51 protein-coding genes and 23 tRNA genes (1 of these 74 running past the window's edge) are annotated in these 57671 nt (G+C 46.2%); 35 read left to right on the top strand and 39 right to left on the bottom strand.

Annotated elements, in window-relative coordinates; all coding sequences use genetic code 11:
* Positions 1-147, bottom strand: the 5' end (the start) of a protein-coding gene (gene miaB / locus KIT90_RS07655) for a tRNA (N6-isopentenyl adenosine(37)-C2)-methylthiotransferase MiaB (protein ID WP_005438595.1). Its footprint begins 1278 nt before the window's first position; 147 of the gene's 1425 nt are visible here — the first part of the coding sequence; it begins with the start codon at positions 145-147; its stop codon lies off the left edge, out of view.
* A 258-nt stretch (positions 148-405) separates the two neighbouring features.
* Between miaB and KIT90_RS07650 the strand changes: the two genes are divergently transcribed.
* Positions 406-1581, top strand: coding sequence for a 2-octaprenyl-3-methyl-6-methoxy-1,4-benzoquinol hydroxylase (locus tag KIT90_RS07650; RefSeq protein WP_285376074.1), 1176 nt, complete (start codon positions 406-408; stop codon positions 1579-1581).
* A gap of 154 nt (positions 1582-1735) precedes the next feature.
* Here the strand turns inward: KIT90_RS07650 and KIT90_RS07645 are convergent.
* The 25 genes from KIT90_RS07645 to lolB all read right to left on the bottom strand — a co-directional run bounded on the left by KIT90_RS07645 (position 1736) and on the right by lolB (position 8819).
* A tRNA-Leu gene (locus KIT90_RS07645) sits at positions 1736-1820 on the bottom strand.
* Between the two features lie 54 nt (positions 1821-1874).
* Positions 1875-1949: transfer RNA gene (locus KIT90_RS07640), tRNA-Gln, on the bottom strand.
* A gap of 46 nt (positions 1950-1995) precedes the next feature.
* Positions 1996-2080: transfer RNA gene (locus KIT90_RS07635), tRNA-Leu, on the bottom strand.
* 54 nt (positions 2081-2134) lie between these two features.
* A tRNA-Gln gene (locus tag KIT90_RS07630) sits at positions 2135-2209 on the bottom strand.
* A gap of 47 nt (positions 2210-2256) precedes the next feature.
* A tRNA-Leu gene (locus KIT90_RS07625) sits at positions 2257-2341 on the bottom strand.
* A gap of 53 nt (positions 2342-2394) precedes the next feature.
* Positions 2395-2471 (bottom strand) — tRNA-Met (locus KIT90_RS07620).
* A 22-nt stretch (positions 2472-2493) separates the two neighbouring features.
* A tRNA-Leu gene (locus KIT90_RS07615) sits at positions 2494-2578 on the bottom strand.
* A 65-nt stretch (positions 2579-2643) separates the two neighbouring features.
* A tRNA-Gln gene (locus KIT90_RS07610) sits at positions 2644-2718 on the bottom strand.
* Positions 2719-2757: 39 nt separating this feature from the next.
* Positions 2758-2842: transfer RNA gene (locus KIT90_RS07605), tRNA-Leu, on the bottom strand.
* A 51-nt stretch (positions 2843-2893) separates the two neighbouring features.
* A tRNA-Met gene (locus KIT90_RS07600) sits at positions 2894-2970 on the bottom strand.
* 41 nt (positions 2971-3011) lie between these two features.
* Positions 3012-3096 (bottom strand) — tRNA-Leu (locus KIT90_RS07595).
* A gap of 64 nt (positions 3097-3160) precedes the next feature.
* A tRNA-Gln gene (locus KIT90_RS07590) sits at positions 3161-3235 on the bottom strand.
* A 30-nt stretch (positions 3236-3265) separates the two neighbouring features.
* Positions 3266-3350, bottom strand: a tRNA-Leu gene (locus tag KIT90_RS07585).
* A gap of 33 nt (positions 3351-3383) precedes the next feature.
* Positions 3384-3458: transfer RNA gene (locus KIT90_RS07580), tRNA-Gln, on the bottom strand.
* Between the two features lie 16 nt (positions 3459-3474).
* Positions 3475-3559 (bottom strand) — tRNA-Leu (locus KIT90_RS07575).
* Between the two features lie 27 nt (positions 3560-3586).
* A tRNA-Leu gene (locus tag KIT90_RS07570) sits at positions 3587-3671 on the bottom strand.
* Positions 3672-3746: 75 nt separating this feature from the next.
* Positions 3747-3823, bottom strand: a tRNA-Met gene (locus tag KIT90_RS07565).
* A gap of 80 nt (positions 3824-3903) precedes the next feature.
* Positions 3904-3978, bottom strand: a tRNA-Gln gene (locus tag KIT90_RS07560).
* Positions 3979-4009: 31 nt separating this feature from the next.
* Positions 4010-4094: transfer RNA gene (locus tag KIT90_RS07555), tRNA-Leu, on the bottom strand.
* A 39-nt stretch (positions 4095-4133) separates the two neighbouring features.
* Positions 4134-4210, bottom strand: a tRNA-Met gene (locus tag KIT90_RS07550).
* 284 nt (positions 4211-4494) lie between these two features.
* Positions 4495-5586 (bottom strand): redox-regulated ATPase YchF, encoded by a 1092-nt coding sequence (ychF, locus tag KIT90_RS07545; protein WP_009705656.1) that lies wholly within the window; start codon positions 5584-5586, stop codon positions 4495-4497.
* A gap of 10 nt (positions 5587-5596) precedes the next feature.
* Positions 5597-6187, bottom strand: a complete 591-nt coding sequence (gene pth, locus KIT90_RS07540; RefSeq protein ID WP_020198204.1) for an aminoacyl-tRNA hydrolase — start codon at positions 6185-6187, stop codon at positions 5597-5599.
* Between the two features lie 151 nt (positions 6188-6338).
* Positions 6339-7283, bottom strand: coding sequence for a ribose-phosphate pyrophosphokinase (locus tag KIT90_RS07535; protein ID WP_010446481.1), 945 nt, complete (start codon positions 7281-7283; stop codon positions 6339-6341).
* Between the two features lie 28 nt (positions 7284-7311).
* Positions 7312-8184 carry a 4-(cytidine 5'-diphospho)-2-C-methyl-D-erythritol kinase gene (gene ispE, locus KIT90_RS07530; protein ID WP_005438600.1) on the bottom strand — a complete coding sequence of 291 codons (873 nt, stop codon included), beginning with the start codon at positions 8182-8184 and terminating at the stop codon, positions 7312-7314.
* Positions 8181-8819, bottom strand: coding sequence for a lipoprotein insertase outer membrane protein LolB (gene lolB, locus KIT90_RS07525; RefSeq protein ID WP_005438601.1), 639 nt, complete (start codon positions 8817-8819; stop codon positions 8181-8183). Before lolB ends, ispE begins: the two co-directional genes overlap by 4 nt.
* Positions 8820-8953: 134 nt before the next feature.
* Between lolB and hemA the strand changes: the two genes are divergently transcribed.
* The 8 genes from hemA (at position 8954) to ybaK (ending at position 16898) form a co-directional block, all read left to right on the top strand.
* Complete coding sequence (gene hemA, locus KIT90_RS07520) at positions 8954-10210, top strand: glutamyl-tRNA reductase (RefSeq protein ID WP_009705659.1); 1257 nt, start codon at positions 8954-8956, stop codon at positions 10208-10210.
* 29 nt (positions 10211-10239) lie between these two features.
* Positions 10240-11328: a peptide chain release factor 1 gene (gene prfA / locus KIT90_RS07515; protein ID WP_005438604.1), complete on the top strand. Its 1089-nt coding sequence runs from the start codon at positions 10240-10242 to the stop codon at positions 11326-11328.
* A gap of 3 nt (positions 11329-11331) precedes the next feature.
* Positions 11332-12189 carry a peptide chain release factor N(5)-glutamine methyltransferase gene (prmC, locus tag KIT90_RS07510; protein WP_020198207.1) on the top strand — a complete coding sequence of 286 codons (858 nt, stop codon included), beginning with the start codon at positions 11332-11334 and terminating at the stop codon, positions 12187-12189.
* Between the two features lie 40 nt (positions 12190-12229).
* Positions 12230-12613 carry a SirB2 family protein gene (locus tag KIT90_RS07505; protein WP_005449241.1) on the top strand — a complete coding sequence of 128 codons (384 nt, stop codon included), beginning with the start codon at positions 12230-12232 and terminating at the stop codon, positions 12611-12613.
* Between the two features lie 5 nt (positions 12614-12618).
* Complete coding sequence (locus tag KIT90_RS07500) at positions 12619-13428, top strand: SirB1 family protein (protein WP_045377562.1); 810 nt, start codon at positions 12619-12621, stop codon at positions 13426-13428.
* Between the two features lie 52 nt (positions 13429-13480).
* Positions 13481-14332: a 3-deoxy-8-phosphooctulonate synthase gene (gene kdsA / locus KIT90_RS07495; protein WP_005438608.1), complete on the top strand. Its 852-nt coding sequence runs from the start codon at positions 13481-13483 to the stop codon at positions 14330-14332.
* 339 nt (positions 14333-14671) lie between these two features.
* On the top strand, positions 14672-16333 hold the full coding sequence (gene ushA, locus KIT90_RS07490; RefSeq protein WP_171371867.1) for a bifunctional UDP-sugar hydrolase/5'-nucleotidase UshA: 1662 nt from the start codon (positions 14672-14674) through the stop codon (positions 16331-16333).
* Positions 16334-16424: 91 nt separating this feature from the next.
* Entirely contained in the window at positions 16425-16898 is a 474-nt protein-coding gene (gene ybaK, locus KIT90_RS07485) for a Cys-tRNA(Pro) deacylase (protein WP_005438610.1), read from the top strand.
* 64 nt (positions 16899-16962) lie between these two features.
* Here the strand turns inward: ybaK and rluF are convergent, their stop codons facing one another.
* From rluF to KIT90_RS07470, 3 genes are all read right to left on the bottom strand, one after another.
* Entirely contained in the window at positions 16963-18117 is a 1155-nt protein-coding gene (rluF, locus tag KIT90_RS07480) for a 23S rRNA pseudouridine(2604) synthase RluF (RefSeq protein WP_285376070.1), read from the bottom strand.
* A 103-nt stretch (positions 18118-18220) separates the two neighbouring features.
* Complete coding sequence (smrA, locus tag KIT90_RS07475) at positions 18221-18802, bottom strand: DNA endonuclease SmrA (RefSeq protein WP_171371869.1); 582 nt, start codon at positions 18800-18802, stop codon at positions 18221-18223.
* 133 nt (positions 18803-18935) lie between these two features.
* The gene (locus tag KIT90_RS07470; RefSeq protein WP_020198127.1) at positions 18936-19076 is read right to left on the bottom strand and encodes a DUF3149 domain-containing protein; all 141 of its coding nucleotides are present in this window, start codon (positions 19074-19076) and stop codon (positions 18936-18938) included.
* Between the two features lie 260 nt (positions 19077-19336).
* Between KIT90_RS07470 and KIT90_RS07465 the strand changes: the two genes are divergently transcribed.
* A tRNA-Pro gene (locus tag KIT90_RS07465) sits at positions 19337-19413 on the top strand.
* 893 nt (positions 19414-20306) lie between these two features.
* Here KIT90_RS07465 and KIT90_RS07460 read toward each other — a convergent pair.
* Positions 20307-21179, bottom strand: coding sequence for a TraB/GumN family protein (locus tag KIT90_RS07460; RefSeq protein WP_171371870.1), 873 nt, complete (start codon positions 21177-21179; stop codon positions 20307-20309).
* 458 nt (positions 21180-21637) lie between these two features.
* On the opposite strand from KIT90_RS07460, the gene KIT90_RS07455 reads away from it, so the two are divergent.
* Both KIT90_RS07455 and KIT90_RS07450 read left to right on the top strand, forming a co-directional pair.
* Positions 21638-24289 (top strand): beta-N-acetylhexosaminidase, encoded by a 2652-nt coding sequence (locus KIT90_RS07455; protein WP_171371871.1) that lies wholly within the window; start codon positions 21638-21640, stop codon positions 24287-24289.
* Between the two features lie 450 nt (positions 24290-24739).
* On the top strand, positions 24740-25432 hold the full coding sequence (locus tag KIT90_RS07450; protein ID WP_005438618.1) for an oligogalacturonate-specific porin KdgM family protein: 693 nt from the start codon (positions 24740-24742) through the stop codon (positions 25430-25432).
* Positions 25433-25498: 66 nt separating this feature from the next.
* Here KIT90_RS07450 and KIT90_RS07445 read toward each other — a convergent pair whose 3' ends face one another.
* Positions 25499-25948, bottom strand: a complete 450-nt coding sequence (locus KIT90_RS07445; RefSeq protein WP_009705665.1) for a DUF411 domain-containing protein — start codon at positions 25946-25948, stop codon at positions 25499-25501.
* Positions 25949-25972: 24 nt separating this feature from the next.
* Positions 25973-28669 carry a heavy metal translocating P-type ATPase gene (locus KIT90_RS07440; RefSeq protein ID WP_171371872.1) on the bottom strand — a complete coding sequence of 899 codons (2697 nt, stop codon included), beginning with the start codon at positions 28667-28669 and terminating at the stop codon, positions 25973-25975.
* 473 nt (positions 28670-29142) lie between these two features.
* On the opposite strand from KIT90_RS07440, the gene chiP reads away from it, so the two are divergent.
* From chiP to KIT90_RS07415, 5 genes are all read left to right on the top strand, one after another.
* Entirely contained in the window at positions 29143-30264 is a 1122-nt protein-coding gene (chiP, locus tag KIT90_RS07435; RefSeq protein WP_038898462.1) for a chitoporin, read from the top strand.
* Between the two features lie 123 nt (positions 30265-30387).
* The gene (locus KIT90_RS07430) at positions 30388-30984 is read left to right on the top strand and encodes a DUF2057 domain-containing protein (protein WP_038896402.1); all 597 of its coding nucleotides are present in this window, start codon (positions 30388-30390) and stop codon (positions 30982-30984) included.
* Between the two features lie 226 nt (positions 30985-31210).
* On the top strand, positions 31211-32638 hold the full coding sequence (gltX, locus tag KIT90_RS07425) for a glutamate--tRNA ligase (protein ID WP_020196224.1): 1428 nt from the start codon (positions 31211-31213) through the stop codon (positions 32636-32638).
* A 604-nt stretch (positions 32639-33242) separates the two neighbouring features.
* A complete protein-coding gene (locus tag KIT90_RS07420; protein ID WP_020196223.1) occupies positions 33243-34199 on the top strand; it encodes an OmpA family protein in 957 nt (318 codons plus the stop codon).
* 198 nt (positions 34200-34397) lie between these two features.
* Entirely contained in the window at positions 34398-34904 is a 507-nt protein-coding gene (locus KIT90_RS07415; protein ID WP_027726697.1) for a hypothetical protein, read from the top strand.
* Positions 34905-34992: 88 nt separating this feature from the next.
* Here the strand turns inward: KIT90_RS07415 and KIT90_RS07410 are convergent.
* Positions 34993-35076 (bottom strand) — tRNA-Arg (locus KIT90_RS07410).
* A gap of 419 nt (positions 35077-35495) precedes the next feature.
* Between KIT90_RS07410 and KIT90_RS07405 the strand changes: the two genes are divergently transcribed.
* A complete protein-coding gene (locus tag KIT90_RS07405; RefSeq protein WP_285376060.1) occupies positions 35496-36065 on the top strand; it encodes a sce7726 family protein in 570 nt (189 codons plus the stop codon).
* Here the strand turns inward: KIT90_RS07405 and KIT90_RS07400 are convergent, their stop codons facing one another.
* From KIT90_RS07400 to KIT90_RS07390, 3 genes are all read right to left on the bottom strand, one after another.
* Positions 36066-37136: a beta family protein gene (locus KIT90_RS07400; protein ID WP_285376059.1), complete on the bottom strand. Its 1071-nt coding sequence runs from the start codon at positions 37134-37136 to the stop codon at positions 36066-36068.
* 306 nt (positions 37137-37442) lie between these two features.
* Positions 37443-37519 (bottom strand) — tRNA-Arg (locus KIT90_RS07395).
* 68 nt (positions 37520-37587) lie between these two features.
* Positions 37588-38721: a flagellar assembly protein FlgT gene (locus tag KIT90_RS07390; protein ID WP_032802617.1), complete on the bottom strand. Its 1134-nt coding sequence runs from the start codon at positions 38719-38721 to the stop codon at positions 37588-37590.
* 172 nt (positions 38722-38893) lie between these two features.
* Between KIT90_RS07390 and KIT90_RS07385 the strand changes: the two genes are divergently transcribed.
* Both KIT90_RS07385 and flgP read left to right on the top strand, forming a co-directional pair.
* Positions 38894-39532, top strand: coding sequence for a FlgO family outer membrane protein (locus KIT90_RS07385; protein WP_005425606.1), 639 nt, complete (start codon positions 38894-38896; stop codon positions 39530-39532).
* Positions 39533-39541: 9 nt separating this feature from the next.
* Complete coding sequence (gene flgP, locus KIT90_RS07380) at positions 39542-39973, top strand: flagellar assembly lipoprotein FlgP (protein ID WP_005438638.1); 432 nt, start codon at positions 39542-39544, stop codon at positions 39971-39973.
* 197 nt (positions 39974-40170) lie between these two features.
* Here the strand turns inward: flgP and KIT90_RS07375 are convergent, their stop codons facing one another.
* The 3 genes from KIT90_RS07375 to flgA form a co-directional block, all read right to left on the bottom strand.
* On the bottom strand, positions 40171-40596 hold the full coding sequence (locus KIT90_RS07375) for a flagella synthesis protein FlgN (protein ID WP_005438640.1): 426 nt from the start codon (positions 40594-40596) through the stop codon (positions 40171-40173).
* Positions 40597-40622: 26 nt separating this feature from the next.
* Entirely contained in the window at positions 40623-40937 is a 315-nt protein-coding gene (gene flgM / locus KIT90_RS07370) for a flagellar biosynthesis anti-sigma factor FlgM (RefSeq protein WP_005425628.1), read from the bottom strand.
* Between the two features lie 115 nt (positions 40938-41052).
* Complete coding sequence (gene flgA, locus KIT90_RS07365; protein WP_039841733.1) at positions 41053-41799, bottom strand: flagellar basal body P-ring formation chaperone FlgA; 747 nt, start codon at positions 41797-41799, stop codon at positions 41053-41055.
* Positions 41800-41875: 76 nt separating this feature from the next.
* Between flgA and KIT90_RS07360 the strand changes: the two genes are divergently transcribed.
* From KIT90_RS07360 to KIT90_RS07290, 15 genes are all read left to right on the top strand, one after another.
* Positions 41876-42802: a chemotaxis protein CheV gene (locus KIT90_RS07360; protein ID WP_005425637.1), complete on the top strand. Its 927-nt coding sequence runs from the start codon at positions 41876-41878 to the stop codon at positions 42800-42802.
* Between the two features lie 11 nt (positions 42803-42813).
* Positions 42814-43641, top strand: coding sequence for a protein-glutamate O-methyltransferase (locus tag KIT90_RS07355; RefSeq protein ID WP_005438646.1), 828 nt, complete (start codon positions 42814-42816; stop codon positions 43639-43641).
* 345 nt (positions 43642-43986) lie between these two features.
* Positions 43987-44382: a flagellar basal body rod protein FlgB gene (gene flgB / locus KIT90_RS07350; protein WP_005425594.1), complete on the top strand. Its 396-nt coding sequence runs from the start codon at positions 43987-43989 to the stop codon at positions 44380-44382.
* A gap of 5 nt (positions 44383-44387) precedes the next feature.
* On the top strand, positions 44388-44801 hold the full coding sequence (gene flgC / locus KIT90_RS07345) for a flagellar basal body rod protein FlgC (RefSeq protein WP_005425613.1): 414 nt from the start codon (positions 44388-44390) through the stop codon (positions 44799-44801).
* Between the two features lie 17 nt (positions 44802-44818).
* The gene (gene flgD, locus KIT90_RS07340) at positions 44819-45526 is read left to right on the top strand and encodes a flagellar hook assembly protein FlgD (protein ID WP_005425626.1); all 708 of its coding nucleotides are present in this window, start codon (positions 44819-44821) and stop codon (positions 45524-45526) included.
* Positions 45527-45558: 32 nt separating this feature from the next.
* Entirely contained in the window at positions 45559-46872 is a 1314-nt protein-coding gene (gene flgE, locus KIT90_RS07335) for a flagellar hook protein FlgE (protein ID WP_005425641.1), read from the top strand.
* Between the two features lie 315 nt (positions 46873-47187).
* Complete coding sequence (locus KIT90_RS07330; RefSeq protein WP_038896397.1) at positions 47188-47937, top strand: flagellar basal body rod protein FlgF; 750 nt, start codon at positions 47188-47190, stop codon at positions 47935-47937.
* Positions 47938-47955: 18 nt separating this feature from the next.
* On the top strand, positions 47956-48744 hold the full coding sequence (gene flgG / locus KIT90_RS07325; protein WP_005425600.1) for a flagellar basal-body rod protein FlgG: 789 nt from the start codon (positions 47956-47958) through the stop codon (positions 48742-48744).
* A 30-nt stretch (positions 48745-48774) separates the two neighbouring features.
* Positions 48775-49554: a flagellar basal body L-ring protein FlgH gene (gene flgH / locus KIT90_RS07320; RefSeq protein ID WP_005425645.1), complete on the top strand. Its 780-nt coding sequence runs from the start codon at positions 48775-48777 to the stop codon at positions 49552-49554.
* A 44-nt stretch (positions 49555-49598) separates the two neighbouring features.
* Positions 49599-50690: a flagellar basal body P-ring protein FlgI gene (locus KIT90_RS07315; protein ID WP_285376053.1), complete on the top strand. Its 1092-nt coding sequence runs from the start codon at positions 49599-49601 to the stop codon at positions 50688-50690.
* Positions 50691-50708: 18 nt separating this feature from the next.
* Complete coding sequence (gene flgJ / locus KIT90_RS07310; RefSeq protein ID WP_285376052.1) at positions 50709-51635, top strand: flagellar assembly peptidoglycan hydrolase FlgJ; 927 nt, start codon at positions 50709-50711, stop codon at positions 51633-51635.
* Positions 51636-51801: 166 nt separating this feature from the next.
* Positions 51802-53715 carry a flagellar hook-associated protein FlgK gene (flgK, locus tag KIT90_RS07305; protein WP_005438656.1) on the top strand — a complete coding sequence of 638 codons (1914 nt, stop codon included), beginning with the start codon at positions 51802-51804 and terminating at the stop codon, positions 53713-53715.
* A gap of 12 nt (positions 53716-53727) precedes the next feature.
* The gene (gene flgL / locus KIT90_RS07300) at positions 53728-54918 is read left to right on the top strand and encodes a flagellar hook-associated protein FlgL (protein WP_005438657.1); all 1191 of its coding nucleotides are present in this window, start codon (positions 53728-53730) and stop codon (positions 54916-54918) included.
* A 449-nt stretch (positions 54919-55367) separates the two neighbouring features.
* On the top strand, positions 55368-56522 hold the full coding sequence (locus KIT90_RS07295) for a flagellin (RefSeq protein ID WP_020196210.1): 1155 nt from the start codon (positions 55368-55370) through the stop codon (positions 56520-56522).
* Positions 56523-57038: 516 nt separating this feature from the next.
* The coding region (locus KIT90_RS07290) for a flagellin (RefSeq protein WP_285376049.1) at positions 57039-57671 on the top strand (633 nt) is incomplete at its 3' end.

Below are 57671 nucleotides of genomic sequence, written 5' to 3'. Positions count from 1 at the left end.
ACAGGTGTTAAGTAGAAGTACGTCTGCTTCCTCTGGCTCTTCGGTCAGCTCATAGCCGTTTGCAGCATTAAGCAGGTCGGCCATTTTTGATGAATCGTATTCGTTCATCTGGCAGCCCCAGGTTTTAATTAGCAGTTTCTTACTCATCTCACTTTCGCTCGTTCAGTTGTTCTTAAATCGGAGAGCTATTGCTCAAATTATAGCCGCCATCTCGGCGGTAAGCGGCGTATTGTACTGCTTTAAAAAGCACCTGACTAGTGATCTGACAAATTCTCTGCAAACCCTGATGAAATCTAGTTTTTTGCCCTATATACAGCAAGGTTTTTTGTTAAACAATTTTGTAAAAATAGCCACGGAACGTACAATTAAAAAACGCCAATTAATCAATATGATGAAGAGCAAAAAATGAACAAGTATGACATCGCCGTAATCGGTGGCGGCATGGTCGGGGCAGCGGTGGCTGTTGGCTTTGCCAAGCAAGGCAGAAGCGTTGTAGTGGTAGAAGGCGCAGAGCCAAAGGCGTTTGAGGCTTCTCAAGCGTTGGATATTCGCGTTTCTGCGATTTCTCATCAGTCAGTGAAGCTACTTGATTCATTAGGTGCATGGTCAGCAATTGAGAGCATGCGAGTGTGTCCTTATCGCCGCTTGGAAACGTGGGAACACCCAGAGTGCCGTACTCGTTTTCACTCTGATGAACTGTCATTGGAGCAGTTAGGATACATTGTTGAAAACCGTCTAATCCAACTAGGCCTTTGGCAAACTTTCGCACAATACGACAACTTAACGGTGATGTGCCCAGAGCGATTGAAAGACATCGAATTTGCCGAGGTAAATTGTGTAACGCTAGAAAGCGGCGAGCAGTTTGAAGCGAGTTGGGTGATTGGTGCCGATGGCGCGAACTCAAAAGTTCGTCAATTGGCGGGTATTGGCGTAACCGCATGGGATTACCGTCAACACTGCATGCTGATCAACGTGAAAACCGAACTTCCTCAGCAAGACATCACTTGGCAGCAATTTACTCCGTCAGGTCCACGCTCGTTCTTGCCACTATGCTCGTTAACTGAAGATGGAAAAGAAGTAGGGCAGGGCTCGCTGGTGTGGTATGACTCGCCAAAACGCATTAAGCAATTGTGCGCGATGACCAAACCTCAGTTAAAAGAAGAGATCCTACGTCATTTCCCTGCTGAATTGGGTGATATCGACGTTTTACAGTTTGGCTCATTCCCATTGACTCGCCGGCATGCTCAAAGTTATTCAAACAAGCATTGCGTGTTAGTGGGCGATTCTGCTCATACAATTAATCCACTTGCTGGGCAAGGCGTGAATCTTGGCTTCAAGGATGTTGATGTCCTGCTTTCAGTGACGGATCAGCAAGAGCAACTTAATGATGCATTACTCGCCAAGTATGAGCGCGCGCGTCGACCAGATAACTTGCTAATGCAAACGGGCATGGATGTGTTCTACAAAGGCTTTAGTTATGATTTAGGGCCACTGAAGTTCGCTCGTAATGCGGCATTAAAGTTGGCGGAAAACTCAGGGCCGATTAAAGCACAAGTATTGAAGTACGCATTGGGTATGTAAGTCTGGATACCGTTAAGCGTCAGGTAGAAAAGCAATAGATAGAAAAAAAGCGAGCCATGAGCTCGCTTTTTTAATTCGATAAATCAGAGATCTACCGAGTCCAGAAGCGGAAAAAAGAAAAAACCCAGCAAATTAATGCTGGGTTTTTCAATCATGGTGCGGTCGGAGAGACTTGAACTCTCACACCTTGCGGCGCCAGAACCTAAATCTGGTGCGTCTACCAATTCCGCCACGACCGCATCGTATTTTTTAGTCACCAAGGTAATTGGTATAACCTTAACAACGTTTTGTAATGGCAGGGCTACCTGGATTCGAACCAGGGAATGGCGGCATCAAAAGCCGCTGCCTTACCGCTTGGCGATAGCCCTACAGGTCTTAGTCTTTCAACTAAGTGCTTTCCACTTAAGGAAAGTATGGTGCGGTCGGAGAGACTTGAACTCTCACACCTTGCGGCGCCAGAACCTAAATCTGGTGCGTCTACCAATTCCGCCACGACCGCATCGTGTTTTTTAGTTACTAAGGTGATTGGTATAACCTTAACAACGTTTTGTAATGGCAGGGCTACCTGGATTCGAACCAGGGAATGGCGGCATCAAAAGCCGCTGCCTTACCGCTTGGCGATAGCCCTACAGGTCTTAGTCTTTCAGCTAAGTGCTTTCCATTTAAGGAAAGTTATGGTGCGGTCGGAGAGACTTGAACTCTCACACCTTGCGGCGCCAGAACCTAAATCTGGTGCGTCTACCAATTCCGCCACGACCGCGCTTTAACGCTTCTGATCAATAGTCTTAAGTATAAACTATTTATCGGAATAAATGGTGGCTACGACGGGATTCGAACCTGTGACCCCATCATTATGAGTGATGTGCTCTAACCAGCTGAGCTACGTAGCCAACAATATGTTTTTAATTAAGATGGTGCGGTCGGAGAGACTTGAACTCTCACACCTCGCGGCGCCAGAACCTAAATCTGGTGCGTCTACCAATTCCGCCACGACCGCATCTTAATTGTTGTTATCGAGAGAATTGATAAAACCTCAATAACGTCCCTTTAAAGGGAAAATAATGGCAGGTCTACCTGGATTCGAACCAGGGAATGGCGGCATCAAAAGCCGCTGCCTTACCGCTTGGCGATAGACCTACGGGCGATAGTCAAAAGACATATCAAATTAGAAAAGTATGGTGCGGTCGGAGAGACTTGAACTCTCACACCTTGCGGCGCCAGAACCTAAATCTGGTGCGTCTACCAATTCCGCCACGACCGCGACTTTTCTAAATCATCTAGGAAATTGGTAAAACCTAGACAATAAAATAAATGGTGGCTACGACGGGATTCGAACCTGTGACCCCATCATTATGAGTGATGTGCTCTAACCAGCTGAGCTACGTAGCCAACAATATGTTTTAACAACATATGTGTTCTTTTAATTAAGATGGTGCGGTCGGAGAGACTTGAACTCTCACACCTCGCGGCGCCAGAACCTAAATCTGGTGCGTCTACCAATTCCGCCACGACCGCATCTTAATTGTTGTTATCGAGAGAATTGGTAAAACCTCAATAACGTCCCTTTAAAGGGAAAAAATGGCAGGGCTACCTGGATTCGAACCAGGGAATGGCGGCATCAAAAGCCGCTGCCTTACCGCTTGGCGATAGCCCTACATTGCTCTAATAAAAGAGACTTTAATCATGGTGCGGTCGGAGAGACTTGAACTCTCACACCTTGCGGCGCCAGAACCTAAATCTGGTGCGTCTACCAATTCCGCCACGACCGCATAACTACTGAGTAAACTCAATAATTAAGATAGTGGCAGGTCTACCTGGATTCGAACCAGGGAATGGCGGCATCAAAAGCCGCTGCCTTACCGCTTGGCGATAGACCTGCAGGCAATAAATATATGGTGCGGTCGGAGAGACTTGAACTCTCACACCTTGCGGCGCCAGAACCTAAATCTGGTGCGTCTACCAATTCCGCCACGACCGCATATATTTATTTAATTTTGATTCAAGATGGTGCGGTCGGAGAGACTTGAACTCTCACACCTTGCGGCGCCAGAACCTAAATCTGGTGCGTCTACCAATTCCGCCACGACCGCATCTTGAAATCTATTAACCATTAGTTAATTGGTAAAAACTAATCGTTGTAATTTTTTCTTTCATTAAAGAAAGAATGGTGGCTACGACGGGATTCGAACCTGTGACCCCATCATTATGAGTGATGTGCTCTAACCAACTGAGCTACGTAGCCATCTTTTTGAGCGAGACAATATAAACCTTCACGCTCTAAGTGACAACCCTTTTTCTTAAAGGAATCTCACTTTGGAAAAATGGCAGGTCTACCTGGATTCGAACCAGGGAATGGCGGCATCAAAAGCCGCTGCCTTACCGCTTGGCGATAGACCTGCAGGCAGTAGTATTTCTACTACTTAAAACATGGTGCGGTCGGAGAGACTTGAACTCTCACACCTTGCGGCGCCAGAACCTAAATCTGGTGCGTCTACCAATTCCGCCACGACCGCATCTATTCCTAACTATTCTAATAAAAGAATGTTTAGGAATGGTGGCTACGACGGGATTCGAACCTGTGACCCCATCATTATGAGTGATGTGCTCTAACCAGCTGAGCTACGTAGCCAATACCATATTTTTCGTTCTCGTCGCTAAGTTGCCTTGTTGTCGGGAACGGCGCGCATTATGCGAAGTTGAGTGAGATCCGTCAACAGTTTTTTTCAATAAATCCCGCAAAATCCATCGTTCGCTTCCTTTTTAAACAAAGAGGCGCGTTTATGATCTAAAACTGGAAATAAATTGGCTTGGAGCGAGGGAGTTTATTTTCTGTTGTTTATGAAAGGTATAAAAAAAGCCAGCACTATGGCTGGCTTTTTATGTAAATGAAGTGTTTAAAATTCATTCACTTAATTATACGTTGAAGCGGAAGTGTACAACATCACCATCTTTAACGATGTATTCTTTACCTTCTAGACGCCATTTACCTGCATCTTTCGCACCGCTTTCGCCGTTGCATTGGATGAAATCGTCGTAACCAACAACTTCTGCACGGATGAAGCCTTTTTCAAAGTCAGTGTGGATCTTCGCTGCTGCTTTTGGCGCAGTTGCACCTACAGGGATTGTCCATGCACGAACTTCTTTCACGCCAGCTGTGAAGTAAGTTTGTAGGTTTAGCAGTTCGTAACCCGCGCGGATAACACGGTTTAGACCTGGTTCTTCGATACCAAGGTCAGCTAGGAACTCTTCACGCTCGTCGTCTTCTAGCTCAGCCATCTCTGATTCGATCGCTGCACATACAGGAACAACAACGTTGTTTTCTTTTGCTGCAAACTCACGTACTGCGTCTAGGTAAGCGTTGTCTTCAAAACCATCTTCGTTCACGTTAGCGATGTACATAGTTGGTTTTAGCGTCAGGAAGTTTAGGTAGCCAATTGCTGCTAGTTCTTCTTTCGTAAGCTCAACAGTACGCGCCATGCCACCTTCCGTTAGGATAGGAAGCAGTTTTTCTAGAACAGTTAGTTCGAATTTTGCGTCTTTATCGCCGCCTTTTGCTTTCTTAGCGTTACGCTGAATCGCGCGCTCACAAGAATCAAGGTCAGCCATTGCTAGCTCAAGGTTGATAACTTCAATATCTTCGATTGGAGATACTTTACCTGCAACGTGAACGATGTTGTCGTTTTCGAAACAACGTACAACGTGGCCGATTGCGTCAGTTTCACGGATGTTCGCTAGGAATTTGTTACCTAGACCTTCACCGCGAGATGCACCTGCAACTAGACCAGCGATGTCTACGAATTCCATTGTAGTAGGCAGAACTTTCTGTGGGTTAACGATCTTTGCTAGAGCATCTAGACGTAGATCTGGCACAGGAACCACACCAGTGTTTGGTTCAATGGTACAGAACGGGAAGTTTGCTGCTTCAATACCCGCTTTAGTTAGTGCGTTAAACAGAGTTGATTTACCAACGTTAGGAAGACCAACGATGCCACATTTAAAACCCATGATAGTAACCTTATTCAGCTTTGAACGTGTGGAGGCGATTTTGTGCTTTTGATAGACCATCCTTAATTAGGATATCTAGACAGCGCACTGACTCGTCAGCTGCGGCGTCTAGTAGCTCTTGCTCTTTTGCTGGAGCTTTGCCTAGTACAAAACCTGCCACTTTATCTTTGTGTCCCGGATGGCCGATGCCGATACGAAGACGATAAAAATCTTTGTTATTGCCCAGTTTGCTAATGGTGTCACGCAGACCATTATGGCCACCGTGACCGCCACCTTTCTTAAACTTAGCGACACCTGGCGGTAAGTCTAGCTCGTCATGAGCAACCATGATCTCTTCTGGCTTAATTTGGTAAAACTTCGCGAGTGCTGCGATCGCCTTGCCAGATAGGTTCATGAAGGTGGTTGGGATTAGCAAACGGAGATCCTGGCCATTGACCAAAATGCGTCCTGTTAGGCCAAAGAACTTTGGTTCGTTCTTCAGGGTAACGTTGTGAACGCGAGCTAATTCTTCTACAACCCAAGCGCCCGCATTGTGGCGAGTTTTGGCGTATTCTGGTCCCGGATTAGCAAGACCAACAAGAAGTTTGATTGGTTGAGTCAAGGTTAGGATCTCTCTGGAATCTCAAAAAGCGCAGTATGATAGCACAGAATTCTCACAGTGGGCGACCAAGGGATTTTCTGCCTATCGATACAAATAAAAAAACACCCCAAAGAGGGGTGCTTTTAAAATCAGTCTAACTGAAATGTTCGTATTAGTTGAACATTGCAGAGATTGACTCTTCGTTGCTGATACGACGAATCGCTTCAGCTAGCATGCGCGATAGGCTTAGTGTAGTTACTTTGCCAGTTGCAGCCATCTCTTTAGATAGAGAGATAGAGTCAGTTACGATAACTTGGTCAAGAACTGAGTTCTTGATGTTGTCTGCAGCGTTACCAGAGAAAACAGCGTGAGTTGCGTAAGCGAATACACGCTTAGCACCGCGTTCTTTTAGCGCTTCAGCTGCTTTACATAGTGTGCCACCTGTATCGATCATGTCATCAACGATCACACAGTCGCGACCTTCAACGTCACCGATTAGGTTCATTACTTCAGAAACGTTTGCACGTGGACGACGCTTATCAACGATAGCGATGTCGATATCGCCTAGCGCTTTTGCTGTTGCACGAGCACGAACAACGCCACCTAGGTCAGGAGAAACCACTACTGGGTTTTCTAGACCACGAGATTGCATGTCTTCTAGAAGTACTGGCGTACCGAAGATGTTATCAACTGGTACATCGAAGAAGCCTTGGATTTGCTCTGCGTGTAGGTCGATAGTCAGAACGCGGTCAACACCAACGTTAGATAGGAAATCAGCAACAACTTTTGCAGTAATTGGCACACGAGAAGAACGTACACGACGATCTTGGCGAGCGTAGCCGAAGTAAGGAATAACTGCAGTGATACGGCCTGCTGAAGCACGGCGCATTGCATCAATCATAACAACCAGTTCCATTAGGTTGTCGTTAGTCGGTGCACAAGTGGATTGAATGATAAAAACATCGCTACCACGAACATTCTCGTTGATTTGAACTGCAACTTCGCCATCAGAAAAGCGAGAAACAGATGCATCACCTAGAGAGATGTAAAGACGATCAGCAATACGTTGGGCTAGTTCAGGTGTTGCGTTACCAGCAAATAGCTTCATATCAGGCACGGTGGAAACCTCGGGTTTGCGTCCAGTTTTAAATAGGTCGGTGTGAGGCTGATTGGTATTCAGCCAAAGTCTCTTTCAGTGGCGAAACATTGCGCCCTTGAGCGACAAATGCCGAGACTTTATCAGAGAGTTGTGCAAGGATAGTTTCCGCTTCGGTTTTGCTCGAAAATTCAGCAAAAACGCAAGATCCTGTCCCCGTCAATCTTGACGGCGCGTATTGTAGCAGCCATGAAAGTTGCTTATCAACCTCTGGGTAGAGCATTCGTACAATTTTTTCGCAATCGTTTACGCTTGGCGCGTTTAAAAGCGTTTCTAAATCGCGTTTTGGCGTATTTCGGGTCAGATCTGGATGACCGAATATGTCGGCGGTTGCAATGGAAACATTTGGGCGAACAACCAAATACCATTTCTCATCTGGATGAGCCGGAGAAAGTTTCTCGCCAACACCTTCCGCAAATGCCGCAAAGCCGCGAACAAAAACGGGTACATCAGCACCAAGCGCAAGGCCGATTTCGGCTAATTCATCATCACTTAAGTGGGTTTGCCATAGGTAGTTCAGTGCAACCAGCGCTGTTGCCGCATTTGAAGAACCGCCACCAATGCCACCGCCCATCGGTAAGATCTTATGAAGATCAATATGGGCACCGTATGAGCAATTTGCGTAGCGTTGCAACGCCGTGGCAGCTTTCCAGATCAAGTTATCTTTTAGAGGAACACCTTCAATCTCAGGTGAAATGGTGATCTCACCAGAGTCGTTCGCTTGAATGGTGAGTTCATCGCCGTGATCGACGAATTGGAATAGTGTTTGTAGCTCGTGGTAGCCGTTTTCAGTTCGGCCATTGATATAAAGAAAGAGATTCAATTTCGCAGGAGATGGCCAGCGGGTTGAAATATCGATCATTGGGTGATGTTCCATTTTGTGATCACTAAATTAATTTTTACGTCTGCTGTGCTCAGCTTTAACTTGCTTGGTAGAGGCAATGTCTGTTGATGCCATTCAATGTCACCATAGCGTTGATACGCGATGTTCCAATCATTCGGGCCGATCTGTTTATCGAGGGCTTGTAATGTATTGGTTGGTGAAAGTTGGAAAGAGTCTGCATCGGTTGGCAAGCCGAGTAGCCAATCTGGCATGTGGTCGACTGGCATCATCAAACCGGTCAAACGGAAAATGAGTTGGTTAGCATCACGAGCAGAGAGCACTTGGTCATCGTACGTTTCGACAGTCGCGCCTTGCGGGGTAATCGTGAGCTTTAATGCGGTTTGACCAAGCAGAGTGGTTAAGCGCAATTGGCTTAAGGCGGAAGAGTGCTTCCAGAAAAAGTTCAGGCTTTGTCTTTGATCAGGGCCAATGTAGCCAAGTTTGCCTGTAGCTTGAAAGTTATCAATGGTTTCCAGTCGCTGTTCGTGCGCTTGCCACTCTACGCTGGTGACACTTTCAGGAACAGAACTACAACCCGCGAGTACTAGGCTCGATAAGAGCAAGATGAGAAAGGAGCGTAAGGTCATGTTTGATGGCTTATTAATCAGTTTCATCGGTAATCGCTCACAACTATAGCATTGAAAAGCCGAGCGAAGGAAAACAAATCCGGCTTACCCTTTCAATAAATGCGTGCTTACAGTAAAATTCTGAACCTATTTTATAACCGATCTCAGAGATACCACGTTAGATGTCCTTGCTTGCTATTGGAATCAATCACAATACAGCGTCTGTTGACTTGCGAGAGAAAGTGGCGTTCGGACCCGATAAATTGGGCCCAGCACTTGAGCAACTCAGAGACCATGAAGCCGTAAATGGCAGTGTGATTGTTTCTACCTGTAACCGCACCGAAGTGTACTGCGACGTGAAGCAAGGAGCGCGAAATAAGCTTATCGACTGGCTAGCCCAGTTCCATCAAGTTAATCAAGAAGACTTGATGCCCAGCCTTTATGTCCATGAAGAGCAAGCGGCGATTAAGCACTTGATGCGTGTTTCTTGCGGCCTTGATTCACTGGTACTAGGTGAGCCTCAGATTTTGGGTCAGGTAAAACAAGCGTTTTCTGATTCCCGAGATCATCAGGCGGTGGATGCGTCGATTGATAAGTTGTTCCAAAAGACTTTCTCAGTCGCAAAACGTGTTCGAACAGAAACTGATATTGGTGGTAACGCGGTGTCGGTAGCTTATGCTGCATGTACACTGGCGAAACACATCTTTGAATCACTGTCTGACTCAACAGTATTGTTGGTTGGCGCAGGTGAAACCATCGAATTGGTGGCGAAGCACTTGGCGTCGAACGGCTGTACTAAGATGATTGTTGCAAACCGTACTCGAGAGCGTGCTCTTGTGTTAGCGGAGCAATTTGGGGCAGAAGTGATCAGCTTGAATGAAATTCCGGACCATTTATCAAGAGCGGACATCGTGATTAGCTCAACGGCGAGCCCACTGCCTATTATTGGTAAGGGGATGGTTGAGACTGCGTTGAAGAAACGTCGTCACCAGCCGATGCTCTTGGTGGATATTGCGGTACCACGTGATGTGGAAGCGCAGGTCAGTGAATTGAATGATGCTTACTTGTATTCGGTGGATGACTTGCAGTCGATCATCGATAGCAACATTGAACAACGTAAAGTAGAAGCGATTCAAGCAGAAGCGATCGTAAGCGAAGAAAGCGCGGCATTTATGACGTGGCTACGTTCACTCCAAGCGGTGGACAGTATTCGTGATTATCGTAAATCGGCCAACGAAATTCGTGAAGATTTGCTAAGTAAGAGCCTACAATCATTGGCAACGGGCGCAGACCCAGAGAAAGTACTGCGCGAGCTTAGTAATAAACTCACCAACAAACTGATTCACGCTCCAACTCGTGCGCTGCAAAGTGCGGCCGAGCAGGGCGAACCAGCAAAATTAACGGTTATCCGCCAGACCCTTGGTTTGGATGATCTGTAACTCACGCTTTTTATTAAGAAAACGACACTATGAAAGCCTCTATTCTGACTAAGCTAGAAACGCTAGTAGAACGTTACGAAGAAGTTCAACATCTTCTTGGTGATCCTGATGTTATTGGAAATCAGGATAAATTCCGCGCTCTATCAAAAGAGTACTCTCAGCTAGAAGAAGTTACTAATTGCTTCCAAGCGTATCAACAAGCGCAAGATGATCTCATCGCTGCTGAAGATATGGCTAACGAAGACGACGAAGAAATGCGTGAAATGGCGCAGGAAGAAATCAAAGAAGCAAAAGATGCGATCGAGCGTCTGACTGATGAGCTACAAATTCTTCTTCTTCCAAAAGATCCAAACGATGACCGTAACTGTTTCCTTGAAATCCGTGCTGGTGCAGGCGGTGATGAAGCAGGCATCTTCGCGGGTGACTTGTTCCGCATGTACAGCAAATACGCAGAGAAGCGTGGTTGGCGCATCGAAGTGATGTCTTCTAACGAAGCAGAACACGGCGGTTACAAAGAGATGATCGCGAAAGTGAGCGGCGACGGTGCATACGGCGTATTGAAGTTTGAGTCAGGCGGTCACCGTGTACAACGTGTTCCTGCTACAGAATCTCAAGGTCGTGTTCATACTTCTGCGTGTACCGTAGCGGTTATGGCGGAAATCCCAGAAGCGGATCTGCCAGAAATCAAAGCTGCAGACCTGAAAATCGATACCTTCCGTGCATCTGGCGCGGGTGGTCAGCACGTTAACACCACGGACTCTGCAATCCGTATTACTCACTTACCAACTGGTACAGTCGTAGAGTGTCAGGACGAGCGTTCACAACACAAGAACAAAGCGAAAGCGATGGCAGTACTTGCTGCTCGTATCGTTCAAGCGGAGCAAGAGCGTCGTGCGGCAGAAGTGTCTGACACACGTCGTAACCTACTAGGTTCTGGTGACCGTAGTGACCGCATCCGTACTTACAACTACCCACAAGGTCGTGTTTCTGATCACCGTATCAACCTAACCATCTACCGTTTGAACGAAGTGATGGAAGGTGATCTACAAAGCCTGATCGATCCAGTAGTTCAAGAACACCAAGCAGATCAACTAGCGGCGCTAGCTGAGAACGGCTAATCGATGAGCCAAGTTCAATCTATTGAGCAAGCACTGAAAAGTGCGACGGCAATTCTGACAGAAGGCGGCAAAGAGTCGCCTTCTCTCGATGCAGCTGTCCTTCTTTGCCATGTCCTTGGCAAACCAAGAACCTACCTACTGACCTGGCCAGAAAGAGCATTAGAAACCGAGCAACAAGCTCAGTTTGATGCACTATTGGCACGACGCATCGCTGGTGAGCCGGTGGCTTACATCATTGGTGAACGTGAGTTTTGGTCGTTACCTCTTAAAGTCTCGCCATCCACATTGATCCCAAGACCAGATACTGAACGTTTGGTTGAAGTCGCATTAGATAAGACTTTCGGACAAACGGGACCGATCTTAGACCTTGGCACAGGAACTGGCGCGATAGCTTTAGCATTGGCGTCTGAGATGCCAAATCGCCAAGTGATGGGCATCGATCTTAAGCAAGAGGCGAAAGAGCTGGCTGAGCACAATGCGTCGCAATTAAACATCAAAAATGTGACGTTTGATCAAGGTAGTTGGTTCGAACCTATTGCCAGCGGAACAAAGTTTGCTTTAATTGTCTCCAACCCACCGTACATCGACGAAAAAGACCCACACCTCTCTCAAGGAGATGTGCGTTTCGAACCAAAATCGGCGTTGGTTGCCGATGAGAATGGTCTAGCGGATATTCGTCATATCTCTGATCTTGCACGTCAATATTTGCAAGAGGGTGGGTGGCTTGCTTTCGAACATGGTTATGATCAGGGCGAAGCCGTTCGTGAGATCATGACGCACTTTGGTTTTGAACAAGTCGTTACGGAAAAAGACTATGGTGATAACGATCGAGTGACGCTCGGTTGTTACAAACCGCAATAATAACGAGCAAGTCAGCAGTAACTTATAAAAGAGAAAGAAAATGTACGTAGCTCTAAAACACATTCACTTAGTAACGATCGCGTTGAGCGCGACGCTGCTATCGATCCGATTTGTATTGTTGATGATGGATTCTCCAAAGCGCAACAATCGCTTCTTGAAAGTTTTCCCGCATATTGTTGATACGGCGCTATTGCTGTCAGGTATCGGCCTAATTATGGTGACCGGCTTTATTCCATTTACGGATGCTGCACCTTGGCTAACCAACAAGATCACTTGTGTGCTGGCGTACATCGCTCTTGGTTTCTTCGCTCTGAAAATGGCGAAAAACAAGCTGCTGAGAATTTTTGCCTTCTTTGGCGCTCTGGGCTGGTTAGTCATGGCCGCCAATATTGCAGTATCTAAAAATCCAAACCTATTTGGGTAATCTTCATGCTTGAGTTTTTTGACGAAGATTTTGACAACATGGCGTTGGTGGAAGGCGCGTTAGAGCTAAACCATTCCATTAATCCAGACACCAATGTCCATTGGGCAAAACTGGAACTAGAACGTCTCTACGAAGAGGCCGAAGCGATTCTGGTTCATGAGACGGACGAAGAGCAGCGTTTTGACTCTTTCTTGCGCCTATTCTTTTACGAATGGGGCTTTAAAGGCGACGAACAAGAATACTTTATCTCTGACAACAGCTTTATCGACAAGGTGTTGGAGCGCAAAAAAGGCATTCCGGTCAGTCTTGGTGCCATCTTACTTTACTTGGGCAATCGTCTTGGCTTCCCGATGAAAGGGGTGACATTCCCGACTCAGTTTTTGATCAAAGTGGATTGGATGCACAAAACACCAGACTACATTAACCCGTTTAACGGTGAGTATGTCGGTGAGAAAATCCTCCAAGCTTGGTTGATTGGTCAAGAAGGCCCGCTGGCAACATTAAAGCCAGAACACTTTGAAGAAGCGGACAACCCGACTGTGATTGGTCGTTGGTTGGCGTTGATTAAGAGCGCCATGCTACGTGAAGAGCGTTACACATTGGCGCTGCGCTGTACCAACCTTGCGTTGACGTTTGTACCAGATGACCCATACGAGATTCGTGACCGTGGTTTTATCTTCCAGCAGTTGGATTGCCATCAGGTAGCGGTGTCTGATTTTCAGTACTTTATTGACCAATGCCCAGACGATCCGGCATCAGAGCTACTAAAATCACAAGTTAACGCCATGAGCGAAAAGCACGTTACGCTTCACTAATTTTATCGGCATGCTCAAACGGCATGTCGAAGACAGATAAAAGAGAATCAAAATGGAACAGAAAATCGTTAATATTGGCGACATTCAAGTTGCTAACGACAAGCCATTCACCCTATTTGCAGGTATGAACGTTCTTGAGTCTCGTGATCTTGCTATGCAGATCTGTGAGCACTACGTAAAAGTAACGGACAAGCTTGGTATCCCATACGTGTTTAAGGCGTCGTTCGACAAAGCAAACCGCAGTTCTGTTCACTCATACCGTGGCCCAGGTCTAGAAGAAGGCATGAAAATCTTCCAAGAACTGAAAGACACGTTCGGCGTGAAGATCATCACTGATGTTCACACTGAAGCGCAAGCTCAACCAGTGGCTGACGTGGTTGACGTTATCCAGCTTCCTGCATTCCTAGCTCGTCAAACTGATCTTGTTGAAGCAATGGCAAAAACAGGTGCGGTGATCAACGTGAAGAAACCTCAGTTCATGAGCCCTGGTCAAGTGGGTAACATCGTTGAGAAGTTTGCAGAATGTGGTAACGAAAACATCATCCTTTGTGAGCGCGGTTCTTGCCACGGTTACGACAACCTAGTGGTTGATATGCTTGGTTTTGGTGTGATGAAAAACGCATCGAAAGGCAGCCCAATCATCTTTGACGTAACGCACTCACTACAAATGCGTGACCCATCGGGCGCGGCATCAGGCGGTCGTCGTGAGCAAACAGTTGAACTGGCGAAAGCAGGTCTAGCAACAGGTATTGCAGGTCTATTTATTGAAGCGCACCCGAACCCAGATCAAGCACGTTGTGATGGCCCATCGGCGCTGCCGCTAGACAAACTAGAGCCGTTCCTAGCGCAAATGAAATCGCTAGACGATCTAATCAAGAGCTTTGCAGACATCGATATCAAATAATCGATTGTTGTGAATGTTTAAATGAAATGGTCAGCCTGTGTGCTGGCCATTTTTGCATCGACACATTGATTCTGCTTCACTATCCTTTTCTCGCTTCTCGCTTCTCGCTTCTCGCTTCTCGCTTCTCGCTTCCTTACACCACTTTGATTATGTCTATAATTTGCTTAGATTTGCGGCGAACTGGTTCGCTATGAGTAAAGTGCGTCGCAGAAACATGAAATCAATACCTTAGTGATTTACACTAGCGCCAAGTTTGCGCGTTTTAGCACAATGAGAACCCTGTTTCTTGGTTGCTGAACGCGTAATGCAGTGGACCCCAGACGATAAAAAGGTAAAACAATGAAGCAACGCCTGATTGTAAAAACCGCTTTGAGCGCAGCTATCTTGGCAACTATTGCCGGATGTGCCACGCAACCAGCACACGAATGGAATGAAGACACAACTTACAAACTGACCGTACTGCACACCAATGACCATCACGGTCGCTTTTGGCAAAACAAGTACGGTGAGTACGGCATGGCGGCACGTAAGACGCTGATTGATGAACTGCGTGCAGAGATTCAAGCCGAAGGCGGTAGCGTGCTTCTACTATCAGGTGGTGATATCAACACTGGTGTTCCTGAGTCTGACTTACAAGATGCTGAGCCTGACTTCAAAGGCATGAGTAAGATTGGTTACGACGCGATGGCGCTGGGTAACCACGAATTCGATAACCCACTGGAAGTGTTGTTCAAACAGCAAGAGTGGGCAAACTTCCCGATGCTGTCTGCCAACATTTACGACAAAGAAACCGGCGAGCGATTGTTCCAACCTTATGCCATGTTCAACAAGCAAGGCATCAAGATTGCCGTGATTGGCCTTACGACAGAAGACACGGCAAAACTGGGTAACCCAGAGTACATCGGCGAGGTTGATTTCCGCGACCCGAAAGAAGAAGCGAAAAAGCTGATTGCTGAACTGAAGCAAACTGAAAAGCCGGACCTTATCTTCGCAGTGACACACATGGGTCACTACGAAAACGGCAACCGTGGTGTGAATGCTCCCGGTGACGTGGCGTTGGCTCGCTACCTAAATGAAGGTGATTTGGACATGATTGTGGGTGGTCACTCACAAGAGCCTGTTTGTATGGAAGGCCCTAACGTCATTAAGAAGAACTTTAAGCCGGGTGAAGAGTGCAAGCCAGATGAGCAAAACGGTACTTACATCGTGCAAGCGTACGAGTGGGGTAAGTACGTTGGTCGTGCTGATTACGAGTTCCGCAACGGCGAGCTGTCGATGGTGAGCTACGATCTGATTCCGGTTAACTTGAAGAAGAAAATCAAAGTGAACGGCGAGTCTCAACGTGTATTGGTTCAAGATGAAATTGCACAAGACTCGGCAATGCTGGATTTCCTTCGTCCTTACCAAGAAAAAGGTCAGGGCCAGTTGAATGTGAAAATTGCCGAATCTAACGGCAAACTGGAAGGTGACCGCAACGTCGTTCGTTTCCAGCAAACTAACCTTGGTCGTTTGATTGCTACAGCCCACATGGAGCGCGCGAAGGCGGACTTTGCTGTGATGAACTCGGGCGGTGTTCGTGATTCGATTGAAGCGGGCGACATCACCTACAAAGACGTGCTGACGGTTCAGCCATTTGGCAACATGGTGTCTTACGTCGATATGTCGGGTAAAGAAGTGCTCGATTACTTAAACGTCGTGGCGACAAAGCCAGTTGATTCAGGTGCTTACGCTCAGTTTGCTGGCATTACCATGACAGTTGAAAATGGCAAAGTATCGAATGTTTTCATCGGTGAAAAACAGCTTCGCCTAGACGGTCAATACCGCTTCACCGTACCAAGCTACAATGCGTCAGGTGGTGATGGTTACCCGAAAGTGAATACTCATCCGGGTTACGTCAACACGGGCTTTACGGATGCTGAAGTACTGAAAGAATTCTTGGAATCACACAGTCCAATTGATGTAAATGAGTACGCGCCTTCTGGTGACATCGTTTACAAGTAAAAAGCGATTGACTCAAAGTCGCTGATACCATTAACTTAAAGCGCTGCTCCTCACTAGGTGCAGCGTTTTTTGTTTTATAAGGAGAATCTTGATGACTCCGGCCATTAATCTTGCGAAAAAGAAAAAAGTTACACACACTATTCACCAATACGAGCACGATCCAAGAGCAGACAGCTATGGACTAGAAGCGGCTGAGGTATTGGGACAAGATCCAAAGAAAGTATTCAAAACCTTGTTGTTTTGCTTGAACGGCGAGCCAAAGAACCTTGCGGTTGCGATTATCCCTGTTGATCAAAAGCTGAACCTAAAACTGGCGGCGAAAGCAGCGAAGGGCAAAAAGGCTGATATGGCCGATCCCGAAATCGCGCAAAAGACCACAGGGTATGTTGTTGGTGGGATTAGCCCACTGGGGCAGAAGAAAGCACTACCGACTTTTTTGCACGAAAGCGCAACAGAGCAAGACACAATCTGTGTGAGTGCAGGTAAACGTGGTTTAGAAATCGAGTTAGCCCCGAAAGATTTGCTGAGCTTAACTCGCGGTCAGTTTGCCCCTCTTTGCCTCTAAATACATGACAAATAAAAAGGACGCCCATGAGCGTCCTTTTTTGATCTTGCCAGTAAATGAAGCGTTACTTCTTCAGACTCAATGTACCACCAGTGCGTTTAGCTGGCTTGCTTGGCTTCGCCGCATTTGGATTCATGTAATGCTGCTTAGGCTTACTCGGTGATTGAGGTTTGTTTGCTGAGTGCGTATTGCCCGATGCATCCGGCTTACGGTGTGATTTACCATGCTCGCCTTGCGGTCTGCTGCGTTCACCTTGTGGTTTCGCTTTGTAATGTTCTTTTGCTGGACGTCCGCCCTCATCATCACGTTGACGACGCTGTTGGCCTTTCTTCGAGTTCGGTGCATGACGGAATTCATCTGCATTGTTGCCTCGGAAAGTACGTGTTTTCTGGTTGCGGCGCGCCGTTGAACCTTGGTTCTCTTCACGGCTATCGTACAGCTTCGCGTCGGTCGCTTTACGAATGTTGCGTCCTCTAGAATCTGTTTTTGATGCTTCTTCTGTACCCACAGAGCCTTCACACATTGCTAAGATCTCTGTCACTTCGTCGTCACTCAGATAACGCCATTTACCGTTAGGAATGCCATCAAGTGAGATGTTCATAATACGTACGCGACGCAGTTTGAAAACTTCGTAGCCTAGCGCTTCACACATACGACGGATCTGACGGTTCAGACCTTGAGTTAGTACGATACGGAAAGAGAATTTGGTTTCTTTCTCTACTTTACAAGGCAGAGTAACCGTATCAAGGATCTTCACGCCGCTCGACATCTGCTTGAGGAATTCACCGGTGATTGGCTTATCAACACGTACTACGTATTCTTTCTCGTGGTTGTTACCAGCACGCAGAATCTTGTTAACGATGTCGCCATCGTTAGTAAGGAAGATCAAACCATCGGAAGGTTTATCCAGACGACCGATAGGAAAGATACGTTTTTTATGACCGATGAAATCAACGATGTTGCCCGGAATATCACGCTCGGTAGTACAAGTGATACCGGTTGGTTTGTTCAACGCGATATAAATTGGTTTTTCTTTCGCTGCAACAGGGTTGCCATCAACACAAACATCATCGCCTGGCAGTACTTTTGTGCCCATCTCTGGTTGTTGACCATTAATAGTGACACGGCCTTGCTCGATAAGGCGGTCTGCTTCACGACGCGAGCAGAAGCCCGTTTCGCTGATGTATTTGTTTAAGCGTTTTGCGTTGTCTTGTGACATGTAAGTCTCCTAACGTTTCACAACGGCGGTTAATTGAAGTGCCTGCTGCTAATTAAAGCAGCAAGGCGAGATAAGATCGGGCATTCTAGCACCGAGAATCCGGTTAGCCTAAACGTTTTTGATGACGTTCACGGGTCTCCATTTTCTTTTCAGCACTCTTTCTTAATAGAACGTACACAGCACCACTGCCACCGTGGAATCGTTGCGCACTGTGAACGCATTGCACTTCACGAATTTGTTGTAGCCAACTCGCGACAAAACTCTTCATTAATGCTGGTGGATTTGAACGTTCACCACGGCCATGCACGATGATGACCGTTCGGATGTCCATCTCAATACATTGTTTGAGGAATTTAACGACTTCGTCGCGCGCTTCTTTTAGCGTTTTACGGTGCAGATCAAGTCGAGCTTGAATCGGGTACTTACCAAGGCGCAGCTTGCGGTATACGCCATCTTGTACACCATCGCGTTTGAACTCGATAAAGTCATCGGGTTTGAGCATTTCTGCATGGTCAATCGATAAGTATTCTGGATCATCTTCCGTAAGCCAAATTGCAGCTTCGCGTTTCGCTAGTTGAGCATCCGTCACTTGGTGCACTTTTTTATGCTCGGCAGTGTCTTGGTCGATAGGCTTTACATCGCCCATCATCTGTTGGAACAGATCAAAATCGTTGTCTTGAGACATAACGGCAATCTCATAAAGAACAGGGTAGGAATAGTTAGATTATATCAACGAGTGGTGTACTGGGATCAAATAAAAAACCGGAGCAGGCAGGTTACCAACTCCGGTGCAAAGCGTTTCTAGAGCTAAGCGAGATCTAGTGAGGAGATTTGTCGTTCATAATCTTGTAAATGAAGAAACCGCTGAAAAACAACATCAGTCCAATTGTCCCAAAGATTACTATCATTGACGATAGTCCCACCGCATTACCAAATAGGAGTTCAAGCCAAAAGTCCATATGTTTCCTCCAAGATGTTCCCGACATGGACAACGTTAATAGGTGGTGTTTTTTTGCACACTGATCTGGATCAATTATGTTGCCAAGGTTAATAATCTGTATTTTATTGTGGGTTCTTAGTCACATTTCACGTGCTAGTGTTCAGTAAATCGTCAATCGAAATAAGACATTAGGTTTTTTTGTAAAAAGCGCTTGCGTCTCTCTAAAGAATCCGTAATATACGCATCCGTTGACGGGGATAAGTCCTCAGTTAAACATCTCGGTGAATAGCGCAGCTTGGTAGCGCATCTGGTTTGGGACCAGAGGGTCGGGGGTTCGAATCCCTCTTCACCGACCATATTGAGAAAAAGGCTCTACAGAAATGTAGAGCCTTTTTCGTATGTGGTGATATTTATTTGGAACCAGAGGGGCGGGGTCTGGAATGCCAGTCCAATCGAATCCCTACTTCACCGACCACTTTTAGAAAGCCTGCTCAATGAGCAGGCTTTCGTCGTTTGAGCGGTCGCAAATTTGGCTTTGATAGTAGCGAACCAAATGGGGTTCGCCTGAAGTTAGAGTATGGCTCTTCATCGACCGTATTAAAGAAAGCCGTAGCAGAAATGCTACGGCTTTTTTGCATTTGAGGCTTTCGAATCGAGAACGCTTCGCTTCGGGAACGGACTCCGTCCTTCGAGATGCGAGAGACAGAATGCTTTAAAGCAAATCAGCTTTCGTCCATTTGTAAATGAAAACGGAAGAGCTCCCCAACTCGCTCGTCCCTCGCTCTTGAGGATGACGAATAAAAAGCACTGAATTCAAAGGCGTCATTCCCGAAAGCGACGAAGGAGCACAGTCGGGAATCTCTCAGTTAGAAACGCTACGCTCCGAGAATCGAGAAGGCTTCGCTTCGGGAACGGACTACGTCCTTCGAGATGCGAGAGACGGAACGCTTTGAAGCAAATTAGTTTTTGCCCATTTGTAAATGAAAACGGAAGAGATCCCCAACTCGCTCGTCCCTCGCTCTTGAGGATGACGAACAAAAAGCGCTGAATTCAAAGGCGTCATTCCCGAAAGCGACGAAGGAGCGCAGTCGGGAATCTCTCAGTTAGAAACGCTACGCTCCGAGAATCGGGAGCGCTTCGCTTTGGGAATCGAGGGGTACTCTTTGAGAATAAAGATAAAAGGTATCTTTATTAAGAAGGGGGTTGACGGGACTTGTTCCCGAATCCCGGCTATATAAAACGCTATTGATTAGATATCGCAGTCTGCCTTATGTGTATTGCCAAGTGGTTCAATCGTAAAGCCGCGTTTTTCGAGCAGTTCAATCAGGTTGTCTTTACCGACTAAGTGCAAGCTGCCGACAACAATTGTGTATTGGCCTGACTTCTTCGGTAACACGCTGCCAGAATCCAATTTCTCAGCCCAATCTCGGTTGCGGTCATACAAGAAAGCCTCGTTGAACTCATCGCTCGATTGTTCGCTCATGGATGCTTCTTCTAATGTGCTGCCGTCACCGCTCTTCCAGCTGTCGATCAAGCATTGCACCAGTTTTTCACCACCATCGTATTCTTCAATCGAAGAAAGCAGCAACTCTTTACCACCATCTTTTTGTCCCGCGATTAAATCCAACTGAAACTGCACACTTTCCAAAGGCAGTACTGGCACTTGTTGTTTATCGGCTAGGTTAATCAAGTGCATGTCGACACCTTGGTCGGATGCATAACCCAGTTTGTTTACCAACATCAGTTGAATGGTTAAAGCCGCAGACCATGGTGGCGCATTGAGTAACTGTGCTTCTTGTAGGCCTAAGTCATTGGCTATCTCTGCCAGGTGTTTGCGCTGGGTTCTATCTAAAACATCTTTGGCCAGAAAGTCGGTTTTTGGGTACGTCACGCCTTCGGTATTTCGAACGTCGGCTTCGATGATTAAGCCATCACTGTTTTTGAGGAACTGGGTGACGGCTTTTGGCAGTGGGTACATGGTTTTGTCACCCACATGAACGGAGCCAATAATCATGTATTCCATATCGCCTTTCTTTGCTAGCCAATGCTGTGGCTCGGCTTGAACTGAATAAGAAGTAAAAAAGACGATCAGAGATGACATTACGGACAAGAGTCGAAACATATTTTGCTCCTCGAATTCAATATGCATCTTATCTATAACACGGTTCGGCAAAATCGTCATTTTTAAAAATATTGACGAGTTTTAACGGCGGAGAAATGAGAGCTAATTCACGAAAGCGTTTCAATTGAGTTTGTTGTTAATGGTTCACTTAATAACCAATAGTGATCAAAATCCTATAAAACCAGTCGAACCCCATCAATATTCGTGATTGAGATCGCAACAAACTCGTCAAAAAAAGTTGGTCGTTTTTAACGTTTTAACTAAGTAATTGAAATTAATATGTTTATATTTTTCTGCTTGAAGCTGAATTTGAGCTGGATCACTTCTTAGTTCCATTAATTTTACGCTTAGAAATAACTGCTTGTATGTTGAATGCAACTGTTAAGCGCCTCGCATTTAGGTGCTCACCATTTTTGATAAATGTCGTTTTGAACCACTGACTTTTTGGGGAAAGTAAGATGTTGAAACATAGTCTGATTGCTGCTTCTGTTATCGCTACATTGGCAGGTTGCTCTTCACTACAGAACTCTGAGCAACAAGTTGTAAACTCATTGGCTGACAACCTTGATATTCAATATGAAGTGTTGACTAACCACGGCGCAAATGAAGGTCTTGCATGTCAAGACATGGGTGCTGAGTGGGCGTCTTGTAACAAAGTAAACATGACGCTAGTTAACCAAGGTGAAGCGGTTGACTCTAAAGATTGGGCTATTTACTTCCACAGCATTCGTCTGATTCTGGATGTTGAAAACGAACAGTTCAAAATCTCTCGCGTAACGGGTGACCTACACAAACTAGAACCAACAGATAAGTTTGATGGTTTTGCTGCGGGTGAAGAGGTTGTGCTTCCTCTTGTTGCTGAATACTGGCAGCTATTTGAAACTGACTTCATGCCAGGCGCTTTCGTTGCTGCACCAAATGCAGAGCCTAAGATGATCGCTTCTCTTAACACAGAAGACGTTGCATCTTTCGTGACTGGCCTTGAGGGCAACAACCTAAAACGTACGCCAGATGACAACAACGTATTTGCAAACGCTGTGTCTCGTTTCGAGAAGAACGAAGACCTAGCAAAACAAGACGTATCAACCACGTTACTACCAACGCCAATGTCTGTTGAAGCAGGTAAAGGTACCGTAGATATCGCGGCGGGTATCGCGCTGCCTAAAGACGCATTCGATGCGACTCAATACGCAGCAATTCAAGATCGTGCAGAAGTGGTAGGTGTGGATGTTCGTGGTGATCTTCCTGTAAGCATCACTGTTGTTCCTGCAGACTTCACCGGTGAATTGGCAAAATCTGGTGCTTACGAAATGAGCATCAAAGGCGACGGTATTGCGATTAAAGCGTTTGACCAAGCAGGTGCTTTCTACGCAGTACAATCTATCTTTGGCCTGGTAGATAGCCAAAATGCTGATTCTCTACCACAACTGTCTATTAAAGATGCGCCGCGTTTTGATTACCGTGGTGTGATGGTGGACGTGGCTCGTAACTTCCACTCTAAAGACGCAATTCTTGCAACGCTTGACCAAATGGCAGCGTACAAGATGAACAAACTACACCTTCACCTAACGGATGATGAAGGCTGGCGTTTAGAAATCCCGGGTCTGCCTGAGCTGACTGAAGTGGGTGCTAACCGTTGTTTCGATTTGGAAGAGGAAAGCTGTTTACTGCCTCAGCTTGGCTCAGGTGCAACGACAGACAACTTTGGTTCTGGCTTCTTCAGCAAAGCAGACTACGTGGACATCTTGAAGTACGCGAAAGCGCGTAACATCGAAGTGATTCCTGAAATTGATATGCCAGCGCACGCTCGTGCAGCAGTGGTATCAATGGAAGCACGTTACGACCGTCTAATGGAAGAAGGTAAAGAAGTAGAAGCGAACGAGTACCGCCTGATGGATCCTCAAGATACATCGAACGTAACGACGGTTCAGTTCTACAACAAGCAAAGCTTCATCAACCCATGTATGGAATCTTCAACTCGCTTTGTTGATAAAGTGATTTCAGAAGTAGCAGCAATGCACCAAGAAGCGGGCACGCCGCTAACAACATGGCACTTTGGTGGTGACGAAGCGAAGAACATCAAGCTAGGCGCTGGTTTCCAAGATGTGAATGCTGAAGACAAAGTAAGCTGGAAAGGTACGATTGACCTGTCTAAACAAGACAAGCCATTCGCACAATCTCCACAATGTCAGACGCTAATTGCGGACGGTACGGTAAGCGACTTTGCTCATCTACCAAGCCACTTTGCAGAAGAAGTGTCAAAGATTGTGGCAGAGAAGGGCATTCCAAACTTCCAAGCTTGGCAAGATGGCCTTAAATACAGTGAAGGTGAGAAAGCGTTCGCAACAGAAAACACACGTGTTAACTTCTGGGACGTTCTTTACTGGGGTGGCACATCATCAGTGTACGAGTGGTCTAAGAAAGGTTACGACGTGATCGTTTCTAACCCAGACTACGTGTACATGGACATGCCATACGAAGTTGACCCGAAAGAGCGTGGTTACTACTGGGCAACACGTGCAACAGATACTCGTAAGATGTTTGGTTTTGCACCAGAGAACATGCCTCAGAACGCAGAAACCTCAGTAGACCGTGATGGCAATGGCTTCACTGGTAAAGGTGAAATCGAAGCGAAACCTTTCTACGGTCTATCAGCACAGCTTTGGTCTGAGACAGTACGTAACGACGAGCAATACGAGTACATGGTATTCCCTCGCGTACTAGCAGCCGCTGAGCGTGCATGGCACCGTGCTGATTGGGAAAACGACTACAAAGTGGGTGTTGAATACTCGCAAAACTCTAACCTAGTAGACAAAGCTGCGCTAAACCAAGACTACAACCGCTTTGCGAACGTACTTGGTCAACGTGAACTGGCTAAGCTAGAGAAATCAGGTATCGACTACCGCCTACCTGTACCAGGTGCGAAAGTAGAAGATGGCAAGCTAGCAATGAACGTTCAGTTCCCTGGCGTGATGCTTCAATACTCTCTAGACGGCAAGAACTGGCTAACTTACGCAGACAATGCTCGTCCTAATGTGAAAGGTGAAGTGTTTATCCGCTCTGTATCTGCGACAGGCGAGAAGACAAGCCGCGTGACTAGCGTGAAGTAATTCTGCTAATCATTCACTAAAATCATTGTTCCTTACTCAAAGCCCTCAACTTATGTTGGGGGCTTTGTTTATTTTTCTGCGGAAAATAAGCGTGATCAATGTCTGATTATTTTTTACTGATAATTAAGTTCGCAATTTAGAAAGAAAAGAATAGTGTGATCTCGATGCTTGTTTAATGCTTGATTTGAGAGTGTAACTAGCCTGACTTCACACTTTATTTTTTTGACGAATTTTTAGGTTTTATAGCAAGGTCCTGTATTTAATAAACTTTTTTGGATTTCGAAAATGTTGATTTGAATTGGATCACTGTTTTAAACGATTTATTTTTCAATGCGAATTAAATTGCGCAGTATTGCTGTCGCCAGGGAGGCACATCCCAATGTTTGCGATGAAGGGCAAGTGATAGCCGGACATCTCATCGCATAACGTGAACAAATAAAGGCAGTAATTATGAAAAACGTTTTTGCACTAAGTGCACTTTCTCTTGTTTTCGCATCAAGCGCTTTCGCAGGCTCATCTTACGTAACGGGTAACATCCAATTCCACGATGATGGCCGAATCCACGGTTCGGACATGACATCAACGCTAGAAGCAGGCCACACTTTCGATAACCAATTCGGCGGCTTCACGGTTTACACTGAGTTTGACGGCATTCAACTAGGTAAACTAGAAACTGAAAACGGCGGCGCAGGTAACACAACACCAGCAATCACTGTGGGTGGTGAGCAAGCATTTAACATCACTGATCACCTATGGGTTGCAGCAGGTTACCAACACCTATTCTCTGCGGGTGAGAGCATCCAATACCGTCCTTTGGTTAAAATCGGCTACAACTTCGATAACGGTATCTCGCTAAGCAACCGTACTCGTGCACACATTGATGCGACAGACGCTGATGCTGATACAGATTACCGCATGGATAACCGCATTGGTTACGCGATGAACGAAGACGTGACCTTCAGCTACAACAACGTTTACATGATTGAAGCAGAGACCATGGACCACGAGTTGCGTGCAACATGGACTCGTAAAGGCGTACAGCCATACTTTGAGTTCCGTAGCCAAGCTCACGGTGCAGAAAACTCAGCGGGTGACAGCCTAGTGAACAACGCGTTCGTGTTCGGTGCGTCTTACGGCTTCTAATTAAAAAGTTTGTCTTAACTGTCCATTAAGAAAAAGCCCAGCGGTTTGAATCGCTGGGCTTTGTTTTTATTGGTCGTTACCTTTGTGGTAGCGGTATTCGTAAACCTGACCTTTCTCGTTGTAGGCGTAAACAGCGTAGCTGTCTTTCTTATCGCCGTACTCCATGCCCGGTGAGCCCATCGGCATACCCGGTACAGTCAGGCCTTTTGCATTTCGAGGTGGGTTTTCCAAAAACGCTTTAATGTCGTCGGCAGGAATATGACCTTCAAATACGTAGCCATCGATCTCTGCGGTGTGGCAAGAGTAAAGCTGTTCGTTCTTGATGCCCAAATCGCGTTTGATCGCATTCATGTCATCATGCAGCTTTTCTTCCACAGTAAAGCCGTTCTCTTCCATGTGTTTTGTCCATTCGCCACAGCAGCCACAGTATGGCGATTTGTGGTTGATGACATCAGCGGCTAATACGTTCGCCGATGTGACAGCAAGCATTGTAAAGGTCAATAGTTTCAACTTCATAATATCCTCGAGAAGAAGTGTCGCTTACTTAATGGTAAACAGTCGTAGTCGATTTGCATTACTGACGACCGTGATTGAAGACAGTGCCATCGCTGCACCAGCAACGACAGGACTGAGCAAAAATCCAAACGCTGGGTAAAGTACGCCTGCGGCGATAGGGATACCCAACGAGTTATAAACAAAGGCGCCGAACAAGTTTTGCTTCATGTTCTTAAGTGTCGCACGCGAGAGTTCAATCGCATGCACAACGGCCATTGGTGATGTATTGAGAATGGTCATTTGTGAGCTTTCGATTGCCACGTCACTGCCACTTCCCATTGCGACACCAAGATCCGCCAACGCAAGGGCTGGTGCGTCATTGATGCCATCACCGATCATCGCAACTGTGCGGCCTTGAGATTGCAGCAGTTCAATATGTTGTGCTTTCTCGTCGGGCATCACTTGAGCGATGACTTCATCAATGCCAAGCTCTTTACCGATAGCATTGGCTACGTGTTGGTTGTCGCCTGTGAGCATGACGGTTCTTATGCCCTGCGATTTTAATGCAGACACCGCTTGTTTGGCATCAGATTTAATAGGGTCAGCGATGGCAATTAAACCAATCAGTTCGTTGTTCAGAGCAACAGCAACTGGTGTCCATGCGTTGTTTGCACAATCTTCAATCGCTTGCTTCATTGAGCTGGTATCAATCTGCTCGGTTTGCATAAATTGCAATGAGCCAATGAGTAGCGGTTGTGTTTGGTAAGTCGCAGTAATACCACGGCCACGAATGTTCTCGAATGCGCTCAACTCAACACTTTCAGTATTGTTCTTTCTCGCGTAATCACATACGGCTTTTGCCAACGGGTGCTCCGATTGACGCTCTGCTGCGTATGCCAAAGCCAACATGTGCTCTTGGCTGGTGGCGTGAGTAAACACTTGCTGCACACTCGGTTTACCTTGAGTAAGCGTGCCAGTTTTATCGAATACGACCGTGTCGATTTTGCTCGCCAACTGCAGTGCGTCAGCGTCTTTGATCAGAATGCCGAGCTCTGCGGCTTTACCTACACCAACGGTAACCGACAATGGCGTTGCTAAACCCAGCGCACAAGGGCAGGCGATGATCAGCACGGTAGTCGTTACCACAAGCATGTAGCTGGCTTTAGGTTCTGGACCTACGGCAAACCAAACCAAAGCAGCTAGGATTGCGATGCCGACCACGACCGGCACAAATACCGATGAAATCTGGTCTGCTAATTTGGCAATGGCAGGCTTACTGCTTTGCGCCGTGCGTACCATGCGAATGATTCGAGCCAGCATGGTGTTTGCGCCGATGCCCGTTGCTTCGATGATTAATCCACCATCTGTGTTCAGTGTACCGGCAGACACTTGTGCATCTTGCGCTTTTAACACTGGTACGGGTTCACCAGTTAGCATCGACTCATCAATGTAGGATTCACCCTGTATCACAACGCCATCTACTGGCACTTTCTCGCCCGGTTTGATGCGCAGTTTCATGCCTAGCGTGATTTGCTCAACTGCGATCTGTTGGTCGCCTTGTTCTGTAATCGCAGTCGCTTGCTGAGGTTGCAGGTTAATCAGAGCTTGCAAAGAGCGTGTTGTGTTTGCTTTGGCTTTTGCCTCGATATAGTGACCAAGAGAAATTAAGCCGATGATCATTGCGCTCGCTTCAAAGTACACGTGGCGTGAAGCAAGAGGGAACCAGTCTGGGAAAATCACCACAAGCATTGAATAGAACCACGCCGCACCAGTACCTAGCGCGACTAACGTATCCATGGTGGCGCGTTTGTGAGTGGCTGCTAACCATGCGTTAGTAAAGAAGTGCTTACCTGCGGTTGCAAGCAGTAAGAGACACAGAATACCAATCGCGCCCCAAGCCAACTGGTCGTTCGTATTGCGAATCACCATGTTGCCGCCAAACACTCCCCACAACATCAGTGGCGCGCCGACAACTAAGCCAGCAATGGCATCTAGCTTGAAGCGTTTTTGTTGGGCAAGTTGCTGAGCTGCTTGCTTTTCTTGCTGGGTTGCTGCGTCTTGCAAGATCTCTGCTTGGTAACCGGCTTGCTTTACGGATTCAACGATCGCTTGGTGAAGGGCTTCTGTATCTTGAGTGGCGAACACTAATGCACTTTGCTCAGCAAGGTTTACTTGTGCTTTCTCAATGCCTTCTACGTTAGTAAGTGCTTTCTCTACTGAAGAGACGCAACTCGCACACGTCATGCCTTGAATCAGCATTTGCAATTGAATACTCGCTGGTGGCACATGCGCATCTTTAATATTGCTTTTCTTTTCTGCCTGTTCAGGCTCTGGTGAGCTTTCTTCTTCTACTTCAATAGAACCAAGGCTAGCGGTATAGCCAAGAGTGGCCACAAGATCGATCACTTGCTGCTCTGAGAGTAGGGTCGTGATATCGAGTTGGGTTGTCGACGCTTGAAACGCAATGACGTCTTGATTCGCTTCTAATAAAGAAGAGAGTTTCTTCACGCAGCCGCCGCAGCTCAATCCAGTTAGATGGAACTGAAATTGATGACCAGCGTGATAACCCAAGGACTCGATCGATTCAACAATAGAAGCAAGAGGGGACTCGGTTTTCACCTCAACCATGGTCGGGGACAAATTGATGATCTCAACACTGTGATTGGCATGTAAAGCTTTCTCAACTTTTCTCGCACAGCCCATGCAGTTGAGCCCTGACATAGGTACAACGAACTGATACATAATTTGTCCTCAATAATAGTAATGAGCAGAGCATAAACCTTCCTGCAAGGGGAAGGTCAAGTTTTTCGACGCGAAACAAATTCGTCAAAATCGACGGTATTGCACAGCCTTTGTGCAGGGATTGTTGCGAGTTATCTCAAAGTTTTTTCTCTCTGAATATAAAGTTCCGTTAAAACGCCTAAAAGTTGAGTGAGGGTGCTCACGATTTTTGAGCTTTTTATATAAAAACAGAGAGAGATTGAGTGGTTTTGACGTTTTTATATTTTTATTTGTCACTATAAGTTATTGTTAATTATAGGTTTATATTGCTTTTGATCTTCTGATTTTGAACTTGCTCAGATTGCGGTTTGGAAAGTTTTTTACTGCGAAAAAAGTTTGTCATATTTGCCCCGTCCACACATTGTTTCAAGTTCCTGCAATGTCCTAGTTAGCGAATTTGAAAATGGAAAAAACTAAAAATATAGGGGTTAAAAATGTCTTACCTAAAGAAAAGCCTACTTGCTACTGCAATCACAGGCATGATGTTCAGTGGTTCAGCTTTTGCTGATGGTGCAAACAGTGATGCAGCGAAAGAGTACCTAACTAAAGACTCTTTCTCTTACGAAGTTTACGGCATTATCGCGATGCAGGCCGCGTACCGCGATTACGATTCTGGTAGCAAAGCAACTGACGACGATTTGGGCGGCATGCAGCTAAACAACGAATCACGTATCGGCTTCCGTGGTAAAAAGCAATTCGCTAACTTTGAACCAACGTTCATTTGGCAAATCGAAGGTGGCTACGTAGACCCAAGCTTCGGTGGTGAAGGTGCAGGTCTTGGTGAGCGTGACACATTCGTAGGTTTTGAAAGCGCTTCTTGGGGTCAAGTTCGTCTAGGTCGTGTTCTTACTCCAATGTACGAGTTGGTTGACTGGCCAGCATCTAACCCAGGTCTAGGCGATGTTTACGACTGGGGTGGTGCGATCGGTGGTGCTAAGTACCAAGACCGTCAATCAAACACAATCCGTTGGGACTCTCCAATGTTTGCTGACAAATTCTCTCTAGATATCGCAGCGGGTGCAGGTGACAAAGCTGGTCTAGGTGAAGGCGACGATTACTGGGGCGGCATCGCGGCTCACTACAAGTTAGGTCCACTACAATTGGATGCTGCATACGAAGGTAACCGCAACATCGAAGGTGAAGGTCAAACTTGGGAAAACAACACGTACCTAGTAGGTGTTCAAGGTTGGTTTGAAAACGGTATCTCTTTCTTCGCTCAATACAAATACATGGAAGCTGACGCAAGCAACGGTGTAAACGAGAAGCAAGATGCGATGTCTGCAGGTCTGATGTACACAACAGGTGACTGGCAGTACAAACTGGGTTACGCAGCAAACTTTGACCTAGAACGTGACGGTAAGACAATCGACAACACAGCAGATGATGTACTATCTGCACAGATCATGTACTTCGTAGACCCATCAGCAGTACTTTACGCTCGTGCACGTACTCTAGACTTCGGTGACGGTGCGTCTCAACTAGACAAGCCAACAGAAGCACGTTGGAAGTCAGCTGACTACGACGAGTTCTCTGTAGGTGTTGAATACTACTTCTAATATAGAAGCAGCTAAAAGGGCGGAAACGCCCTTTTTGTCTTGATACTTATTCACATAAGCCATTGGAATGACCGGCCTGTTAGTTTCAGTGGCTTATCTAAATTGGTATAAGACGAGAAAACCATGATGAAAAAAACAACCACACTATTAGGACTTTGCGCAATCCTTTCTGCGCCTGCATTTGCTGCTCAACTGACTCTGCAAGCGGAATTGGTTCCTCGCGTTCTCAACAGTGAGTTCGTCTACCCTGAGTGGATCTCTGACAACAACAGCATCAAAGTTGAAGATGGTGCAAACCAACTTGCTGTGAATGTTGGTCAAATTGTATTTGAAGATGGCAAGCGTCGTAAATTCGATTCACAGCCGCTTCTACTTGAGTTCGATGCACCGAAAGATGCAGAGCTAACGCTGACATACAATAAGTTCCGCACGATTGAAGAAGCCAAAGCATTTGAAATGGATCCGAAACTGACGCTGAAAGACGCAAGCGGCAAAGATGTTGAGTTTTCAATGGTTCAACTTCGCAAAGGCGGCCTACAAGGGTTCCGCGACTATGAACGTGAAGTGGCTGATTACAACAAAGCAATGAACAAGCAATCGACGAAAGCAAGCATCGCGGCGTCTCCGGCTGTCACTAAGACATTGAAAGAGTCATTCAGTGATCTAAGCCGTCAAGAGCAACAAGAATTCATGCAGTGGGCGATGCAGAACCTGAAATAATCGGCAATAGTAACTTTCTTTTGCGATAGCTTTTCTGTTGTTCTAGGCGTTTTGTCGCTATAAATAAGAGGGCAGTACCTTAATCGGTGCTGCCCTGTTTGTATTTCTGGCGTTAAACCACACGGAAGGATTGTAGAATCGACTTACGGTGGTAAAATGTCGCCACTTTTATCCTTGATATTACAACGAGAGCCCTCTCGTTGCTCATTACCCCTAAGGAACTCTGATGACGGTTAAAACTCGTTTTGCTCCTAGCCCAACTGGCTACCTACACGTTGGTGGTGCGCGTACTGCACTTTACTCTTGGCTATACGCTAAAAACCAAGGTGGTGAATTCGTTCTACGTATCGAAGATACTGACCTTGAGCGTAACTCTCAGGAAGCGGTTGATGCGATCCTAGAAGGCATGGAATGGCTAGGTCTTGAGTGGAACGAAGGTCCTTACTTCCAAACTCAACGTTTTGATCGTTACAACGAGATGGTTGATAAGCTTCTAGAAGAAGACAAAGCATACAAATGTTACGCATCTAAAGAGCTGCTAGACGAAGTTCGTGCAGAGCAAGAAGCAAACAAAGAAATGCCTCGCTACGATGCTAACCATCCAAAGATCAAAGCGGCAAACGAAGCGGCAAAAGATGGCGATCCATGTGTTATCCGTTTCCGTAACCCGAAAGAAGGCAGCGTAGTATTTGATGACCAAATCCGTGGCCGTATCGAAATCAGCAACACACAAATGGATGATCTGATCATCCGTCGTACTGACGGTTCGCCAACGTACAACTTCTGTGTAGTGGTTGACGACTGGGATATGGGCATCACTCACGTAGTGCGCGGTGAAGACCACATCAACAACACGCCTCGTCAGATCAACATCTACGAAGCACTAGGTGCGCCAGTACCAACATTCGCACACTGTGCAATGATCCTAGGTGATGACGGTGCGAAACTGTCTAAGCGTCACGGCGCTGTATCAGTAATGCAATACCGCGATATGGGTTACCTACCTGCAGCACTAAACAACTACCTAGTGCGTCTTGGTTGGTCTCATGGTGATCAAGAGATCTTCACTCAAGAAGAAATGATCAACCTATTTAGCCTAAACGCAGTATCTAAGTCAGCGTCAGCGTTCAACACTGACAAACTGCAATGGTTGAACAACCACTACATCAAGAACTCAGATCCAGCGTACGTTGCAGAGCACCTACAATGGCACCTAGATCAACAAAAACTAGACGTAACAAACGGCCCAGCTATCACTGAGGTGATCAAGCTAGTGGGTGAGCGTTGCAACACGCTAGTTGAGCTAGCTGAGCAAATCCGTTACTTCTACGAAGACTTCGCTGAGTTTGAAGCGGGCGCGGCGAAGAAACACCTACGCGGCGTTGCTAAAGAGCCTCTAGAGCTTGCTCTAGCGAAAGCAGAAGCACTGACTGAGTGGACGACAGCGAACATCAAAGATGGCGTTATCGCAGCAGTATGTGAAGAGCTAGAAATTGGCATGGGCAAAATCGGTATGCCACTGCGCGTAGCAGTAACAGGTGGCGGTCAGTCTCCTTCTGTAGATGCAGTAATGGAACTGATTGGCAAAGAGCGCTGTGTTGCTCGCATTAAGATGGCGCTTGAGTTCATCGCTGAGCGTGAAGCAAACGCATAATTGCCTGAATAAATAGTCAAAAGCCGCGATAAACTTCGCGGCTTTTTTGTATCTTCTGCTAGGAAAACGGCCTAATTTCACCAAGGTCGGTTGTCCTTTGTGTATCTTTTATCATCAAGTTGCTCAAAAATTGATAAGTTTTACTTATCCAAATATAACCTTTGCAAATGCGTATTTGCTTGTTTCATACGAAATATCTCTCTGAATTAAAAACACAATCCATAAAGTTCCCCATTTATCGTCTCATTAATGAGAAGTTAATTTGCTTTACCTATTCTTTTTCGAAATATCGCGCAAACGTTTGCGTCATTGTCGCAGCTCGCTTTAGAGTGCTCTAGATCACATTAAGTCATGCTTTTCGATGACATTAAATTGACAGTTTTGGGATTTGTCTCGGGATTTCTTGGAGTTATAGTGCTCGCCGTCAGTGAGGGAGCGATATGCACCACTGACCAGGAGGCATACCCAAGTGACTTTTATGCAAACAGTCGGAAGTTACTTCGGTATCAAACTCAAAGGAACTGAATAAAAGAATTGAAATACAACGTCAGTCAGGCGGCGCATTTCGTTACGAACAAGAGAACTTCTTTTAGAGGAATCAATAATGAAAAAACTAGCAGCGGTAATTTCAGCTTCTTTACTTATGGCTTCAGCAGCACACGCAGAAGTATACGTGGGCGGTAAGATGGGTAAGTCTTGGATGGAAGACGCTTGTGTAGCTGGTCAAGCTTGTGACAAAGATGGCTCTACTCTAGGTGCTTTTGTTGGTTACGAAATGAATGACTACTTCTCAGTAGAAGCTGGTTTCGACAACCTAGGTGACTTCGACCAAACTTCTTTCGGTGGTCACGTAGAAGCAATCACTCTTGCTCCTAAGTTCAGCCTACCAATCACAGAAGACATCGCACTTTACGGTAAAGTGGGTGGTGCTTACCTAATGATGAACGATGGTAAAGATGACTACTCTTACCTAGGTGCAGCTGGTCTTGAATTCAACATCAGCGAAAACGTAACAGCACGTGCGGAATACCAAACAATCACAGACATCAACAACGATTCAGTGAAAGCAATGGGCAACTCTGCAACTCTAGGCGTTGCATTCAAATTCGGCGGTAACGACGAAGTTGTTGTAGAAGAAGAGCCAGTAGTTGAAGAAGTGGTTGTAGAAGAAGTTGCTCCAGTAGTAGTAACTAAGACTTTCGAAACTCAAACAATCGGTACTGGTAGCTTCGCGCTAAACAGCACTACTCTTAAACCAGAAAGCGCTGCGAAACTAGACGACCTAGTAGCATTCCTAAACGAGTACCCACAAGCGAACGTTGACGTAATTGGTTACACAGATACTTCAGGCCCAGCGGCTTACAACCAAAAAGTTTCTGAGAAGCGTGCTGAATCTGTAGCTAACGCTCTTGTAGAAAAAGGCATCGACGCAGATCGCATTCACGCTCGTGGCGAAGGTGAAAACAACCCAATCGCTTCAAACGAGACTCGTGAAGGTCGTGAACAAAACCGTCGCGTAGAAGTTGTTGTTCCTGAGTTCGAATACCAAGTTCAGCAATAAGCTCCTATCTGACCGTTAGAAGCCTTAAGCGCTGAATGCCCCAAAGAGTTCGCTCTTTGGGGCTTTTTTATATCTGAATTTAGATGTTTCAAAAAAGAATCAACACTGATGCTATTTACAGTTTTGTATTTTATTACTTTAATTATCTATGAGTTTTGCTTACCCTTTTAGCTATTAATAGAATTATTAGTTAGCACTATGTCTAAGAGCAATTTAATTACAAATACTGGACACCGCTTCATTTCAAAAGGCAAGACAGCCTTTAAGATTCATATCCACACACCGGAAGATACTGTTTTGCATCGTTCCGTTGGATTCGTGCGCATTGGAGAAAAGAGAGGTCTTAAGAAGGCCATCAAACTGCGTAATGAGCTCGGGCGTGAGATGTGGGGGAAGTTTTGGCGGAGGCTATTGAAAGACCCGTACTTAATGACGCGGTTGCCACACAGTGTGGAGCCTAAGATAGTCCACAAACCAAACCCGACGCTGGATGATCCAGACAACCGTGACACTTGTTACATTGCAAAGTGGCGTGAGTTTAATGACGCTGGCGAATACAAGTACAAAACGGTCGTGCGGTCTATCAACAAGTACGGCAAGCTTGCGGCTTATATGCAAACCAAAAAAGCTTTGCTTGATGCACACAAAGATAACCTCGAAATCTTGACCTTTATGGGGCGTCTCAACAGCATCGACCTCAAATAGCGATGCGGTTCGCTTCTCTTGTTTTCCTTTCTCTGATCAGTAGACATAAAAAAGCCTTAGCTTAAATAAACTAAGCTAAGGCGATGAGTGGCGCCCCCAGTAGGATTCGAACCTACGACCTGTCCCTTAGGAGGGGATAGCACCCGCATGACCAAACAAGAAGCAATGCTACGTGGATTCTGATCGTTTTAATTCAGTGCTTATATCTGGAAGCGCATCAACGGTTAGGAGCCCACATCATGAAAATAGATTTGAAACAACCTCAGTTCAGAAAGGTCTTGCTCTCATTGGTGCGACGTTAAGTGCTTTATCTAGCAGAGTTGGAATTGTGTTAAACACATACGTCAAATGGTTAAGCTTTATGATGGAGAAAATGGATAAGCGTTTGGCTCGACTAGAAGAAAAACTCAAGTGAACTGGCGATTTTTAGATATCTAACCCAATGTTGTTAAAAGGACTTGTGAAAAAGTGTACTGCACAGTTTAGCTGGATATACAATAATGAACATATTTGGCTTGTATAAATTGTTTAGGCTTGAGTTTGGAGCTATGATACGCGCCCTCAAAAGTGTCTAGCTGTCTTGGTGTGGAAATGAATGATATAGATGTCCGATTAGCGGTACATAAAAAGTTACTTAAAAAACATCATAATGACCCTCATACATTGGTAGTAGATGAGTTAGGCATTTGCTTGGGAGCTTGTCGTGTTGATATTGCCGTTGTTAATGGCTCCTTGCATGGTTATGAGCTAAAAAGTTCAAAAGACACATTGGATAGGCTGCCTAGTCAAGTTCAATACTATTCCGCAGTTATGGACAAGGTGACGTTAGTTGTCGCTGACAATCATTTCTCCGAGGCAAAGAAAATTGTCCCAGAATGGTGGGGATTGAAAATCGTATCTAAGGGAAAAAACGGTAGTTATCAGATAACTCATGAGCGCGCGGAAAAAAAGAATAAACGAATAGACCCAATCAGCTTAGCGCAGCTACTTTGGAAGGATGAGTGTTTGAGTCTGCTTGAAAAATGGGGCGCAATCAAAGGAAATAAAAGTAAACCACGTCATTTACTATGGCCAATAATCTCGGAGTGTATTCCTGAAAATAAACTCCGAGATGAAGTGCGTTTTTTACTTAAGCAAAGATCTGATTGGAAGTCTGCTTAATTAAAGTGCAGGGTATGTTGTTGACATGTTTAGTAATTGACTAGTCACGAGAGTAAGGTGGTGAGTGTGTGCTACCTTGCGCCACTCTTTAGATCCACCACTTCGGTTTATCCCCTGCGCTCGTTCGCTAATATACTTATCTCCCCAGCTGAATTGAGGGTAGTAGTAGTAAGGTGAATTGACCAAAATGTTACAAAGGCTCTGCGTTTGTCCCCAGCCATTTCCTCGCGCCGCAGTACCTTTAACGAAAATCCAGTATGTTTCATCAGAATAACGAATTGATACATACTGCGACATAAATCTAGGGTCTACCTGAGTTATTTGAGCGGAAGCTGTTGGGTAGTCACTAAATCCGGGGGTTTTTGATAATTGTCGAGATTGGATTACGTTCTTCCAAAGATCCCACTCTTCCCGTCTGTGCAAATGGATAACATGTTGTTGGATACCAGCTTGTGATACTGGATATGAAGTTGCAGAGATAATAATATTTCTCCAACTAGCGGAGTTAATTAAGGATTGGCAGGTTGAGATGGCTTGCTGAACATGCTGTAGAGTACTAGTTTCGATATCTTCAAAGTCAATAATGAGGTCTACTTGATTTGCAAAGACACCAATTGCAGTCAAGATAGAGTTTAGTTGGTAATGACTTTGTGATAGTAGCCCCGCTTTTAGCTTCAGAGCTACGCCTTCAGAATTATTTCGTTGTACCGCCAAAAGGTAGTTGTTGGAGTAATGAGGCGAATACACAGGAATGATATTTTTCCCGTGAGCATTAGCATCCTGACAACAAATATCTAGCGGGTGTTGAGTCGTAGAACTGTGTATGTCTAGTTGTTCAACATCGAGAAAAACTGCCCTAGACTGCTGCCAAGAAGTCGCCAAAGTTGAACCGAAATCAATCAAGTAATTTGCTAGTGTTTTTTTATAGCAACCATTCACATAATCCCAGTCGATGTTCATAACATTGAAAATAGGTGTAATACCCTCTAGGACATGACTCGGAAGCGCCTGTAGAGATTCCCACTCAGCAGGCTTCCATCGTAATCGCGGAAAATAGTGATGTACGCTCATATAACCCTCTTATTTGTATGGTAAAGGATTATTATGTGCTCGTGGGCATATGCAATCAATTGGGTGTTTTTGTGAATAAGATAAGGATCTATTTTTTGTAAATTATGCGGTAAATGGCTGAGTGCCCCTTCTCTTCGCTTGTTTTGGTATCTCAGCTCTCCCATACACTCATTTTTCTAACAATGGAAAGTTTCAATACAGGTGGTTAACTCGGCCTGAAAGATTGAGTCAGAGACGTTAGATGTGGACATTTTGTGGCCATAAATAAAAAGCCTTAGCTTAAATTCGGTAAGCTAAGGCAATGAATGGCGCCCCCAGTAGGATTCGAACCTACGACCTGTCCCTTAGGAGGGGACTGCGCTATCCAGCTGTGCCATGGGGGCGTAATCAAATAAGATGCGTTGCCTATGATATTCAAAAGTGGGCATATTACAAAGCTTTATACGCGTTGCTAAAGCATCTTGTTCATTACGTCGCCAATTTGCACACTAGAGGCAAGGTTTGGCTGCTCAATAGTCAGCTCCGCTTCGTGTTCGTAAACACGAGTTACTCTTAGGGTAATATCGCTCTGGGAGACCTTATTACGTGGTAAACCGTTTTGGTCGATGAAAGACGCTGTGTGCCACAATTGCAGCTGGTCACCCTCTTGTACGCCGTGCATACGACCCAGATCCATGGTTACAGTATTACCAAATACAGCCACGACTTCTGGCAGAGTGATTTTACAAGACAGTTCTGATTCCAAATCCAACATAATGTTGCGGCTAACGCGCAGCATCATCTCACCGTAAGTCGATGCCCAGAAACGAGCACTGCGAGTATCGACTTGGCTGGTTTTAGCAAATGGCCAACGCGCCACTTCGCGGTAGTTCTTGTGGTAAACCTCGTGGCCTGTTTTTCCGTCGAAGACTTTCATCTCCATCGCAAACTGGCGGTTGATAACGTCGTCTTTAAGCAGCTTGGCATCGATCGTAGCGGTCAAGTCGGTAATGACACCGCCGATGATGTATTGTGCGCCGTTGTCTTGCGCGATCATCTTAGTACGCTCTGGGTAATTAGCACTGATGGAGTAATCGGTAGTGCCAACAGACACAAAACTGCGTGAGGTTTGATCAAGCTGACGATTGACCACGTGGCTAAAGTCATCACCAACATTGTAGATTTGGCCCATGACGGCTTGTTGAGGAGAAGCTACGTCGATGTTACCGACTAAGATCGTCTTCTTGTATTGATCCACGTGGCAACCCGTTGCCGATGGATAAATGTCCACTCGGATCCTCATTTCCACCTTGCCGCTGCGTTTACGCTCTGATTCGACCAGGATGTAACGTACTTCATGGTTGGTGAATTGGTACTCTTTGCGGTTTTCTTCGAGCAATGGCATCAAGTTACTGATACTGCCAATGTCTGCGCCCGAAAAGTTGACAGCCTTGAAGAGCGCATCTTCCAACGCATGCAGCCTTGCCGCTTCTTCAGAAGAAACGATAGTGGCAACGCCTGTCACTTCATACCAAGATGCCGCCGCACGAAATGGCGTCATCAATATAAAAGTGATTGATATTAGGCTAAAAAATAATTTTTTCATTGTTAGTAACCGTTCGGGTATAAATATTGCTTTACCAATTTCAGTGAAGTTTGGTGGGCTTTTCTTTCGTTCGACAAACAGAAGAAAAGCAAAGACTGTTCCAAGATTACGTTTTATTGAAATGAAGTCGAAAAAGAGCAGTAACACCTAAGATTATCTGGAGAATCAAACCATGAAAAGATGGCTTGTTGCCGCATCGATGATGACGCTTTTAACATCGTGCGCGTACTCACCAATTTACAATGGTAAAGAACCGTATTCTGGCAGCCAATTCATGCTGATGGACAGTCCACGTCATACGATGGACTATTTCATTGAGAGCATGACGGAAGAGCTGATGGTTTCGAACGTTGCAGTATCGTCGCGTACACCGATTGCGATTACTTCTTTTGTCGATCTGCAAAACATGGATGCAACCAACTGGCTTGGTAACTCGGTATCGGAAGGGTTTATTCACCAATTCCAACGCCGTGGTTTTAAAGTCGTGGATTTCAAAACCACAGGTTCAATCCAAGTGACTCAGCAAGGCGATTTCGCACTGAGCCGTGATTGGCAAGATCTGGCACAAGAGCAAGAGATCCAGTACGTGCTGACAGGCACTATGCTTCGCCAAGAAGGTGGTGTGCTCGTGAATGCTCGTGTTGTGGGCATGCAGAGCCGCATCGTGGTTGCAACGGCGCAGGGTTTCTTACCTGCGGACCGCATTGGCCGTGATTTGGATACGCTGAACAGCATCCGCACCCAAGATGGCGTGCTTATTCGTTCTGACCCTACTATTCGTCAGCCATACACTGTGATTCTCCGCCCGTAGGAAACTAGCATGAAGAAGTTATTATTTATTATCGCAACATTGGTGCTGGTGGGATGTCAGCCTTTACAGCAGATGCGCCAAGATGAGATTTTGTTGGCGGTGGGTTATGCAAGCGTGAGTGAGCAAACTGGCCGTACTGTAGAAGAGAAACGTGTTCGTGCAATGCGTGCATCTAAGATTGATGCCTACCGTGAACTTGCTGAGCAAGTGTATGGTATGCGAGTGAGTGGGCGTGCAGAGCTTGCTGATCAACGTCTAGGCATTGAAAGCACGTCGGGCGCGGTCGATGGCGTTATTCGAGGTGCAGAAGTTGTGCGCAGTTACTTAGTAGAAGACAGCTATGTGACAGAGTTGCGTTTGGATATCCGTAAGATGGATAAACTGCGTGACTACGGTGAAGTACAACAGGTGCCTGAGAAGCGTCAGCAGACCTTGTTCTAATACAACTTCACAAACAGATAATCTATTTGAGCGACGGGTTGGTGACAATCGGTCGCTTTTTTATACGTGTGAGTTTTATACGTATGAGCTTTGTACGCGAGAGTTTTATGCGCGTTAGGTTTGGCTATGTTTTGAGGAATAGAGTCACTGGCTAAAAGACAAAGTCGATGGAGCTGGCGTGGAATGAGCTCAAAGAGTTAGGCTTTAATGTTGGTGCCTAGAGTCGAAATGGTGTGCGTTTTGCCGCCGGCATTGTAGGTCATACCGACCTTACCGTGGGTACGCTGAAGCATGTTGTTAAGTTTATTGAAACTGGATTGGGCACGATTGAGCGATTCACCGTTCATTTGGTTTACTTGCTGACAATCGAGAATGATGGATTGGATCTGGGCGACAACCTGACTTAGGTTTGCATCTTCGGTAAGTTGATTGACGTGCGGGTGAGAGGCGATTCGCTGGTCAGTTGTTCTTAATTGACCAATGAGTGTCATCTTTTCTTTGGCAAGTTTCTCGATCTCAGTAGACACACGTGCGCTGATCGCCTGTGTTTCTTGACGTAACACACCAGAAAGTGCTTTTGCATTTTCTAGCTGGAAGTTAACAAGATCGACTAATGCTGCCATGAATTCTTACCTTGGGCCTAAGTCAGTTAGCTTTTGCCTTGCAATTCGTTTTCAAACTTGATCATGTTGTCCGCCAGTTTCTCTGGGTCAACTTTGTATGAACCGTTTGCAATTGCTTCTTTGATTGCCGCCACTTTTGCGCTGTCATAAGCCGGAGAAGCTGCCATGTCCTTCTGGAGTTTGCTGACTGCTTTGCCTTGTTGGCTTAGTGATACCGCGTCTTGTTGTGCTGGCGCTTTTTTCGATTCCGTTGTGCTGGTTGCACTAGAATCTGTTCGTGCAGGTGCGCGACTTGTCGTCGTCATCATCTGACCTGAACGTATATTATCTATACCTGCCATGTTTCAACCTTAAACTCGTATCGTAATACTGGTATCCAGACTATCGACCAAGGGCAAAATAACTTTAGTGATTTTTTGCATTTTTATTGATCGATTTGCCGTACACCAACCAACCCTAGAAGGTGATGGTGATTTCCGCAATGCCTGTCACAATTCCTTCTATTATACGTTGGGACTTATCATTTTTCACTCTTACTTGATCTCCGGCGGATCCATCCTGTAATGCCGTGCCCTGCGTGGTGATCGTCATACCCGATTTTACGGCTTTGATCGTGACTTTCTCATTGCGGCATACCACGCAGACATCATTGCGTTCTACAACATCGCCAAGGCGAACGTTACGTTTTAGCTTTGAACCGATCACTTGATCCATATTGCTAAAGCCATCTTTACGAAAACGCTGTAATTCGATCATTGAAGTCGTCACGTCAGAAGCACTGATGATCTCACCACGGCCGAGTTGACGTGTTGAAACGATCATCGGAACCGATGCTGAGATCCTCACAGGAACATAAACCTTCCAGTCATCGATGGGGCATTCGACCAATACGTTGATGTTACTGCGTGTGCTACTGGTTGAAGATGCAGATGTATCAAGGGGCTCTGGGCAATCGGTGGCTTTGATACGTGGATCAATATTTGCCGCATTGACGGACAAATTTCCTCCCGCTGGTTGCTCTACCGTGCTAAGAATGTGCTGCTCGGCGGCGGTTCGGATTTGCTCGATCTGACTTTCCGTTGCTGAATGAACAAAAAAGCTAAACATACTGAGCAAAATGCCGATAGACTTAGCGTACTTTGTAAATAACGCTCTACATATTGTCATAGTAAATGGTGTTGAATTCATATTATGATACGCCATACTGTTTCTCTGGTATTATGCCTGCCAGTCGTAGAGTATCATTTAAAAACAAAAAGTTTGAGATGGAGATGAGCATATGACGGGGATTCTTGACTCGGTGAATCAGCGTACGCAACTCGTCGGCCAAAACCGATTGGAACTACTCACTTTTCGGTTGATGGGACGACAGCGCTACGGCATTAACGTATTCAAAGTAAAAGAAGTACTACAGTGCCCTAAGCTGACTTCGATGCCAAACCTACACCCGCTAGTGAAAGGTGTCGCTCATATCCGTGGCCATACCGTGTCAGTGATTGACTTAAGTTTGGCAATCGGTGGCCGTCCAACGACAGATATCGATAAATGTTTTGTTGTGATTGCTGAATTCAACCGTACTATCCAAGCGTTTTTGGTGTCTTCGGTTGAGCGCATTATTAACATGCACTGGGAAGCGATTTTGCCGCCGCCTGATGGTGCTGGTAAAGCGCACTACCTAACAGCGGTAACAAACATCGACAACGAGCTAGTAGAAATTCTGGACGTTGAGAAAATCTTGGCAGAGATTGCACCAGTAGACGAAACCATGGATTCAAGCATCGGCGAAGAGATCGCAGTTGCTGAACAAGAGAAGCCAATCGTGCGCCGCGTATTGATCGCGGATGACTCGACGGTAGCGCGTAAACAGGTTGAGCGTGCAATTACTTCAATCGGTTTTGAAGTTGTCTCTGTGAAAGATGGTAAAGAAGCGTACAATAAGCTGCTTGAAATGGCACAAGAAGGTAGCATCTACGATCAGATCTCTTTGGTCATTTCAGATATCGAAATGCCAGAGATGGATGGCTACACACTAACGGCCGAAATTCGCCGAAATGCAGATTTGAAGAACCTTTATGTTATCCTGCACTCCTCATTGAGTGGCGTCTTCAACCAAGCGATGGTTGAGCGCGTAGGTGCTAACACCTTCATTGCGAAATTTAACCCAGATGAATTGGGTAACGCGGTTAAATCTGCATTAACACAATAAAAGAGACATTAATGACTGCTATTACAATCAGTGATCAAGAGTATCGTGACTTTAGCCGTTTTCTAGAATCACAATGTGGCATCGTATTAGGTGACAGTAAGCAATACCTAGTGCGCAGCCGACTGAGCCCGCTTGTGACAAAGTTCAAGCTGGCGTCGCTGTCGGATTTGCTACGTGATGTCGTGACTGGCCGCAATCGTGAACTACGCATTGCCGCTGTTGATGCGATGACGACTAACGAAACATTGTGGTTCCGAGATACTTATCCGTTCACGGTATTAGCTGACAAACTGTTGCCGGAGATGGCGGCAAACAAGCGACCAATCAAAATTTGGTCGGCTGCGAGCTCTTCAGGCCAAGAACCTTACTCAATGGCAATGACCATTCTGGAAACGCAGCAGCGTAAGCCGGGTTTGTTGCCAAGCGTGTCGATCACCGCGACGGATATTTCAGCAAGTATGTTGGATATGTGCCGTGCGGGTGTTTACGATAATCTTGCCTTGGGTCGTGGTCTTTCGCCTGAGCGTCGTCGCACCTTCTTTGAAGATGCAGGCGATGGTCGCATGAAAGTAAAAGACAACGTAAAACGCCTAGTGAACTTCCGTCCACAAAACTTGATGGAGAGCTACGCGTTAATGGGCAAGTTCGACATCATTTTCTGTCGTAACGTACTGATTTACTTCTCACCAGAGATGAAATCGAAAGTACTGAACCAAATGGCAAACAGCCTAAACCCGGGCGGTTATCTACTGCTGGGTGCGTCAGAATCACTGACGGGTTTGACAGACAAATTTGAGATGGTGCGCTGCAACCCAGGTATTATTTACAAGTTAAAGTAGCGACAAGCTAAAATAGCGGACTCTTTTAACCACTTCAAAAGCCTGACCTTTGTGTCAGGCTTTTCTTTTTTCTCCCACTTTTCTCGTTTCATTCTTGCTTCCTTTTTCTCCCTCTCTGCTGTAAAAACCAGCGTCATTTTTGCCTATGGGCAGGCATCGGGTGTATATTTTTTAGTGAGCCGAGCTGATTACTTGGCTCGATATGACATTTCATCAATCACTTTGGCTTGCTTATTGCAATCCATTACCTCGATAACTGAAGCGGCAAAACGGCATGTTCTATTTTTGGCACGCTAATTGCTTTTTAGTTATTAATAACGGTCAGTTCTTAATGTAGAGGCAAACATGGCTATATCTTTTGACAACGCACTAGGCATCCACCAGTACACGGTGGGCGTACGTGAGCGCAACGCGGAGGTGATTTCCACCAACATCGCGCAAGCTAACACGCCTGGCTACAAATCAAGAGGTTTAGATTTTGCTAAGGAATTGCAGGCGGCAACATCTGGGGCAAGCATTGGTCTTAGCCGCACAGATGGTCGGCACATTCCTGCCACTACGACGTTGGTCGGGGACAAACTATATCGTCTTCCTACGCAACCAGATACGGGCGATGGCAACACGGTAGATTTGGATTTAGAGCGTAACTTATTTATGCAAAACCAAATCAGACACCAAGCATCACTCGACTTTCTAGGCAGCAAATTCAAGAACTTAACCAAAGCAATCAAAGGGGAATAATTTAGATGAGCTTATTTAACGTTTTCAATGTGACAGGTTCCGCAATGAGCGCTGAATCCGTTCGTCTGAATACTACCTCAAGCAACTTGGCGAACGCCGACAGTGTCAGCAGCTCTGCGAAAGACACTTACAAAGCGCGTCATGCTGTATTTGGTGCAGAGTTAAGTAACGCCATGCGTGGCGGTGATACGGTGCCAGTGAAAGTGATGGGTATTGTAGAAAGCGATAAACCGCTGAATGCGGAGTACAACCCAGACCATCCCCTTGCAAACGACGAAGGCTACATCTACAAGCCTAACGTCAATGTAATGGAAGAAATGGCAAACATGATTTCGGCTTCTCGCGCATACCAAACCAATGTGCAAGTAGCGGATTCTAGTAAACAAATGCTGCTGCGTACGCTGCAGATGGGTCAATAAGGATAAGGAGGTAGCGTATGGCCGGAATTAACAACGTTGGTCAAAGCGGCTTGTCCTATATCGACCAGCTTAAGAGCCTACAAGAGAACAAGAAGACTGAAGAGAGCACAGGTAAGCAGGACCTGAAACAGGAAGACTTCCTATCTTTGCTCACTAAGCAATTGTCTCAACAGGACCCTTTTAAGCCGGTAGGTAATGACCAGATGATTGCGCAAATGGCGTCATTTGCGACCGTAGATGGCATCGGCAAGATGAACTCTCAGTTCGAGAGTTTGAACTCGTCAATGACATCAAACCAAGCGTTACAAGCTTCCTCTTTGGTTGGTCGTGACGTATTGGTCCCAGGTGCGGCGGGTGTAAAGCAAGACAATGCAACAATGGCGGCAATGGTTAAGCTTGCACAACCTCTCGACAACCTGTTTGTTCGAGTGGAAAACGAAGCGGGCCAATTGGTGCGTACTTTTGAGGTAGGTGCGAAACCAGCCGGCGACACTCGTGTGCTTTGGGACGGTAATGATGAAAACGGAAATCCAATGCCTGCTGGCAAATACAATGTGAAAGCGTCTGGCTTGGTAGATGGGGAGTCGCAAGAGTTCCCAGTGTCTACTTACGCGAACGTGAACAGTGTATTGCTAGGTAAGGGTGACGGAAACGTATTACTCAATCTGGCAGGTTTTGAATCGCCAGTTCGACTTGCAGAAGTATTGGAAGTCGGCAAAGCGTAATTCAATAGCGCGTCAGGTTAGGAGATTTTGGAATGTCATATGTATCTTTAAGCGGTTTGTCCTCCGCTCAACTGGATTTGAACACCACCAGTAACAACATTGCGAACGCCAACACGTACGGCTTTAAAGAGTCTCGTGCGGAATTCAGCGATGTGTACTCAAACTCTTTGTTCACTAACGCAAAAACCACTCCGGGTGGCGGTGCGCAAGCGAACCAAGTGGCGCAACAGTTCCACGAAGGTTCAAGCATCTACACCAACAACCCAATGGATTTGCGTGTATCGGGTACAGGTTTCTTCGCGGTAGCGAAAGATCGCCTTATCCCACAGCAAAATGAAATGACACGTAATGGTGCGTTCCATTTGAACAAAGACAACTACATGGTAACAGCGAACGATGAGTTCCTACTTGGTTACCAAGTAAACCCTGAGTCTGGTGAGGTATCGTCTTACGAGCCACAACCAATCAATATTCCTGCAGAATTTGGTAAGCCAAAGCAAACAGCGAACATTGAAGTGGGTGTGAACTTACCGGCTAATGGTGATTTGAAAGATCCGACTCAGTTTGATTTCTCAGATCCAGATACATACAACCGTTCGACTTCTTCAACGATTTATGACTCGATGGGTCAGTCTTACAAGCTAACGACTTACTACTTGAAAGACCAAACTCAGCCGAACACGTGGCAAACTTACTACACAGTGACAGACAAAGGCGGTGAGAAGCCATTGAACGTTGCTAACGGTGATGCAGCAACGCCAACGGGTCACGTTGGTCACACGATGAAGTTCAACAACGATGGTACGTTGGCAAGCCTAAACAACGGTCAGCCAATCACATCGGTAGCGTTGGGCGATCCTGCGACAAACACTAACCCAGTGGATTTAAACGGTGCGGATCCTGCGCAAACACTTAACTTTGGTTTAGGCTCAGCGACTCAGTTTGCTGCACCATTTGAACTGACTAAGTTCGATGAAGATGGCGCGACAACGGGCTTCCTGACTAAAGTAGACTTTGATGAAAACGGCAGCGTATTGGGTACTTACTCAAACGGTGAAAACGTAACATTGGGCCGTGTGGCGCTAGTGCGTGTTCCAAACGAGCAAGGTCTGGATAAGAAAGGCGGCACTCAATGGGATTCAACTCAGTTCTCTGGTGACAAGATCTGGGGTGAATCAAATAAAGGCTCTTTCGGTACTATCAACAACGGTATGCTAGAGCAATCAAACATTGATATGACTCAGGAGCTGGTGGATCTGATCTCTGCTCAGCGTAACTTCCAAGCGAACTCACGTGCGCTAGAAGTACACAACCAGCTACAACAAAATATCCTGCAGATTCGTTAGAGCACTCGTTAGTTAGCTCTATCATCTGCTTAATCAAACGCTGCGTGCACTAGCCGTATCGTTTGATGACATCATGACATTCATCTGGTGCTCAACCTGAAAATACCTCAGTTCAGGTTGGGCATGCTTTGATCTCTGGCTTGCCGCTGTTGCCGCTAGGCGGATCAAAACATTGCCTCTCTCTTGGCTGATTCATCCTGAATTGCCATCTGAAAACCCTCAATTTATATTCAAGCTTTTGATTAATAACATTATTTTAATGTTGGCATAACTATTGCTTTTACTCCCTTGTACAGAGAACTTTTGGAGTAATTTATGGATCGCGCACTGTTTCTCGCAATGAGCGGCGCCAAGCAAAATATGCAGGCCCTGCAATTGCGTGCCAACAACCTGGCAAACGTGAGTACAACTGGCTTCCGTGCTGACTTAGCACAAGCTCGCTCTATGCAAGCTTATGGTGAAGGTTTGCCTTCACGTGTATTCAGCATGACGGAACGTCCAGGACATAACTTTGCGCAAGGCAGTGTGATCACAACCGGTCGTGACCTCGATATTACGGTAGAAGGCAACGGCTGGATTTCTGTTATGGACCAAACTGGCAAAGAAGGTTTGACGCGTAACGGTAACCTAAAAGTGGATCAAAACGGCTTGCTAACGAATGCAAGTGGTCATGTAGTGTTGGGCGAAAATGATGCGCCAATCACCTTGCCAATCCCAGTCTCCAAAATCGAAATCGGTCGTGACGGCACCATCTCTGTACTGCCTCAAGGTGCGCCGGCTGAAGAATTAGAAGTGGTTGATCGTATCAAGCTTGTACGCACAGACGATCAAAACTTGTTTAAAGATACCAATGGCTTATTCCGCCATAAAACTCCAAACCAGCCTTACGAAGCAGACGGCTCTATCAGCATCCAAACCGGTGCTATTGAAGGTAGTAACGTGAATGCCGTAGGTGAAATGACCGCTCTGATTGACCTTCAACGTCAGTTTGAAATGCAGGTCAAAATGATGAGCACCGCTGAAGAGATGGATAAGTCTTCAGATTCATTGCTTCGTATGAGTTAACAGAGTTAGAGGTTCACAATGCATCCAGCACTATGGGTAAGTAAAACAGGTCTAGACGCCCAACAGACCAACATCGCAACAATTTCGAACAACTTGGCGAACGCCTCAACCGTAGGTTACAAAAAGAGCCGTGCGGTATTTGAAGATTTGTTCTACCAAAACATCAACCAGCCAGGCGGCCAATCTTCTCAGAACACGGAACTGCCAAGTGGTTTGATGCTGGGTGCCGGCTCTAAAGTGGTTGCGACGCAAAAAGTGCACACGCACGGTAACGCGCAAACCACCACTAACGCACTCGATATGATGGTGGAAGGCGATGGCTTCTTCCAAGTGACTTTGCCAGACGGCAACATCGGTTACACCCGTAATGGTCAGTTCACGTTGGATGGTGAAGGTACGTTAGTGACTTCTGGCTCTGGTTACCCAGTAGAGCCGGAAATTGTGATTCCTGAAGATGCAATTTCTATCACGGTTGGTACAGACGGTGAAGTCTCTGTGCGTATTCGTGGTGAGCAAAACAACGTTGTAGTTGGCCAGCTAACCATTACTGATTTTGTAAACCCTGGTGGTCTTGAGCCAATCGGTCAGAACCTTTACCTACCAACTGGCGCAAGTGGTGACCCACAAGAAGGTGTCCCTGGTCTTGATGGTTTGGGTGAAATTCGTCAATCCATGCTTGAAGCATCTAACGTGAACGTGACGGAAGAGCTGGTCAACATGATCGAAGCGCAACGCGTGTACGAAATGAACTCAAAAGTAATCTCATCGGTCGACAAGATGATGAGCTTCGTTAACCAGCAGTTGTAATCACTAAGAGCGGGATTTAGGGAGCCAATGATGAAACGTATTTGTCTACTTGCACTTATCACGACCATGTCTGGTTGTGCGATGCTAGAGCCGATTGAAACCGACGAAGTCAGCCAAGCGACAACGGTGGTGGATGCGGTTGAAGGCGATAAGTCGAAAGAAGAGAGCAGCGGCATCATTGATACTTTGCGCGGCAGAACCGATCCGGTGGCAGGCGATCCGGCATGGGCACCGATTCACCCTAAACAAAAACCAGAGCACTATGCGGCAGCAACGGGCTCTTTGTTTAGCACCGAGCACATTACCGACCTATACGACGATTCTAAACCACGTGGCATCGGCGACATCATTACCGTAACACTCGACGAAACGACTCGTGCGACTAAGAGTGCCAACGCCGATCTATCAAAAACCAACGATGCGAAGATGGAGCCTCTGTCTGTCGGTGGTCAAGAGCTGCAAATTGGCGGCAAATACAACTTCTCGTACGATCTGAACAACACCAACACCTTTGCCGGCGACTCTTCGGCTAAGCAAAGCAACAGCATCAGCGGTTACATCACGGTAGAAGTCATTGAGGTGCTGGCAAACGGCAACCTAGTGATCCGCGGTGAGAAGTGGATGACCCTGAATACGGGTGATGAGTACATTCGTCTAAGCGGCACAATTCGCCCTGATGACATCAATTTTGACAATACTATTGCGTCAAATCGTGTATCTAACGCAAGAATCCAATACTCTGGCACAGGCTCACCACAAGATATGCAAGAGCCAGGTTTCTTGGCACGATTCTTTAATGTAGCCCTGTAAGACGTCGAAATGACGGCAAATTGACTGCAAGAGATTGAGTAAGCATGAAAAGAATCCTATTAGCACTGTTGAGCGTTGCGCTATTTGCAACCACAGCCCAAGCTGCACGTATCAAAGACGTCGCGCAAGTGGCTGGTGTGCGTAGCAACCAACTTGTGGGTTATGGCTTGGTTTCAGGCTTACCGGGTACGGGTGAGTCAAACCCGTTTACAGAACAAAGCTTCGCGGCAATGCTGCAAAACTTCGGCATTCAAATGCCGCCGGGTACCAAACCAAAAATTAAGAACGTTGCCGCAGTTATGGTAACGGCAACATTGCCGCCATTTTCAAAACCGGGTCAGCAAGTAGACGTTACGGTCTCTTCGATCGGCAGTGCAAAAAGCTTGCGTGGTGGCACCTTGCTACAAACCTTCCTAAAAGGTCTAGACGGTCAAGTGTACGCTGTCGCACAAGGTAACTTAGTCGTGAGTGGTTTCAGTGCAGAAGGTGCTGATGGCTCTAAAATCGTGGGCAACAACCCAACGGTTGGTCTTATTTCAAGCGGTGCAACCGTAGAGCGTGAAATTCCAAACCCATTCGGACGTGGTGACTACATCACATTCAACCTGCTTGATTCTGACTTTACCACTGCGCAACGTATGGCGGATGCGGTGAATAATTTCCTTGGTCCTCAAATGGCCAGTGCGGTTGACGCGGCGTCTGTTCGTGTCCGTGCTCCACGTGATGTGAGCCAACGTGTTGCCTTCTTATCGGCAATCGAAAACCTAGAGTTTGACCCTGCAGATGGCGCGGCGAAAATCATTGTGAACTCTCGTACCGGTACGATTGTGGTCGGCAAGCATGTTCGTTTGAAACCTGCGGCAGTGACGCACGGTGGCATGACGGTAGCAATCAAAGAAAACCTTAATGTGAGCCAACCAAACGGCTTCTCTGGTGGCCAAACGGTTGTTGTGCCGGACTCTGACATCGAAGTGAATGAAGAGAAAGGTAAGATGTTCAAGTTCGAACCGGGTTTGACACTAGATGACCTAGTCCGTGCAGTGAATGAAGTCGGTGCAGCTCCGTCGGATTTGATGGCGATTCTGCAAGCATTGAAACAAGCTGGTGCCATTGAAGGCCAGCTGATCATCATCTAATCGATTAGGAGAGAAACCATGTTTAACAATCCTAATGATATCGGCTTTATTCATGACATCAGCTCCCTCGATACTCTTCGTCAAAAAGCGGTGAAAGAGGGCAAAGATGGTGAGCATGAAGCATTGCAAGCGGCCGCTCGTCAGTTTGAATCGATCTTTACTTCGATGATGTTGAAGTCGATGCGCGAAGCGAACGAAGGCTTTGAGTCAAACTTAATGAACAGCCAAAACGAAAAGTTCTACCGTCAAATGCTGGATGAACAAATGGCGAGTAACTTGAGTGCATCGGGTTCGATGGGCTTGGCTGACATGATTGTTAAGCAGTTGACGGTTGGGCAAGGTGACGACAAGGCTGAAACAGCCATGCGCGATGCAGCAAACAATGCTGTGGAATACCGTCGTGTGGATCCGAAGAAAGCTCGTGAAATCGAACAGCGCTTGATTGAATCAGGTCAGCTATTACGACCGGGTTCAGAACCATCACGTTTTGATTCGCCAGAATCTTTTGTTAATTCGATGAAGCCATACGCAGACCGTGCAGCGAAAGCCTTGGGTGTTGAACCTTCATTGCTATTGGCTCAAGCCGCGCTAGAAACAGGCTGGGGGCAAAAAGTCGTTAAGAACGCACGTGGCAGCAGCAACAACCTGTTTAACATTAAAGCTGACCGTAGTTGGCAGGGTGACAAAGTGACGACTCAAACGCTAGAGTTCCACGACAATACACCTGTGAAAGAGACGGCGGCATTCCGTTCTTACTCCAATTACCAAGACAGTTTTAACGACTACGTCCGCTTCTTGAATGAGAACCCGCGCTACGAGACTGCCCTTCAGCAAGGTGGTGATTCTGAATCCTTTATTCGTGGCATTCACAGCGCAGGATACGCAACTGACCCAAGTTATGCAGACAAAGTGCTGCAGGTAAAACAAAAAATCGAGAGTATGTAATTCAATCCGATTACGGATACTTGATAGACGTTTTGAGAAGGCTTGCCACAGTGCAAGCCTTTCTTTTTTCGTGCTTTCTCTTTCTTCCCTAAACTGGCACACCTTTTGCTAATTGCTAACTAGGTGATCGGTCAATACCGATTTTATTTCGTTTTTGGGGGCATGTATGGCGTCAGATTTGTTGAATGTAGGTACACAAAGTGTGCTTACCGCTCAGCGACAGTTGAATACGACTGGTCATAACATTTCTAATGCGAATACAGAGGGTTACAGTCGTCAGTCTGTTATCCAAGGCACCAACGATCCGCGTCAATTTGGTGGGTCAACTTACGGCATGGGCGTGCATGTGGAAAATGTTCGCCGCTCTTGGGATGAGTTTGCCGTTAAAGAGCTAAACCTTTCCACTACGAATTACGCCAGTAAGCTTGATAACGAGAAGAACCTCGATCTGCTCTCAAGCATGTTGTCTTCGGTGGCATCAAAAAAAATCCCAGAAAACATGAACGAGTGGTTTGATGCGGTAAAAACCATGGCGGATACCCCAAACGACATGGGGGCGCGCAAAGTCGTGTTGGAAAAAGCCAAATTACTCAGCGATACCCTAAACGAATTCCATGAAACTGTGCGTCAGCAATCCGATGTGGCCAATAAATCACTGGATATGGGCATTGAACGCGTGAACCAACTTGCTGTTGAGATCCGCGATGTTCATCGATTGATGATGCGTACTCCTGGTCCCCATAACGACTTGATGGACCAACATGAAAAACTGATCAAAGAGCTTTCTGAATACACCAAGGTGACGGTAACGCCACGTAAAAATTCGGAAGGTTTTAATGTCCATATCGGGAATGGACACACCCTTGTTTCGGGAACAGAAGCCAGCCAATTGAAGATGATTGATGGCTCACCAGATGTTCATCAACGTCGCCTCGCTATGGTTGAAGGTGGTGGCATTAAAGCCATCAAATCAGACGATATTGACGGCAAAATTGGCGCGTTACTTAAGATGCGTGACGAGCACATTCCACAAGTGATGGATGAGCTTGGCCGCTTAGCGACGGCGTTTTCTAGTGAAGTAAACCACCTGCAATCGCAAGGCTTGGATCACTACGGTAATGTGGGTGACCCATTGTTTACCGATGTGAACTCAGAGCGACTAGCTAAATCTCGCGTTGTTGCAGGCCCTCAATCGACGGCTGATATGGCGGTTTACATCAATGATATCAGCGCGCTGAAAGGTGGCGAGTACTCATTACGCTACGATGGCGACAGCTACGCCGTGACTAAGCCAAATGGTGAAACCGTTAAGCTTAATACTGATGCTGGTAATGCGCTCTACATCGACGGAATGCGGGTTGAAGTTCGTAACGAGCCTAAAGTCGGTGAGCATGTGTTGCTTCGTCCGACTCGTAGCAGCGCAGCGCAAATGAAAGTTGAAACCACGGATCCAAAAGCCATTGCTGCGCAAAGTTATGAAGCGTCGACGACCTTTGCTCAAGGTAATGCCAAATTTGAGATTGTTGATGCGGGTGATTTACGTGAATTTGAAGTGGTTGTTTCTCCAACTGGAGACCAATTTGCGGTAACCGATACCAAAGGCAACGTGATCATGGCGCCTCAGCCATATCCACCGACCGGACCGGTTTCGGTCAGTTTACCGAGCAATCATCCCGCTTATAAAAACGGCGGGGCGACAGTATTTGAGTTAAGTGCAGGCGCATTGGCGAACGATAAATTTACCGCGAACCTAGTGCCATCTGAAGGTGATAACGGCAACTTACGTAAGATGCAAAACATCCAAACCGACAAGAAGATGAACGGCAATGAATCGACGATCATGAGCTTGTACTTCAACTTGAACACCGATGTGGGTTTGAAAACGTCAACCGCAAGTCGACTCGCCGATGTTGCTCAGTTAGAGAGTGAGGCGGCACAAGAGCGCGTGGCGTCGATATCGGGAGTAAACCTCGATGAAGAAGCGGCAAACATGATGAAGTTCCAACAGGCGTATATGGCCTCTTCTCGTGTGATGCAGGCGGCCAATGACACCTTCAACACCATCTTGCAGTTGCGATAAAGGAGGCCTTAGATGTTAACGCGAATTTCTAGCTTCCATAACTACCAGTCAGTGCAGAACGATCTGCGCCGTCAGGAAAACAAAGTTCACCACAATCAGGAGCAATTGGCTTCTGGTAAACAGTTGACCAAGCCGAGTGATGACCCACTTGCGACGCACTATATTCAGAGCATTGGCCAACAAGAAGAGCAGTTAAAACAATACCTTGATGCCATTGTTCTGGTTCGTAACCGACTAGAAAACCAAGAAGTGGTGATTGCCAACGCTGAGCAATTTACTGATGAGTCGAAACGCATCTCGATGGAAATGATCAACGGTGCGTTTTCTCCGGAAGACCGTGCGGCGAAAAAGCGCGAACTGGAAGAGATTGCAAACAACTTCTTGGCGTTAGTGAATACGCAAGACGAATCGGGCAACTACGTTTTTGCTGGCACGAAACCAAAATCGCAGCCTTTCTTTCGTGATTACGACGGTAGCGTGGTTTACACCGGTGACGATTACCAACGCAAGATGAAGATCGCCAGCAACATTGAGCTCGGCATCAACTATCCGGGTAATCACCTGTTTTCGGAGATCCCAAACCCGTTTGGTGATTTCGAGCCGCAATACGATTTACAAGAAGGCTCTGAGCTGTTGCTTGGTCAAGCAACAAGTGCGTCAGAAGATAACTCAAACTACAAAGTCACCTTTGTGGACATGAGTAACGGCAAGTTTGGTTACCAATTGGAAAAAGATGGCAGCATCGTACAAGTCGATGACTACTCGCCAATTGATGGTATCCAATACGAAGGCATCAATATTCAACTGAAAGGGCAGGTTTCAGCTGGGGATAGCATTACGCTAGAGCCGCGCCAAACCTTCAGTGTTTTTGATGCATTCAAAGAAACCATGCAGTGGTCGGAAAGCTCAGTATCTGACGCGTCGGCGACAGCAAAGCTGCATCAAATGACGGAAGAATTCCAAGCGGCGTTTGTTCATATGAACAAAGTCAGAACCGACTTGGGTGCTAAGTTGAGCACGCTCGATATTCAAGAGCAAAACCACGAAGATTTTAATTTGTCTCTGGCGAAAGCGAAGAGCAATTTTGAGGACTTGGATTACTCCAAGGCAGTGATTGAGTTCAGTGAGAACTCACGCGCGTTGCAAGCCTCACAACAGGCATTTGGTAAAACCAAAGACCTGACGTTGTTTAACTATATTTGATGCGCCTACCGTTTATGCGGTGAGCTCGGTATTTCAACCGTTCGATTTTAATGCCTTATGTGCCAAGCCTTAAGTGCGAGAAATCAACGAAAAATACCGAGTAATGCGAGCCAAGCGGCATGATTTGACCGAAAGCGGCAATCAAGCCAACGGTAATCCGGGCGGCAATAAAGAAACAGCGATTCGGCAACACAACAAAAATGAGTAAGGCAAGGCTCTTGCCCCGTATGCCCTATAACTTGTTGTTTATTTGTTCATTATTAAAAGAACAAATAGTTTGAAACAAGTTGGCACACAAATTGTATTGATGTTGTCAGAACAGACTTACGAGATTCTAAACCCTGCCATAGGGCAGATTTAGCAAGTAATTTTTTTACGGTCAGTGCTTATCCAAATGAGAGTAAAGCTGGCCGCTTCGCAAAAGCTTGCGAACTCAACAGGAGAGCAAAATGGCTGTAACAGTTAGTACTAACGTCTCCGCGATGACCGCGCAGCGTTATTTAAACAAGGCGACCAACGAGCTAAACACCTCAATGGAACGTCTATCATCTGGTCACAAGATTAACAGTGCAAAAGACGATGCGGCAGGTCTACAGATCTCTAACCGTCTAACGGCTCAGTCTCGTGGTCTAGATGTGGCAATGCGCAACGCAAACGACGGTATCTCGATTGCCCAAACGGCAGAAGGGGCGATGAACGAAGCGACGTCAGTGATGCAACGTATGCGTGACTTGGCGATTCAATCTGCAAACGGTACTAACTCTCCTGCGGAACGCCAAGCGATCAATGAAGAATCATCAGCGTTGACGGATGAGCTTAACCGTATCGCAGAAACGACTTCATTTGGTGGTCGTCGTCTATTGAACGGTTCGTTCGGTGAAGCGGCATTCCAAATCGGTTCAAGCTCTGGTGAAGCGATGATCATGGCGTTAACGAGCATCCGTGCGGATGACCAGCGTATGGGCGGTGTGACTTTCTTCTCTGAGAATGGCAAAGACAAAGATTGGGGCGTGGATCCAACCAAAGCGGATCTAAAAATCACGCTGCCAGGCATGGGTGAAGACGAAGACGGCAACCCTGACGATCTAGAAATCAATATCAACGCAAAAACAGGCGATGATATTGAAGAGTTGGCAACGTACATCAACGGCCAATCTGATATGATCAATGCATCGGTAAGTGAAGACGGCAAACTACAAGTGTTTGTTGCGCACCCAAACGTTCAAGGCGAGATTTCAATCTCTGGTGGCCTAGCATCGGATCTAGGTCTAAGTGATGAAGCGGTACGTACATCAGTGCAAGATATCGATATGACAACCGTGCAAGGTTCTCAAAACGCGATTTCTGTACTGGATTCAGCGCTTAAGTACGTCGATTCACAACGTGCTGACCTAGGTGCAAAACAAAACCGTCTAAGTCACAGCATCAATAACTTGGCAAACATCCAAGAAAACGTTGATGCATCGAACAGCCGAATTAAAGATACGGACTTTGCGAAAGAAACAACGCAAATGACCAAAGCTCAAATTTTGCAACAAGCAGGTACTTCGATTCTTGCTCAAGCGAAACAGTTGCCAAACTCTGCGATGTCACTATTGCAGTAGTTTACCTAGCCTGTATTCAATACATTCAGACGTGGATGGGAATGCAGGCTTATGGCAAGCAACTTTATAATAGAATGTGCGGCTCTCTCATCTCTCACCTGCCAATCATTTTCAATGTAAAGTTGCACCCGGTGTGCCGGTTATGTGTTCATTTCTCTTGATCTCCACATAGGCTCTGGCTACCAACCTAGCCCCAGTTCTCTCAAAGGAAAAGGGGCTTTTTCTTTTCTATCTCCCAGATAAAACATTCCTTTCTTTCATCTAACTCACTGCTTTCTAGCTGTTTTTGGTTGTTCTTTGCTCAATTTAGAGCGCTCGACTTAAGCTGCAGAAACTTGAGGCTTTTTTTCTACTTTTCTCTCATTTTTCTAGCCAAATCTCGCAAATTCACTTTTTTTGATTTTTTTCTAAAGCTTCTGAAATCCGAGTCGTTAATAGAAGTAACTTTGAGAGAACTACTTGGTTTTCCGAGACGTCGGAAACCGCTACATCGGAAAATCAATTGGAGAAATCACCATGGCAGTGAATGTAAACACAAACGTATCAGCGATGACCGCTCAGCGTTACCTAAACAACGCAAACTCAGCACAACAAACTTCTATGGAGCGTTTGTCTTCAGGTTTCAAAATCAACAGCGCGAAAGACGACGCTGCGGGTCTTCAAATCTCGAACCGCTTGAACGTACAAAGCCGTGGCCTGGATGTGGCTGTTCGTAACGCGAACGACGGTATCTCTATTGCACAGACTGCTGAAGGTGCAATGAACGAGACAACTAACATCCTGCAACGTATGCGTGACCTATCTCTTCAATCTGCTAACGGCTCTAACTCAAAATCTGAGCGTGTTGCGATTCAAGAAGAAGTAACGGCACTAAACGACGAACTAAACCGTATCGCTGAAACGACATCTTTCGGTGGTAACCGTCTACTTAACGGTACTTACGGCACTCAGTCTTTCCAAATCGGTGCGGACAACGGTGAAGCAGTAATGCTTAACCTAAAAGACATGCGCTCAGACAACAAAATGATGGGCGGCGTGAGCTACCAAGCTGAAAACGGTAAAGACAAAAACTGGAACGTTGAAGCTGGCAAAAACGACATGAAAATCAGCCTGACTGACAGCTTTGGTCAGGAGCAAGAAATCAACATC

Source organism: Vibrio sp. B172a, assembly GCF_030248355.1.
GTDB classification, from domain to species: Bacteria; Pseudomonadota; Gammaproteobacteria; order Enterobacterales; family Vibrionaceae; genus Vibrio; species Vibrio owensii.
This window is presented reverse-complemented; position numbering and strand designations above follow the sequence as displayed.

Bases quoted from the DNA above. Each gene is read 5' to 3' on its own strand.
- prfA (WP_005438604.1), top strand. From the start codon at position 10,240: ATGAAAGCCTCTATTCTGACTAAGCTAGAAACGCTAGTAGAACGTTAC.
- flgJ (WP_285376052.1), top strand. From the start codon at position 50,709: ATGTTTAACAATCCTAATGATATCGGCTTTATTCATGACATCAGCTCC.
- KIT90_RS07385 (WP_005425606.1), top strand. From the start codon at position 38,894: ATGAAAAGATGGCTTGTTGCCGCATCGATGATGACGCTTTTAACATCG.
- rluF (WP_285376070.1), bottom strand. From the start codon at position 18,117: ATGTCACAAGACAACGCAAAACGCTTAAACAAATACATCAGCGAAACG.
- KIT90_RS07450 (WP_005438618.1), top strand. From the start codon at position 24,740: ATGAAAAACGTTTTTGCACTAAGTGCACTTTCTCTTGTTTTCGCATCA.
- KIT90_RS07315 (WP_285376053.1), top strand. From the start codon at position 49,599: ATGAAAAGAATCCTATTAGCACTGTTGAGCGTTGCGCTATTTGCAACC.
- hemA (WP_009705659.1), top strand. From the start codon at position 8,954: ATGTCCTTGCTTGCTATTGGAATCAATCACAATACAGCGTCTGTTGAC.
- flgB (WP_005425594.1), top strand. From the start codon at position 43,987: ATGGCTATATCTTTTGACAACGCACTAGGCATCCACCAGTACACGGTG.
- KIT90_RS07445 (WP_009705665.1), bottom strand. From the start codon at position 25,948: ATGAAGTTGAAACTATTGACCTTTACAATGCTTGCTGTCACATCGGCG.
- KIT90_RS07330 (WP_038896397.1), top strand. From the start codon at position 47,188: ATGGATCGCGCACTGTTTCTCGCAATGAGCGGCGCCAAGCAAAATATG.
- KIT90_RS07375 (WP_005438640.1), bottom strand. From the start codon at position 40,596: ATGGCAGCATTAGTCGATCTTGTTAACTTCCAGCTAGAAAATGCAAAA.
- flgL (WP_005438657.1), top strand. From the start codon at position 53,728: ATGTTAACGCGAATTTCTAGCTTCCATAACTACCAGTCAGTGCAGAAC.
- ychF (WP_009705656.1), bottom strand. From the start codon at position 5,586: ATGGGTTTTAAATGTGGCATCGTTGGTCTTCCTAACGTTGGTAAATCA.
- flgK (WP_005438656.1), top strand. From the start codon at position 51,802: ATGGCGTCAGATTTGTTGAATGTAGGTACACAAAGTGTGCTTACCGCT.
- KIT90_RS07405 (WP_285376060.1), top strand. From the start codon at position 35,496: ATGAATGATATAGATGTCCGATTAGCGGTACATAAAAAGTTACTTAAA.
- ybaK (WP_005438610.1), top strand. From the start codon at position 16,425: ATGACTCCGGCCATTAATCTTGCGAAAAAGAAAAAAGTTACACACACT.
- flgP (WP_005438638.1), top strand. From the start codon at position 39,542: ATGAAGAAGTTATTATTTATTATCGCAACATTGGTGCTGGTGGGATGT.
- ispE (WP_005438600.1), bottom strand. From the start codon at position 8,184: ATGATCGATATTTCAACCCGCTGGCCATCTCCTGCGAAATTGAATCTC.
- lolB (WP_005438601.1), bottom strand. From the start codon at position 8,819: ATGAAACTGATTAATAAGCCATCAAACATGACCTTACGCTCCTTTCTC.
- ushA (WP_171371867.1), top strand. From the start codon at position 14,672: ATGAAGCAACGCCTGATTGTAAAAACCGCTTTGAGCGCAGCTATCTTG.
- KIT90_RS07500 (WP_045377562.1), top strand. From the start codon at position 12,619: ATGCTTGAGTTTTTTGACGAAGATTTTGACAACATGGCGTTGGTGGAA.
- gltX (WP_020196224.1), top strand. From the start codon at position 31,211: ATGACGGTTAAAACTCGTTTTGCTCCTAGCCCAACTGGCTACCTACAC.
- KIT90_RS07505 (WP_005449241.1), top strand. From the start codon at position 12,230: ATGTACGTAGCTCTAAAACACATTCACTTAGTAACGATCGCGTTGAGC.
- KIT90_RS07295 (WP_020196210.1), top strand. From the start codon at position 55,368: ATGGCTGTAACAGTTAGTACTAACGTCTCCGCGATGACCGCGCAGCGT.
- flgG (WP_005425600.1), top strand. From the start codon at position 47,956: ATGCATCCAGCACTATGGGTAAGTAAAACAGGTCTAGACGCCCAACAG.
- flgE (WP_005425641.1), top strand. From the start codon at position 45,559: ATGTCATATGTATCTTTAAGCGGTTTGTCCTCCGCTCAACTGGATTTG.
- KIT90_RS07390 (WP_032802617.1), bottom strand. From the start codon at position 38,721: ATGAAAAAATTATTTTTTAGCCTAATATCAATCACTTTTATATTGATG.
- KIT90_RS07415 (WP_027726697.1), top strand. From the start codon at position 34,398: ATGTCTAAGAGCAATTTAATTACAAATACTGGACACCGCTTCATTTCA.
- KIT90_RS07455 (WP_171371871.1), top strand. From the start codon at position 21,638: ATGTTGAAACATAGTCTGATTGCTGCTTCTGTTATCGCTACATTGGCA.
- flgH (WP_005425645.1), top strand. From the start codon at position 48,775: ATGAAACGTATTTGTCTACTTGCACTTATCACGACCATGTCTGGTTGT.
- chiP (WP_038898462.1), top strand. From the start codon at position 29,143: ATGTCTTACCTAAAGAAAAGCCTACTTGCTACTGCAATCACAGGCATG.
- KIT90_RS07430 (WP_038896402.1), top strand. From the start codon at position 30,388: ATGATGAAAAAAACAACCACACTATTAGGACTTTGCGCAATCCTTTCT.
- KIT90_RS07400 (WP_285376059.1), bottom strand. From the start codon at position 37,136: ATGAGCGTACATCACTATTTTCCGCGATTACGATGGAAGCCTGCTGAG.
- KIT90_RS07650 (WP_285376074.1), top strand. From the start codon at position 406: ATGAACAAGTATGACATCGCCGTAATCGGTGGCGGCATGGTCGGGGCA.
- KIT90_RS07355 (WP_005438646.1), top strand. From the start codon at position 42,814: ATGACTGCTATTACAATCAGTGATCAAGAGTATCGTGACTTTAGCCGT.
- smrA (WP_171371869.1), bottom strand. From the start codon at position 18,802: ATGTCTCAAGACAACGATTTTGATCTGTTCCAACAGATGATGGGCGAT.
- KIT90_RS07460 (WP_171371870.1), bottom strand. From the start codon at position 21,179: ATGTTTCGACTCTTGTCCGTAATGTCATCTCTGATCGTCTTTTTTACT.
- flgC (WP_005425613.1), top strand. From the start codon at position 44,388: ATGAGCTTATTTAACGTTTTCAATGTGACAGGTTCCGCAATGAGCGCT.
- kdsA (WP_005438608.1), top strand. From the start codon at position 13,481: ATGGAACAGAAAATCGTTAATATTGGCGACATTCAAGTTGCTAACGAC.
- flgA (WP_039841733.1), bottom strand. From the start codon at position 41,799: ATGGCGTATCATAATATGAATTCAACACCATTTACTATGACAATATGT.
- flgM (WP_005425628.1), bottom strand. From the start codon at position 40,937: ATGGCAGGTATAGATAATATACGTTCAGGTCAGATGATGACGACGACA.
- flgD (WP_005425626.1), top strand. From the start codon at position 44,819: ATGGCCGGAATTAACAACGTTGGTCAAAGCGGCTTGTCCTATATCGAC.
- KIT90_RS07420 (WP_020196223.1), top strand. From the start codon at position 33,243: ATGAAAAAACTAGCAGCGGTAATTTCAGCTTCTTTACTTATGGCTTCA.
- KIT90_RS07360 (WP_005425637.1), top strand. From the start codon at position 41,876: ATGACGGGGATTCTTGACTCGGTGAATCAGCGTACGCAACTCGTCGGC.
- KIT90_RS07470 (WP_020198127.1), bottom strand. From the start codon at position 19,076: ATGGACTTTTGGCTTGAACTCCTATTTGGTAATGCGGTGGGACTATCG.
- KIT90_RS07440 (WP_171371872.1), bottom strand. From the start codon at position 28,669: ATGTATCAGTTCGTTGTACCTATGTCAGGGCTCAACTGCATGGGCTGT.
- prmC (WP_020198207.1), top strand. From the start codon at position 11,332: ATGAGCCAAGTTCAATCTATTGAGCAAGCACTGAAAAGTGCGACGGCA.